Genomic DNA, 57,399 nt, shown 5'->3' with positions numbered 1-57,399 from the left:
TGTTGAGCGCCTTGTCGATGATCTGGGTCAACGCGTTGACGATGCTGTCGCCCGTCACCACCCCATAGAGCACCGCGCCGAACGCCGCGGCCGCGATCGTGCCGATGGCGTACTCGGCCGTGGACATCCCGTCGTCGTCGAGCAGCAGGCGCGTGATCCGCGTCCGCGCTCCTATATATACGGTGCGTGCGAACGTCATCCTGATCCCCTTCCCTTCCACACCGCGCGGACGTTCCACACGGTGACGACTCCGCGGCCGCCACGCGGCCGGTCACAGCAGTCCGCCGTCGCCGAGGACCCGGTCGGCCAGCCCGATCACCACCGGCACAATCCCCAGGCAGACGAAGGCGGGCAGGAAGCACAGCCCGAGTGGCCCGCCGATCAGCACGCCGGCCCGCTCGGCCCGTGCGACCGCGGCGTCCTCCACGGCTTCTCGCCGCTGCGTGGCGAGCTCACCGACCGCCGCGGCGAGCGAGGCGCCGGAGCGCGCGGACCGCCGCGCCATCCTGGCCAGTGCCTCCACTTCGTCGGCTCCCGCCGTCCCCGCCGCATCGACGGCCGCCCGCTCCCACGCCGTGGCGGCGTCCGCGCCCAGCGCCAGCAGATCGGCGGCTCTGCACAACGCGGCCCGCAGTATGGATGGCGCGGTCGGCGCCGCGGCCCGCGCGGCCGCCGCCATCGGCAGCCCCGCCCGCAAGCAGGCGGCCAGCAGATCGAACGCCGAGGCCGACCCCAGCGGATCGACCTTCGCCTCCCCTTGCCCCGCCGCGACCACGGTGACCCGCACCCGCCCCAGCCCACGTAACCGCCGGCTCACCGCAACCCGCCCCGGAAACAGCACTACGGCCCCCGCCATGAACAGCAAGGCAAGCGGCGACACCGTCATCCCCACGTCCACTGCACTCCCCCTTCGCAACTCGATCGAGCATGTCCTCGCAGCCGAACCGCATCTGTTCTCGGCGACCTGCAGCCTCGGTCTCGACCCCCGCGCGTCCTTCGCCGCCGGCTCGAAACAGATGAGATCCGCCGCCGAATCGCCGAGGCCGGCGCGCAACCCGGCATCGTCGAACCGGTCGATCTCCGCTGTCGGTTCGCCAGACCGGTGACCAGCATGAGCACGGAGGCTGGACGGAAGCGCTCGCCGAGTAGGTCGTCGCCGGTCGCAGACGCTGACCAGCAGGTCGTACGCCTGCGACGACGACGGGAGCGGTGTCGACGGTGCTGGCAGCGAGCGCCGGTGTCGGCGGCGGGAGCCAGGTGTCTGCGGCAGGAGCCAGGTGTGTCGGCTGCGGGCGCCAGGTGTCTGCGGCAGGAGCCGGGTGTCTGCGGCGGGAGCCAGGTGTGTCGGCTGCGGGAGCCGGGTGTCGGCTGCGGCCGGGTGTCGGCTGCGGCAACCGGGTGTCGGCGGCAACCGGGTGTCGGCGGCAACCGGGTGTCGGCGGCAACCGGGTGTCTGCGGCAACCGGGTGTCGGCCGCGGCAGCCGGGTGTCGGCTGCGGGAGCAAGGGTTTCGACGACGGGGAGCAGGTGTCGACGGCGCTGGTAGCGGGCGCCGGTGTCGGTAGTGCTGCGCGCGTTGCGGATGTGGTGGTTCATGTGGTGCCGCGGCGGGTGATGGCATCTGTCCACAGCAGTCCACAGCAGGCCAGGGCGGCTCCCAGGGGGAGGAGGAATTCGCCGGCCGATGAGTCGAGGAGGACTGCGAGAGGGGCGGCGCCCATGAGGTGGCCCAGGGCGATGCCGACCAAGGGGAGGCAGGCGAGGACGGTGGCGGAGGCGCGGGCGCCGGCTAGAGCCGCTTCGGTGCGGTCACGGAAGCGGGTGCGGCCGAGAAGGTCGGTGCGGGCGGCGGCCAGTAGTTCGGCCAGGGCCAGGCCGTGTTGCTCGGCGACCCGCCAGGCGGTCGCGATGCGCGACAGTTCCTCGGCGACCGGTGAATCCGGATGTAGCCAGCCGTCCGCGCCGGAGCCGCCCAGTCTGCTGCGACCCGCGCTGATCGCGAGTACGCGAGCCGCTTCCCCGCGCGACTCGGCCGCCGCGGCCTCCGCTGCCGCGCTCGGATGCGCGCCGACTCGCAGTTCCCCGATGACCGCCTCGAGTCCGGCCAGCAGGTGCGTGCACTCCGCCCGCCGCAGTCGATCCCCGCGACCACGTCGATGCCGCACCGCCACAGTCCCACCCACGATCAATGCCGCCACTCCTGTCCCGATCCCGAATCCGAATGCCGCACAACCCAACGCTGTTCCCACGGCCCACTCGACCGGCACCCGCTTCCGCGGCCGAGCCGATCCCGCGCCGAACATCCGCCGAAACCGGCGACGGTCACCCGCAGCGGGCACTGCCAGCACGGCCAACGCACAGCAGAGCAGCCCGAACGCCATACACATTCCCTTCGATTCCCTCTATCCAGTGCGCCCTACGGGCACTTACCGCACGGTGATATCCGCGGCTGTTCAAACCCCGAGCGCCATCACGGAGCCCAGGCTGCGACTGGGATTTGCGCGCGCCACCGGCCGTGCTGTTGCCTGGGCTGGCGGCCGCACACCGCCAGCCCACATCCGGCGACTGGCCGAACACATATGGCGCAGGACTCCCACCGCTGCGCTACCACCCGAGAGTGCGCTTACGACACCCTCGGGCTGCCCAACGCCGCCGAGGTGGTCCGCCCGAGCTAGGCCTTCCACGAGGTGCCGATCCCGGATCTGCGCCCCGAGGACGGCCGCAAACTCACCGATCCGGTCACCCTCGGCCGGTGGCTACAGACCCGCGCCACGGTCGAGGTGTCGGTCACCGACGATGAATACGCTGGGCCGACTGATATTTCCCCGGCACGCCAGGCCGTCGACCACCACGACGGAAACCTGTTCGCGCCGACGCAAACTCGATTCCATGGTGGTCAGCCCGATGTCACGACGACGAGTGGTGCACCCGCCCGACGCATCCCGAAAGACGATGGAGGGCAGCACCACTTGCGCGACTCCCCTCTCCGGCAGCCCCTTCACCTCGGGCAGCACCAGCAGTCGACGTCGCGACCAACTGAAATGCCGCGAAGGCCAAGTCATAGCTCGCCGGCTGCCGATCGTCCTGCCGGAGATCGACCACGCACGGCACGCTGGCCACTGCCACAGGGCGGCCACCAGCATCAGCAGAAGGATCACGGCGGTGGTCGAAGTGGGAAGTCGAGTCCGAGCTGCGTTGTGCCGCAGTCTGTATAGCGGCATCGAGGCCGCTACCTGCGCGATCCTGAACGCCGGAGGACTCACCACTCCGGAGATGGTCGGAACTGTAGTGATCCATGTCGAGGGGCGCGCCGCGCCCGGTGCAGCCGCATGACTCAGACTGCCCGCCAACACGATTCCCTACGTCGCGGAGCGGCCAGTCACCGCAGCGGACTCGACTCCGGGTTCGATCCGCGTCCGCACCGCTGTGACCCCCGCTCGCCCGCGCGCGGACCGAGCGCAGAGCTCTGCGGTACAGCGCGTCAGCGGGTGCGCGGCGGTGCAGTCCACCTACCACGTCGAGATCCGGATGACTGCGGATCGGCCATTCGCCGGCCTCTGTGGTTCTCATGCGAGCCTCCCCTGAATCAAGCGGTGCAGTTCCGCCGCACCGGGTGTCGGACTGTCGTCGGATCGCCAAGCCGGGGTGATGCGCACTCCCGAGGGGTCCCGTTCGAGGACGCCGATCTCGTGGAGACCCCTGGTGCCGTCGGCGCGCCGGTGGACATGCAGGACGACCTGGACGGCGGCGGCGAGCTGGCTGTGCAGGGCCGCGCGGTCCATGCCGCCGAGGGCGGCGAGCGCTTCGAGCCGGGCGGGGACTTCCTGCGGAGAGTTGGCGTGGACCGTGCCTGCGCCACCGTCGTGGCCGGTGTTGAGCGCGGTGAGCAGGTCGACGACCTCGGCGCCGCGTACCTCGCCGACGACGATGCGGTCGGGGCGCATCCGCAGCGCCTGACGCACCAGGTCGCGCACGGTGACCGCGCCGACGCCCTCGACATTGACGGTGCGGGCGACCAGCCGGACCACGTGCGGATGCACCGGCGCCAGTTCGGCCGCGTCCTCGACGCAGATGATCCGCTCGGCCGGGTCCACCGCGGCGAGCAGCGCGGACAGCAGCGTGGTCTTGCCTGCACCGGTACCGCCGACGACGAGGAAAGCCAGCCGGGCCCGCACGATGTCGGTGAGCAGCCGCAGCGCCGCGGGCGGGACCGATCCGGCGGTGGACAACGCGGCCAGGCCCTGGGTGGCGGGCCTGAGCACCCGCAGGGACAGGCAGGTGCCGTCGTGGGCGACCGGGGCGAGCACCGCGTGCAGGCGGACGCCGAAGGCCTCGCCGAGGGTGGCCTCGGTTCCGGCCAGCTTGCCGTCGACCCAGGGCTGCGCGTCGTCGAGCCTGCGCCCGGCCGCGAGTGCCAGCCGCTGGGCGAGTCGGCGCACGGCCGCCTCGTCGGCGAAGCGCACCTCGGTCCGCTCGAGTCCGTGACCACGGTCGACCCACACCGCGTCGGGTCCGGTGACGAGCACGTCGGCCACCCGCGGATCGTGCAGCAGCGGTTCCAGCAGGCCGGCACCGGTCATCTCGGTCTGCAGCAGGCGCAGAGCACGCAGCAGGTCGGTGTCGGCGAGTACGCCGCCCGCCTCGGCACGGATGGCGGCGGCGAGCTGTGCCGCGTCGGGGTCGCCCGCGGCTTCGGCGAGCCGCTCCCTGACCCGTTCCAGCAGGTCGACGGTGACGAAGGTGGTCATCGGGCCTCCGCCCCGACCATGGCCAGCACGGCGTCGGCGGCGTCGCGCAGTGGACCGCGCCGCCGCACACTGAGCCCGCCGCGCTCCAGCCGTGCCGCCAGCCCGGACTGTCCGCGCACCGCAGCCAGCAGCGGCAGCCCGAGCACCTCGGCCACCTCGGCGCCACGCAGGCCGCCCGGCGCCGGTCCGCGAACAACCAAGCCACGGTTGGGATTTCGTGCGGCCAGATAGGCCGATACCACCTCGGCGGCCGCCACGGCGCGCAGCCGCGCGGGGACGACGAGGACCACGAGATCGGCGGCGTCGACCATCGCGTCGGCGGCGGGGCCACGCTCGCCGGAGACGTCGCAGACCACGAGATCGCCTGCGGCTCTGCCGGATTCGATCACAGCGCGCACCGCCGCCGAAGTCAGTTCGGTGGGTGGTCGGTCGGTGTCGTGCCGACCGCAGGAGAGCACGGCCAGACCGGCAGCGGCGGCGGGAAGCGCGTTGTGCAGCGCGGCGGCGGAGACCCGGCCGTCCTCGATGACGAGGTCCGGCCAGCGCAATCCGGCGACGTTCTCCATCCCCAGCAGCAGATCGATCCCGCCGTCGAGCGGCGCGCCGTCGATGAGCACGGTGTCGGATCGACAGCGCCGCGCGGCCCCGCGTAGGGCGACAGCGGCGGCCAGCGTCGACGCACCGGCCCCGCCACCGGCGCCCGCCACCGCGACGACGACACCCTCACCACCCCCGGCCTCGGCATGCACGGCGAACTGTTCGACCAGGTCGACGGCACCGCCGGGGAGCGCGACAACCCGCTCGGCGCCCACCGCGGTGGCCGCCCGCCAGTCCGGCACCGCGGGCTCGCCCTCGGTGACCAGCACGATTCCCGGCCGCCGCGGACAGCCTGCCGCCGCGGCCGCGGCGGCAGCCGCTGTATCGAGGATCACCAACCCCGCCCCCGACCACGCGTGCCTGCCGACAGGAAGGTCCCGTTCGTCGGTGACCCGTTCGGCGGCCGCGGCGACGCGGCGCACTTCGGCGCGCAGTCGCGGGTCACGCACGAGGACCAGGGCGGGTGCGAGGCCGGCGGCGGGCGGTGCGGCGAGAAGGTTCATGCAGGTCAGCGTGACGCCGCCGACAGACCACGAAAAGACGCTACTGCGCGGTTGTGGATAACTCGGGGGTGTGGAGAACTTTCGCGACCTACCCCGGAATAGAGGACGGCCCCAGCCGGGGGGGAGGAGGCTGGGGCCGTCGGGTTCAGCCCCGGGGGGTCGGGCTGAACGCGCCTGGACCATGTCCAGGTGTCAGCAATACTACACCCATCCCCCGCCGGGGGCGCAAGTAGCGTTCGCCACCATCTTTCGGCGATTCGCGCCCTCCGGCGTCCCCGGGGCAAACCCGGACAGCGGCCCCGACGGGCACCTCCTGCGCTTCTGGCGCGGGGTGCCTATCCTGTTGTCGTGACCGCCGAACGCGACCAGACTCCGCCTCCGGACACAAGACTCGCCTCGTCGAGCCGGACACCGGTGCCCGGCGGACGGGTCGCCGCGTTCTTCGATCTCGACAAAACGGTGATCGCCAAGTCGAGCGCGTTCGTCTTCAGCAAACCGTTCTACGCACAGGGTCTGCTCAACCGCAGAGCCGTGCTGGAGAGCAGCTACGCCCACTTTTTGTTCCTCCTCTCAGGCGCCGATCACGACCAGATGGAACGAATGCGGGCAAACCTCGCCAACATGTGCGCCGGCTGGGATGTCGAGCAGGTGAAATCCATTGTGGCCGAGACACTTCACGATCTCGTCGACCCGCTGATCTACGCCGAGGCGGCCGACCTGATCGCCGATCACAAGATCCGCGGACACGACGTGGTGATCGTCTCGGCGTCCGGTGAGGAGATTGTCGGGCCGATTGCCGAGGTACTCGGCGCCTCGCACACCGAGGCGACCCGGATGGTCGTCGAGGACGGCAAGTACACCGGCGACATCGAGTTCTACTGCTACGGCGAGGGCAAGGTCGCCGCGATCGAGAAGCTGGCCGCCGCAGAGGGTTACGACCTCGCCAAGTGCTACGCCTACTCCGACTCGGTGACCGATCTGCCGATGCTGAGCGCGGTCGGCCATCCCACGGCGGTGAACCCCGACCGGGCGCTGCGCAAGGAGGCCGTCACCCGTGGCTGGCCGGTGCTCACCTTCTCCAATCCGGTGTCGCTGTGGTCGCGGTTCCAGGCGCCGTCGACCACCACCGTGGCGGCCACCGCGGCGGTCGGCCTGAGCGCGATCATCGCCGGCGCGATCAGCTACCGGCTGCTGCGGAAACGACGCTGACCTGCAACGTAGATGCACGAATCACCAGGCGACACGCCGAAAACGTTCGTATCCGGTGATGCCTTCGGAACCCTTGCTGTGAGTGCCGTCACAGTGTAAGAATGGAGTCACGGAAGGACGGAAGGCCAAGACGGAGCCGGAAGAGAAGGCATTCGCCTCCCATCCCACCCTTCCCAGCACGGACGCCAGGCACCCACGCGGAGCGCGCCGCGACAAGGGCAGCAGAGTTGTGGGCCTGCGAAATTCGGGCAGTCGTCGGCGAAGGCCTCGCACAGGTTGCGGGGATGAACCGGCGGGGTTCGGATGATCGCCGAGGCCACCGAACACAACCCACCGAGCACGCTTGGTAACCGGGTGTTCCGTGCTAGCGGGCGGTGAGGCCGAGTAATCGGCACGCCGCCCGCTTCGATGTCCGGGGAGGTCTCAGCCCGCGGCGGCGTCGGCGATCGAGTTCGCCTCGCGGGCACCGTCTTCCAGCGCGCCCGCGCAGAACAGCACCCAGCCGCCGACGCCCTCCGCGGTGCCCATGCCGAATCCGGCCGCCGCGTCGAGGTAGGCCTGCCTGCGGCGCAGCCAGAAGACCTCGGGAACGCCGAGGTTGCGCGGGTCCAGCCCGCTCGACACCGAGACCAGCCGGGAAGCCGCGCGCGCGACGACGCCGTCGGCCGTGCCGAAGGGGCGCAGGGTCATCAGTTCGCCGTGCACCACCGCCGCGAGCACCGGCGCGGGCGCCTTGCTGGTCTGGACGGTCTGCACCAGCAGGTCGAGCCGCTCGGCGACGCCGGGCGTGGCGCGCGGCCTGCCGAGGTCCTGTTCGTCGGTGACGAGGTCGGCCGCGGCGAGCAGGTGCAGCCGGGCCAGCGCCTGTAGCGGCGCGCGCTGCCAGGTGCCGACCAGGTTGGTCATGGCGTCGCCGTCGAGTGCCTGGCCCACCCGCAGGGCGCCGGCCAGGACCGGATCGGCGACCTGGCCGTCGGCGGGGAGTTCGGTGCTCGCGCCCTCGATGGCGGCGGACGACCTGGCCGCGCGCACCGCGGCCTCGGCGGCCGTGGTGGCCCAGCCGCGCCGGTTCGACTTGTGCCGGTGCACCGCGGCGAGCGCGTCGCGGGCCTTGTCGGCGGCCTCACGCACGCCGGGCAGGTCGACCAGGGGCTGCAGCGGATCAGTCACGGCATACGAGGCTACCGTTCGCACACCCCGGGCCCGACGACCACGTGCAGCCCGGCCACCCGCGGCCAGCTGCGATCCGGCCACGGTTCCTCGGCGAGCCGCTTCGCCGCGGGGGTGCGCGCGCGGCGCCGGCGCGCTTCGAGCTCGGCCTGGCGTTCGGCATCGATCCGGTCCATCGGCGTCCCCTACCCCGCGATTCGCACTGCTTCGGACTTCTCGCAGGTTACGCCGCTGAACAGCGGTTTCGCCGGGGATCGGGCGGGCTAGCCGGTGAGCAGCTCCCGTCCCGGGATCGCCTCCAGCAGCTCCCGCGTGTAGTCCTGCTCCGGCGCGGCGAACACCTCGTCGGTGGTGGCGGCCTCGACGACCCGGCCTGCCCGCATGACCAGGACGTTGTCGGCGATCTGCCGGACCACGGCGAGGTCGTGGGTGATGAACAGGTAGGTCAGTCCCAGCTCGGCCTGCAGGTCGTTGAGCAGGGTCAGGATCTGGGCCTGGACCAGCACGTCGAGCGCGGAGACGGCCTCGTCGCAGACCACCAGTTCGGGCGAGAGCGCCAGTGCCCGCGCGATCGCGACGCGCTGGCGCTGGCCACCGGAGAGCTCGTTGGGATAGCGGCGCAGCACCGAGGACGGGAGCGACACCTTGTCGAGCAGGTCGCGCACCACCGCCTCCCGCTCGGCGGCCGTGCCGATCTTGTGGACGCGCAGCGGCTCCTCGATCGTGCGGAAGATGGAGTACATCGGGTCGAGCGAGCCGTACGGGTTCTGGAAGATCGGCTGTACTCTTCGACGGAAGGCGAAGGCGCCCTTGGTATCCAGAGCCGCCACGTCCTTGCCGTCGAAGGCGACCGTGCCCGAGGTGGGTTCCAGCAGGCCGAGCACCATCTGCGCGATGGTCGACTTGCCCGAGCCGGACTCGCCCACGATCGCGGTGGTGGTGCCGCGGGCGACGGTGAAGCTCACGTCGTCGACAGCGGCGAAGTCGCTGGACTGCCAGGGGCGCTTGCCGCGAATCTTGAACGCCTTGGACAGGTTCCGCACGTCCAGCAGTGTGTCGCCTGCCGGGCTGTCGGCCTCGGCGACCTCGACGGCCTGTGCGCGCACCGCCGCCCGCTGCCGCGCCGACGACATCCGCTGCGCGGCCAGCGAGGGCGCCGAGCTCACCAGCTTCTTGGTGTACGCGTGCTGTGGATCGCGCAGGATCTGCAGCGCCGGTCCGGATTCCACCACCCGCCCGCGATACATCACCACCAGGTGCTCGGCCCGTTCCGCGGCCAGGCCGAGGTCGTGGGTGATGAGCAGCACGGCCGTGCCGAGTTCGCTGGTGAGCTGTTCGAGATGGCCCAGGATCTGCCGCTGCACGGTGACGTCGAGGGCCGAGGTCGGCTCGTCGGCGATGAGCAGTTTCGGACGGCAGGAGAGCCCGATGGCGATGAGCGCGCGCTGGCGCATGCCACCGGAGAACTCGTGCGGGTACTGGTTGACCCGCCGCTCGGCATCCTTCATCCCGGCCTCGGCCAGCAGTTCCACGGCGCGCTTGCGCGCGGCGTCGCCCGTGGCGATGCCGTTGGCCGCCAGGGTCTCCCGGATCTGGAAGCCGATCTTCCACACCGGGTTCAGGTTCGACATCGGGTCCTGCGGCACCAGCCCGATCCCGTTGCCGCGCACCGCGACGATCTCCTTGGCCGTGGCCTGGGTCAGGTCCTTGCCGTCGAACAGGATCTGTCCGCCGGTGACCTGGCCGGTGCCGGGCAGCAGATCGATGATCGCGTGTGCCGTCGTGGACTTGCCGGACCCGGACTCGCCGACGATCGCGACGGTCTGACCGGGGAAGACGGTGAGGTTCACTCCGCGCACCGCGGGCACCCGCTTGCCCTCGGTGGTGAAGCAGACGTCGAGATCACGGATCTCCAGCAGCGGCGTGTCGCTCATCGGGTGCGCTCCTTCGGATCGAGTGCGTCGCGGACCGCGTCACCGAGCAGGATGAAACTCAGCACCGTGAGGGCCAGCGCGGTCGCCGGATAGAACAGGATCGGCGAGGTGCGGATCTCGGACTTGGCGCGCGCGATATCGGCGCCCCAGGACACGATGTCGGGCGGCAGACCCACCCCGAGGAACGACAGCGTGGCCTCGGTGACGATGAAGACCCCGAGCCACAGCGTGGCCACCACGATCAGCGGGCCCGCCGCGTTGGGCAGCACGTGCCGCCCCAGCGTGCCCAGCCGCGACACACCCAGCGCCTTGGCCGCCGTGACATATTCGCTGTTCTTGGCCTCGATCACCGCGCCCCGCGCGATGCGGGCGGCCTGCGGCCAGGTGAACGCGACCAGGATCAGGATCACCGCCGTCACCGTCGCGGGTCGCAGCAGCTGCAGCAGCACGATGGCGGCGAGCACCATCGGGATGGCGTAGAAGATCTCGGCGATGCGCGAGACCACCGTGTCGAGCAGGCCGCCGTAGAACCCGGCCAGCGCCCCGAGCAGACCGCCGACCAGCAGGAACAGCAGCGCCGAGCCGATACCGACGGTGACCGAGGCGCGCGCGCCGTAGATGGTGCGCGCGTAGACGTCGCAGCCCTGCTTGTCGAAACCGAACGGGTGGCCGGGGCGCGGGCCGTCCATGCCGTACTCGCCCAGGCACAACCGCGGATCCTGGCTGGTGAACAGCGACGGCCACACCACCACCATCAGGACGAGCAGGATCAGCACCACCGCGACGAGGAATACCGGATTGCGGCGCAATCGACGCCAGGCGTCGCCCCAGATGCTGGTGGGCGTCCCCGCCTCGACCACCCGGTCGGTGGCCAGCACCTCCACCTCGTCGGCGGGGGCCACGAAATGCCGTTGGCTCTCATGCATAACGGATCCTCGGGTCGAGCGCGGCGTAGAGCAGGTCGATGAGCAGATTCATCACCAGGAAGATGACGACGAGCACCGTCACGAACGACACCACCGTGGGCGGCTCGCCCCGGATGATGGCCTGGTACATGGTGCCGCCGACACCGGGGATGTTGAAGATGCCCTCGGTGACGATGGCGCCCGCCATCAGCGCGCCGAAATCGGCGCCGAGAAAGGTCACCACCGGGATCATCGAATTCCGCAGGATGTGCACGGTGACCACCCGCTTGCGGCCCAGCCCCTTGGCGGTGGCGGTGCGGACGTAGTCGGCGGACTTGTTCTCCGCCACCGAGTTACGGGTCAGCCGCAGCACATAGGCGAACGACAGCGAGCCCAGCACGAACGCGGGGACCAGCAGCTCCCCCAGACTCGCCTTCCCGGTGACGGTCACCGGCGCGATCCCCCACTTCACCCCGAGGAAGTACTGCGCCAGATAGCCGACGACGAACACCGGCAGCGCGATGATCACCAGGCTGGCGATCAGCATCGTCGAGTCGAACAGCTTGCCCTTGCGCAATCCGGCGATCAGCCCGAACACGATGCCGAAGAAGCCCTCGATGAGCACCGCGAGGAACGCCAGCCGGATGGTGATCGGGAAGGCCCGCGCCAGTTCCTCGCGCACCGGCCTGCCGGAGAACGAGGTGCCGAAATCGAGGGTGAGAATGCCCTTCAGATAGTGCAGGTATTGCACGATGAACGGCTGGTCGAGGTGATATCGCGCGCGCAGCGCCGCCTCCGCCGCCGGGGTCAGCGGTTTCTCACCGGCCAGCGCCTTGATCGGATCGCCGGGAATCAGGAAGACCATCGCGTAGATCAGCAGCGTCGCGCCCAGGAAGACCGGGATCATCTGGAGCAGGCGCCGAAGTATGTACCAAGCCATCATTCCTCCGAAAACGGCTGCGGGCCGGGCCACCTCGGGGTGGCCCGGCCCGGCTCCGGGTGCCTATTTCTCGATGTTCTCGAAGTCGAACAGGCCGTTCCAGGCGAGTTCGGCCTTGGTCACCCGGTCGGATCGGCCCGCCGCGGCGACGTAGTCGAACACCGGGATGTCGGCCATGTCCTTGATCATGATCGTCTGCGCCTGCGCGATCAGCTGATAGGACTCGGCCTGGGTCGACGCCGCCATGGCCGCGTCGAAGAGGCGGTCGACCTCGGGGTTGTCGTAGTCGACATTGTTGGTCTCGGAGTAGCTGTAGTACTGCGAGGACAGGAACTGCATCATCGTCGGGTAGTCGCCCTGCCAGCCGTAGCGGAAGGCGGTGCCGATGGTCTTGGCGTTGACCGCGTCCCGGACGTTCTTGAACGTGGGGACCGGGTTCACCGTCGCGTCGATGCCGAGAGTGTTCTTCACGCTGTTGGCCACGGCCTCGATCCAGGCCTGATGGCCGCCGTCGGAGTTGTAGGTGATCGTGTACTTGCCCGACCACGGCGAGATGGCGTCGGCCTGCGCCCAGAGCTTCTTGGCCTGGTCGGGGTTGTAGTCGAAGACCTCCGAACCCGGCAGGTTGCCGTTGAAGCCCGGCAGCGTGGAGGCGGTGAAATCGCGCGCGGGGATCCGCAACCCGTTGAAGATCTTGTCGATGATCTGCGGGCGGTTGATGGCCATCGAGATCGCCTTGCGGCGCAGCACGCCTTCCTCACCGGCGAAGTGCGGCACCGTGGTCTGGATGCCGATGTGCTGGTTCTGCGCGGTCGGCTTGGTGATGGCGCGGTCGCCGAGATCGCTCTTGTACGAGGTCAAGGCGCTGTCGGGGATGGTGTCGAGGGTGTCGAGATTGCCCGCCTGCAGGTCGGCGTAGGCGGTCTCGAAGGACTGGTACATGACGAAGCGCAGGCCCTTGTTCTTCGCCGGGCGGCCGCCCGGGTAGTCGGGGTTGGGCTTCAGATCGATCTTGACGTTGTGTTCCCACGAACCGAACGCGTACGGGCCGTTGCCCACCGGATTCTCGCCGAAGGCCTTCATATCCCGGAACGCCGAGTCGGGCAGCGGATAGAACGGGGCGTATCCGAGCGCGCTCTCGAAATCGATCGAGGGGGATTTCAGTTCGACGGTGAAGGTGCGGTCGTCGACCACCTTCAGACCCGACATCGTCTGGGCTTTCGGCTGTTCGGCATTCACCTCGTCGAATCCGACAATCGGGGTGAACACATAACTCTGCAGCTGCGCGTTGGTGGCGAGCGCGCCGTAGTTCCAAGCGTCGACGAACGACTTGGCGGTGACCGTGGTGCCGTCGGTGAATTTCCAGTTCGGCTTGATGGTGATGCGATACGACTTGCGGTCGGTGGTCTCGATCTTCTCGGCCATCTCGTCGTGCGCCTCACCGGCGGCGTCGTAGTACTTCAGCCCGGCGAACAGGCGGTCCACGACGCGACCACCCATGTTCTCGTTGGTATTGGTGGGTACCAACGGATTCTGCGGTTCCCCCGCGTTGGTGGTGACGATGCTCGCGTCGGCACTGTCGTCGGACGAGCACGCGGTCAGGCCGAGGCCCGCGACCGCGAGGCCTGCTGCGAACAGCGCGGTCACTCTGTTGAATCTCAACGCTCTCTCCCGGTTCGATTCCGTGGCGTAACGCTGGCGAGGTTAGCCACTGCGGGCCCGATATGACTGCTCAACCGAGCCAATTCGCTTCACATGTATCAGTACGGTTACTCGATGGAAACGCTGGAAGAATTGCCGAGCCCCTCATGCTCGACAGAAAAATATGAACAATTCTCGGAACCATCAGCTGAACGGTTGATTCAAAACGATAGCCCGGGACCGCCCGGTCTGTCCGCGAAGTCATCGGATGAACCCGCCCCCATCGGCCGCACCGAAACCGCACCGGCGCAACGCCGACGACAGCGGCACCGGGTTGACTACGCTCGACGGAGCAGGGGTGAGCCCCGCCCGACCGACCCGACCGCACCAGGCATGTGAGGCTGATTCGACATGACCGAAACCGCTGCAGGACACCAGGACTCGTATCCGCCGAGCGCGGAGTTCGTCGCCCAGGCCAACGCCGGCGCCGCCCTCTACGAGCGTGGCGTAGCCGACCGTGACGGCTTCTGGGCCGAGCAGGCCGACCGGCTGCACTGGCACACCCCCTTCACCCAGGTCCTGGACTGGAGCGAGGCGCCGGTCGCGCGCTGGTTCGCCGACGGCGAGCTCAACGTCGCCTACAACTGCGTCGACCGCCACGTCCTCGACGGCCACGGCGACCAGGTCGCCATCCACTGGGAAGGCGAACCCGGCGACTCGCGCGCCATCACCTACCGCGAACTGCTCGAAGAAGTTTCGCGCGCGGCGAACTACCTGACCGAACTCGGCCTCGAAGCCGGCGACCGCGTCGCGATCTACATGCCGATGGTCCCCGAGGCCATCGTGTCGATGCTGGCCTGCGCCCGCCTCGGCCTGACCCACTCCGTGGTCTTCGCCGGCTTCTCGCCCAGCGCCCTGCGCCAGCGCGTCGACGACGCCGAGGCCCGCCTGATCATCACCACCGACGGGCAGTGGCGCCGCGGCAAGCCCGCCCCGCTCAAGGAAGCCGTCGACGAGGCGCTGGCCGCCAAGGGCGACGTGCCGTCCTCGGTCGAGCACGTGCTGGTGGTCCGCCGGGTCGGCACCGAGGTGCCCTGGACCGACGGCCGCGACCTGTGGTGGCACGAGACCGTCGCCGCCGCTTCGCCGTCGCACGAAGCCCAGCCCTTCCCCGCCGAACACCCCCTCTTCATCCTCTACACCTCCGGCACCACCGGAAAACCCAAAGGCATCCTGCACACCACCGGCGGCTACCTCACCCAAACCGCCTACACCCACCACAACGTCTTCGACCACAAAGCAGGCACCGACATCTACTGGTGCACCGCCGACATCGGCTGGGTCACCGGCCACAGCTACATCGTCTACGGCCCCCTGGCCAACCGCGCCACCCAGATCGTCTACGAAGGCACCCCCAACTCCCCCACCGAACACCGCCACTTCGAGATCATCGAGAAATACGGCGTCACCATCTACTACACCGCCCCGACATTGATCCGCACCTTCATGAAATGGGGACGCGAGATCCCCGACGCCCACAACCTCACCACCCTGCGCCTGCTCGGCTCCGTCGGCGAACCCATCAACCCCGAAGCCTGGCGCTGGTACCGCGAGGTCATCGGCGCGAACAAGACCCCCATCGTCGACACCTGGTGGCAGACCGAAACCGGCGCCATCATGATCTCCCCGCTGCCCGGCGTCACCGACACCAAACCCGGCGCCGCCATGCGCCCGCTGCCCGGCATCTCCGCGACGGTGGTCGACGAGGAGGGCAAGCCGGTGGAGCTCGGCGAGACCGAGGCCAACGGCTACCTGGTGCTCGACCAGCCGTGGCCGTCGATGCTGCGCGGCATCTGGGGCGATATGGAGCGCTACCGGGCCACCTACTGGGAGCGCTACGCCGAGCAGGGCTGGTACTTCGCGGGTGACGGCGCCAAGCTCGACGCCGACGGCGACCTGTGGGTGCTCGGCCGGGTCGACGACGTCATGAACGTCTCGGGCCACCGCATCTCCACCGCCGAGGTGGAATCGGCGCTGGTCGGGCATCCGGCCGTGGCCGAGGCCGCCGTGGTCGGCGCCTCCGACGCCACCACCGGGCAGGGCATCGTCGCCTTCGTCATCCTCACCGGCGACTCGGCGGGCCGGGCGGGCGACGGCCTGGTCGACGAGCTGAAGGCCGAGGTCGCCAAGGAGATCAGCCCGATCGCCCGGCCGCGCGAGATCCACATCGTGCCCGAGCTGCCCAAGACCCGCAGCGGCAAGATCATGCGCCGGCTGCTGCGCGACGTGGCCGAGGGCCGCGAGCTCGGCGACACCTCCACCCTGGTCGATCCGGGCGTCTTCGAGGCGATCCGCGCCGGCGGCAACTGAGCGAGGGCGCGCCGCGAACGCGCAGGATACGGCCGGTGACGCGGGTTGTCACCGGCCGTATCCGTTAGGATCGCGTAGAGGTGTGCCGGGAAGTCTGGTCGGCATGCGGTCGTGCATCACCAGTCTCCGCAGGGTGGGATGAGCGCCCGCAGCGCTGTCGTCCCCTGCCGAAAGGCCCGCCCGTGATCACTCGTGTCCGCTCCGAGCTGACCCGCTACCTCCGCACCGAAACCGTCGGCGGCGCGCTGCTGCTGATCGCCGCCGCCGTCGCGCTGATCTGGGTGAACTCGCCGTGGGGCGCGAGCTATCAGACCATGGTCGACACCCAGCTGAGCATTCCGGCGCTGCACCTGGACCTGACCCTGGCCGACTGGACCAAGGACGGGCTGCTCGCGATCTTCTTCTTCGTCGCCGGACTGGAACTCAAACGCGAATTCGCCGTCGGCGAGCTGGCCGACCCGAAACGGGCGGCGCTGCCGATCATCGCCGCCGTGGGCGGCGTGGTGACGCCGGCGATCATCGCGCTCGTGGTCGGTCACGGCGTGCCCGGCATGGACAACGGCTGGGCCATCCCGGTCGCCACCGACATCGCCTTCGCGCTGGCGGTACTGGCCATGACCGGCTCGCGGATCCCCGCCAGCGCCCGGGTGTTCCTGCTGAGCCTGGCCGTGGTCGACGACCTGCTCGCGATCATCCTCATCGCGGTGCTGTTCACCGCGTCGCTGTCGCTGCTGTGGCTCGGCGTTGCGCTCGCCGCCTGCGCGGCCTGGGCGCTGGCACAGCGCTATCGGCTGCACACGCCGCTGTTCTACCTTCCGGTCGCGCTGCTGTGCTGGTACGCGCTGCACGAGGCGGGCATCCACCCGACGCTGGCCGGTGTCGCGCTCGGTCTGCTCACCCGCGTGCACAAGGACCCCGGCGAGAAGGTCGCGCCCGCCACCCACCTCGAGCATGTCGTGCAGCCGATCTCGGCCGGAATCTGTGTGCCGCTGTTCGCGCTGTTCGCCTCCGGCGTCCCGCTCGACGCCGCTGTGTTCGGATCGTTGTTCACCGACCGGCTGTCGCTGGCGATCATTCTCGGGCTACTGCTCGGCAAGACGATCGGCATCTTCGGCGTCAGCTGGGCGGGGATCCGGCTGGGCCTGGTGAAACGCCCGGCGGGGCTGGAATATCGGGACATGTTCGCCCTGTCGGTACTCGGCGCGATCGGGTTCACCGTTAGCCTGCTGGTGGCGGAACTCGCGCTGGCCGATGTCGGTGAAGACGCCATCGATCTGGCGAAGGCCGCCGTCCTGGTGACCTCCATGGCAGCATCGCTGCTCGGATCGGCGCTACTGTTGCGCCGAGGACGTGTGCACCAGGCGCGCCGCGACGCGAACGAGCTACAACCGGACAGTGAGGCCTAGCAGTGCCAGGACAGGGAGAAGGGTCGACGAAGTGAGTTACACCCAAGGCGGAAATGACGGTCGCACGGTCACTTCCATCCCGTTGACCGACGCCAACCCGCCCGGATCGGCGAGCATCGGCACCCTCGTGCGCGACGCGACCGAACAGCTGTCGACCCTGGTGCGCGCCGAGGTGGCGCTGGCCAAGGCCGAAGTCACCGCCGAGGTCCGCAAGGGCCTGACCGGCAGCGTGTTCTTCATCCTCGCGTTGACGGTGCTGCTGTTCAGCTCGTTCTTCTTTTTCTTCTTCCTCGCCGAACTGCTGGACGTGTGGCTGTACCGCTGGGCCGCGTTCCTGATCGTGTTCGTGCTGATGGTGGTGACCACCGCGCTGCTGGCCCTGCTGGGCTATCTCAAGGTACGCAAACTGCGGGCGCCGGAGAAGACGATCAACTCGCTCAAGCAGACCGCCGAGGTCCTGCCGGCGGCGCTCACCCACAGCGACACCCACCTCGCGCTGGAGAAGCCGGCCAAGCGATGACGCGCCGGGCGGGCCCGGTCGCACCGGCCGGACCCGCCTACTAGGCTCGATCGGCGTGTCGTCCAATTCATTCCCGGATCCGTCCAGCGTCCGTTTCGACGGACCGTGGACGCACCGCGACGTGCACGCCAACGGCATCCGCTTCCACGTCGTGGAAGCCGACGGCATCGACTCTGCCGACGCACCGCTGGTCCTGCTCCTGCACGGATTCGCCGACTTCTGGTGGTCGTGGCGGCACCAGCTGACCGGCCTGGCCGGGCACGGCTACCGCACCGTCGCCGTCGACCTGCGCGGCTACGGCGACACCGACAAGCCGCCGCGCGGCTACGACGGCTGGACCCTCGCCGGTGACATCGCCGGCCTCATCCGGGCACTGGGCCACACCGAGGCCACCCTCGTCGGACACGCCGACGGCGGACTGGTCTGCTGGGCGACCGCCGTGCTGCATCCCCGGCTGGTCCGCTCGATCGCCCTGGTGAGTTCACCCCATCCCGCCGCGTTGAAGAGCGCGGTGCTGCGCGACTCCGCCCAGCGCGCCACCTGGCTGCCCGACTTCCTCCGTTACCAGCTGCCGCGCTACCCCGAGCATCTGCTCACCCGACGCGACGGCGCCGAGGTGGAGCGGCTGCTGAGCGAGCGGGTCAGCGAATCCTGGTCGCGCACGGCGGAATTCGCCGAGACCGCGGCGCGGATGCGGGCCGCCATCCGGATTCCCGGCGCCGCGCACAGCGCGCTGGAATACCAGCGCTGGGCCTTCCGCAGTCAGTGGCGGCCCGACGGCAAGCGCTTCATGGCGACCATGCGCACCCCGATCGACATCCCCGTGCTCGGCCTGCGCGGCGAACACGACGGCTACTTGCTGCCCGCCACCGTCCACCGTGGCGGCCGACTCTCGCCCGACCGCACCCTGGTGTCGATTCCGGGCGCGGGGCACTACGCCCACCAGGAGAACCCCGGCAAGGTCAACGAGGTGCTGACGACCCGCTGGCGGGAACAGAACGGCGTGAACGGCTCGCCCAAGGACGGACTGGTCTCACCCTGATCGGCGCGTCCCGGGCCGACGACCTGGGACGCGCCGGACTCAGCTCAGGACGCAGGCGCCGGTGGGAACGGGCGCGCTGCTCGGGCCTGCCGCGGCCAGCTCCGGCGCGACCTCGCGCAGGGTCAGCACGTAGCCGGTGTCGTCGTCGGTGACGGCGGCGCCGAAGACCACGCCGAGCACCTGACCCTCGGTGTCGACCAGCGGGCCGCCCGAGTTGCCCGCGCGGACCTGACCGCGGACCGTGTACACCTCGCGCTCGACGGTGCCGTCGCGATGGATCGTCGGGCCGGTGAGGTCGAGCGTCTCGCGGACACGCGCGGCGCTGGCCGTGTACGGCCCGCCGCCCGGATAACCGAGCACGATCGCGCTCTCGCCCGAGGTCGCCGACTCCGGCGCCTGCGGGATGACCGGCGCGGTCAGGCCGGGCACCGCGAGTACCGCGATGTCCTTGGACGGATCGAACAGCACCACGCTGGCCTCCAGCGGGCCGCGCGCGGTGTCGACCGACACGCTGGTGGTGCCCGCGACGACGTGCGCGTTGGTCATCACCCGTTCGGGCGCGACCACGAAGCCGGAACCCTCCAGCGCCCGCTGGCAGCTCGGCGCCACACCGCGGATGCGCAGCACGCTCTGCTGCAGCGAGGCCGCCACCGGGCTGGCGAGCACGCTCGCGTCCGGCGGTTCGACGGCGGCGATCGGCGCCCGGCCGAACGGGCCGATGACGTCCGGCAGCCCGGAGGTGTTGAGCAGCTTGGAGAACTCGTTGGGCAGCTTGCGCAGCCAGCTCGGCGCCACCGCGTTGACGTCGGCCAGCACCTTGGACCCGTTGATGGCCGCGGCGACGCCGGGTTGGGAGGCGGTGGCCAGCGGCAACGCGAGCAGCCAGGCCGCGACCAGCACGGTCGCCGCCTGCAGCACCGCGCCGATGACGCTGTCCACACTGCGCGCCACCGGATGCCGCATGCCGCTGCGCGCGGCGCGGCCGAGCACCATGCCCGCGACCTCGCCGACGATCACCAGCAGCACGATCAGCAGGATGCCGCCCAGCACCCGGCTGCGGCCCTCACTGAGGTGCTTGAGGATGTGCGGCGCGATGAGGATGCCCGCCACCGCGCCCAGCGCCACACCGAAGAACGCCAGCGCCGAGGCCACGGCCCCCTGCCGCCACCCGGTGGACGCCGCGACCAGCGCGATCAACACAACCGCGATATCGAGCCATACAGATGCGCTCATGCCTCCGCCTCGCTGACGCTCGGCTCCGGCATGACCGCAGTGGCGGCTGTGCCGATTCGCCGCTCGCTGCGCTCGCTCACAGGGTCATACCGACCGCAGCCAGCGAGCTCTCCAAGTCACGCACGTCGCCTCGATCCCAGTCTCGTTCCCAGCCAGCCGTTTTGATGATGCCGGCGAGGATACCGCCGGTGAGCCCCCAGACCAGCATGCCGTCGACCTGGAACGCGGGGCTCTGGTAGCCGAGACTGCCACGCACCATGAATCTGTGTGCCGGATCCAGCAATTCGGTCAGCGGAACACGGACGACACGCTCGGTTTCCGCAGGATCGACGACGCCGACCGCGGTGGGTGCCCGCCAGTAGCCGAGCACTGGGGTGACGTCGAACTTGGACGGCGGCACGAACAGTTTCGGCAGCACGGCGAACGGCTGCACGCCCGCGGGATCGAGACCGGTTTCCTCGGCGGCCTCGCGCAGGGCGGTGCCGATGGGGCCGTCGTCGCCCGGATCCTCGGCGCCGCCGGGGAAGGCGACCTGGCCACGATGCTGGCGCATGGTCGAGGCGCGCTGGGTGAGCAGCACGTCGGCGTCGGCGGGCAGGCCACCGGGTGCGGTCTCGTCGGCGTCGGCCGATCCGCCGAACAGCACGAGCACCGCGGCCTGACGCGGCTCGCCGGTGATGGACATGGCGCGACGCAGCGCGCGGGAGGTGGCGAGCGTGTCGTCGGCGTCGGGGCCACCGTGCCGGATGGCGGCACACAGCCAGGACGGCAGTCCGGTCTCGTCGGGGCGCATCACACCGTTCATCACACTGTCCTTCGTCATACCGCGATCCGAACGCCGAGTTTGTCGGCCACCGTGTCGGCGATGTCGGCGACATCGGCGAACGTACGAACCTCGACACCGGCAATGGTGCCGTCCGCGCGCACGAGCACCGACACCGGGAGTACCGCGGGGGCGCCGACGGCGGTGCGCACGCTCGCCTGCGGGTCCTCGACGCCGGGCAGCGTGATGCCGAGACCGGCCAGCCTGGCCAGCGCCTTCGCCTCGTCGGGATCGCTGTGCACGGTGAGCACGGTGAGCTCGGAGCCCGCGCGCCGCGCGAATTCCTGCAGGTGCGGCAGCTCGACAGCGCAGGGGCCGCACCAGTACGCCCACAGATTGAGCAGCGCGGGCTTGCCGCCGAGCGCGGCGGCCAGGTCGACCGGTGCGCCGTCGGCGAGGCAGTTCAGCGTGATCCCCGCCAGCGGACCCGACCCGGCGCCCTGCGGCGCCGGACACGGCGACAGTCCCGCCGCGGCGCGCTGCTCGGCCGACACGGCCGCGGGCTGCTTCGCCGTCTGCGCGGGACCGCCGCCGGGATCGGAATCACCGCGCGGCCACAGTGCCACCGCGGCGGCGACGACGAGGATCAGCGCGGCCAGCGCCCAGCGGAGAACGGGCCGCCGCGCCGGCGACGGTTCGGCGGGCTCGCTCACAGTCCGACCAGATCGAGCAGATGCTCGCGTTCGGGCCCCTTGATCAGCGCGGCCGCCGCCTCCGGATCGGTGGGACCGATCCCGAACGAGGGGCAGTCGTTGGCGAGCACGCAGGCGCCGCAAGCCGGCTTGCGCGCGTGACACACCCGGCGACCGTGGAAGATCACCCGGTGCGAGAGCATCGTCCAGTCCTTGCGCTCGATCAGCTCGCCGACCGCGTGCTCGACCTTGACCGGGTCCTCTTCCTCGGTCCACTTCCAGCGGCGCACCAGCCTGCCGAAATGGGTGTCGACGGTGATACCCGGCACATCGAAGGCATTGCCGAGGATGACGTTGGCGGTCTTGCGCCCGATGCCGGGCAACTTGACCAATTCGGCCAGCGTGTGAGGCAACTCACCGTCGAAATCGCTGACCAGGGCCTGCCCCAGCCCCATCAGGGAGCTGGTCTTGTTGCGATAGAACCCGGTGGGCCGGATGTATTCCTCCAGCTCGGCCCGGTTGGCCTCGGCGTAGTCGCGCGCGCTGCGGTACTTGGCGAACAGCGCGGGAGTGGTGAGGTTCACGCGGACGTCGGTGCACTGCGCGGACAGGATCGTGGCCACCGCCAGCTCGAGCGGAGTGGTGAAATCCAGCTCGCAGTGGGCGTCGGGAAACGCACCGGCGAGAGTGCGGTTCATCCGGCGTGCCCGCCGGACCAGTCCGATCCGTGTTTCCGCAGCTATCGCGCGGTTCTTGCGCCTGCGCGCGGCGGAGATGCCGGTGGGAACCGCGGCCGTTTCCGCGGCCGGGGCCGCGTCGTCCGCGGCGGCGGTGGAGGGGGAAACGGGCACCTGTCCACCATACGGAACCGCTCCGACAACATTGGGTGGCGAGTTTGCCCGCTGTGTTCCATCTGAGACCTCGACCGTGTTTACTGCCTGTCATGCAAGGACTCGCTGTGGTGCTCTTCCCAGTGCTGTTGATGCTGTTCGCGCTGGGGATGGAGCGGGTCGAGAACCGGCTCCGAAAGCTTCTCGAACCCGACGAAGAGGTTCAGCAGTACCTGGACAACGCCAGCAACGCCGAAGTGAAAGAGCTGACGAAGCTCGGCCTGCCCGCCGCCGTGGCGCGGATGCGCAAGCGCCGTTCCCGGACCGCCGATATCGATGTCGCGCGGGCCAGCTGATCATTGATTCCCCGGGGGCACACCCCCCGTTCACGGTGTGCGCGCCGAGCGCAATCCACTCTTTACGTGGTGTCTGTCACTGTGCTGACGTGAGGCCGCGTAGACTGCGCTGTTGGTCGATTCGCTCGACCAGGTTCGCAAGCCATATCCCATAAGGAGCACATTCGTGGACGAGGCCCTCGCCAGAGCAGGCATCTTCCAAGGCGTCGAGCCCACCGCGGTGGCCGCGCTCGCCAAGCAGCTGCAGCCCGTAGATTTCCCGCGCGGCCACGTCATCTTCAACGAGGGCGAACCCGGCGATCGGCTGTACATCATCACCTCGGGCAAGGTGAAGATCGGCCGCCGTTCCCCCGACGGCCGGGAAAACCTGCTGACCATCATGGGTCCGTCCGACATGTTCGGTGAACTGTCGATCTTCGACCCGGGCCCGCGTACCTCGACCGCGACCACGGTCACCGAGGTTCGCGCGGTGACGATGGACCGTGACGCGCTCAAGGCGTGGATCGATCAGCGCCCCGAGATCGCCGAGCAGCTGCTGCGCGTGCTGGCCCGTCGCCTGCGCCGTACCAACAACAACCTCGCCGACCTGATCTTCACCGACGTGCCCGGTCGCGTCGCGAAGGCGCTGCTGCAGCTCGCGCAGCGGTTCGGCACCCAGGAAGCGGGCGCGCTGCGCGTGACCCACGACCTGACCCAGGAAGAGATCGCCCAGCTGGTCGGCGCTTCCCGGGAAACCGTCAACAAGGCACTCGCCGATTTCGCGCATCGCGGATGGCTGCGCCTCGAGGGCAAGAGCGTCCTGATCTCCGACTCCGAGCGCCTCGCCCGGCGCGCGCGCTGAGTCGAGTCGGTTTCGCGACGTCCCGGCACGCCGGGACCACCGGTGCGGGTCCGTAGGAAGAGGGCCTCGACCGCACCGCGGTGGTCCCGGCGTGCCGTCGTCGTTTCCACCGGTGCGCTGCCGACGTAGCCGACGTGCCGCTACCACGCACGTCGGCTACCCGGCCGAGCTCATGCTCCGCGTTCGGCCCGCAGGTATTCCAGCTGCGCCTTCACCGAGCTGCGCGCGGCGGGCCACAGGCGCTTGTCCACATCGGCGTACACCTTGCGGACCACCTCGAAAGCACCCGCGTTCTCGCCCAATTCGGCCAGGGCCGCCCTGATCTGATCGAGCCGTTCGCGGCGGTGGTCCAGGTAGTACCGCACCACCGGCGCCGCGTCGGGATGATCGGGCCCGTGCGCGGGCAGCAAGGCCTTGCCCGCGCCGTGCTCGAGCAGCAGCTCCAGCGACGACAGGAAGTCGGCCAGCGCTCCGCTGCTCGACGCCAGCACCGTGGTGCCCTGGCCGAGCACCGTGTCGCCGGTGACGATCCCGTCGTCGAGCAGGAAACTCACCGAGTCGCCGGTGTGGCCGGGCGTGGCGAGCACGGTGATCCGCACCCCCGCCGCCTCGATGACCTCACCGGCGGCCAACGGCGTGGTCTCGCCGCGCAGATACTTCGGATCCACCGACCGCACCGGCGTCCCGGTGGCTTTCACCAGGTGATCGATGCCGCCGGTGTGGTCGGGGTGGTGATGGGTGATCAGCGTCAGCGCGATCCGGCCGCCGGTGGCAGAGACGATCGCCGCCGTGTGCTTCTTGTCCTTCGGGCCCGGATCGACGACCACGTAGTCGTCGCTGCCGGGTCCGCGCAGCAGCCAGGTGTTGGTGCCGTCCAGCGTCATCTGCGACGGATTGTCGGCGAGCAGCACCGACGCCGTCGGCGTGACCGCCCTGACCTGGCCGTACGCGGGATGTTCCAGTGCCATGACGGCTGCCTATCCGACCTCGACGATCAATTCCACCTCGACGGGGGTGTTCTTCGGCAGTTCCGAGACACCCACCGCGGAGCGCGCGTGCACGCCCGCGTCGCCGAAGACCTCGCCCAGGAACTCCGACGCGCCGTTGATCACGATCGGCTGATCGGTGAATCCCGGTGCGGAGTTGACGAATCCGACGACCTTCACGATCCGCACCACCGAGTCGAGTCCGACCAGGTCGTGCACGGCGGCGAGCGCGTTCAGCGCGCACAGCCGAGCGGCCTCCTTCGCCGTCTCCACCTCGACCTCGGCTCCGACCTTGCCGACCGCCGACAGCTCACCGTCGACGAAGGGCAGCTGGCCGGAGGTGTACACCAGCGAACCGGTGCGCACGGCCGGGATGTAGGCCGCGACGGGAGCGGCGACCGGCGGCAGGGTGACCCCGAGCCGGTCGAGCGCGTCCTTCCACGCGGTGGCCACGGCTACTTCTGCCGCTTCAGGTAGGCGACGTGCTGCTCACCGGTCGGTCCGGGCAGCACCGTGACCAGCTCCCAGCCGTCGGCGCCCCACTGGTCGAGGATCTGCTTGGTCGCGTGCGTCAGCAGCGGCACGGTGGCGTACTCCCACAGGGTGACTTCACTCATGGTGTGAGTTTAGGGCGCACCCCGACCACCGCCGAGAAACGGGTTATAGGCTCGGCCACGTGGGAGCACCAACAGCAGAGCCGGTTTCGTCGGTTCCGGAACCGTCGACCGGATGGCCACAGCGCGCGGCGACGGCCCGGCTGCACTACGTCACCGGCAAGGGGGGTACCGGCAAGTCGACCGTCTCGGCGGCGCTCGCGCTCGCCCTCGCCGCAGGTGGGCGCAAGGTGCTGCTGGTCGAGGTGGAGAGCAGGCAGTCCATCGCGCAGCTGTTCGACCGGCCGCCGCTGCCACCCACCGAGACCCAGATCGCCAGCGCCGACGGCGGCGGCGAGGTGTACGCGCTCGCGCTCGACATCGAGCACGCGTTCCTGGAATACCTCGACATGTTCTACAACCTCGGCTTCGCGGGCCGGGCGATGCGCCGGATGGGCGCCATCGAGTTCGTCACCACCATCGCGCCCGGCCTGCGCGATGTGATCCTCACCGGCAAGATCAAGGAATGCGTGGTGCGCACCGGCGCCGACGGCAAGCCCGCCTATGACGACATCGTCGTCGACGCGCCGCCGACCGGCCGAATCGCCAGTTTTCTCGACGTCACCCAGGCCATGGCCGAGATCGCCAAGGGCGGCCCGATCGCCTCGCAGGCCGACGGCGTGTCCCGGCTGCTGCACTCGGACCAGACGATGATCCACCTGGTCACCCTGCTCGAGGCGCTGCCGGTGCAGGAGACCGCCGACGCGGTCGCCGAACTCACCGGCAACGACCTGCGCATCGGCACGGTGATCGTCAACCGGGCGGCCAAGGCCCAGCTCACCACCGCCGACCGCGACCAGGCCGTGCGCGGCGAGCTCGACACCGCCGCGATCACCGCGGGCCTGGCCACGGCCGGGATCACCCTGCCCGACGAGGATTTCGCCGGCTTGCTCACCGAGACCGTCGACCACGCCGTCATGCTGACCGCGCAGGACGAGAGCGCCGCCGAACTGGCGAAGGTCGACGTCCCCCAGCTGCACCTGCCCGCCCTCGGCGAAGGCATGGACCTGGGCGGACTCTACGAACTGGCCGAACAGCTATCCGCGCAGGGAGTGCGATGAGCGAGCAAGTGACCACCACGCCCCCGCTGGATGTTTCCCGGATCATCGCCGATCCCACCGCGCGGGTGATCGTGTGCTGTGGCTCCGGCGGGGTCGGCAAGACCACCACCGCGGCCGCGATCGCGCTGCGGGCCGCCGAGGCGGGCCGCAAGGTGGTCGTCCTGACCATCGACCCGGCCCGCAGGCTGGCCCAGTCGCTCGGCGTCGCCGATCTGGACAACACCCCGCAGCGGGTCGAGCTCGGCCCCGAGGTGCCGGGGCAGCTGCACGCGATGATGCTGAACATGCGCCGCACCTTCGACGACATGGTGCTCGAGCACACCAGCCCGGAGAAGGCGGAGCAGATCTTCGCCAATCCGATCTATCAGACCGTGGCCTCGTCCTTCGGCGGCACGCAGGAGTACATGGCGATGGAGAAGCTCGGTCAGCTGGCCGGGCACAAGGAGTGGGACCTGATCGTGGTCGACACTCCGCCCTCGCGCAACGCGCTGGACTTCCTCGACGCGCCCAAGCGGCTCGGCAATTTCCTCAACGGCAAGATGATCCGGCTGATCATGGCGCCCGGCCGGGGCGTCGGCCGGTTCGTCACCGGGGCGATGAGCCTGGCGATGCGCGGGGTGTCGACCATCGTCGGCGGTCAGATGCTCAAGGACGCCTCGACGTTCCTGCAGTCGCTGGAATCGCTGTTCGGTGGCTTCCAGGATCGGGCCGAGCGCACCTTCGCGATGCTGTCCAAGCCGGGCACGCACTTCCTGGTGGTCGCCGCGCCCGAGCCCGACGCGCTGCGGGAGGCGTCGTTCTTCGTCGACCGGCTCTCCACCGAGCGGATGCCGCTGGCCGGTCTGGTGCTGAACCGGACGCACCCCGCGTTGTCGGGGCTGTCCGGTGATCACGCGCTGACCGCTGCCGATCAGCTGAGCGAAGCGGACCCGCTGACGGCGTCGGTGCTGCGCATCCATGCCGAGCGGGTGGCGACGGCGAAGCGGGAACAGCGGTTGCTGCATCGCTTCACCGGCGCCCATCCGCGGGTCCCGATCGTTTCGGTCACCGCGCTGCCGTTCGAGGTCTCCGACCTGGATGCCCTGCGGGCGGTCGGTGACCAGCTGGCGGGCAAACCCGCCGCGGTCTGAGCCGACGTCCGAATCCAGAGCTCGATTCAGACAAAACAGCTATAGCTCACAATCTCGTAACACTCGCCAACGGCGCCGATTCCGCAAACCCAGCGGTCTCGGCGCCGTTGTGCTATCGCCGCGGTCTCGCCTGCTAGATCGCCACCTGATGCTGGCGCTGGGCCTGGAAGAAGTCGGCCCACGACGTCACGTCGGGATGTTGCTTGAGCAGCGCGCGCCGCTGCCGCTCGGTCATCCCGCCCCACACTCCGAACTCCACCCGGTTGTCCAGCGCGTCGGCACCACACTGCATCAACACCGGGCAATGGCGGCAGATGGTCGCCGCCTTGCGCTGCGCCGCACCACGAACGAACAGCTGATCAGGGTCCACTTCCTTGCATCGCGCCTGGGCAACCCAAGCGATCCTTGCCTCGGCCTGCTCTACATCCAGTCGAGCGATGGGGGTTGTGATGTGCATTTGATGTGCCCCTTTGCAGTCCGAACACCGTTGTGCGGCGCTCCAGAATCGCGAGCGCGGATCACAGCAACCCAACTACCGCTGCGGTCCGCACCACATTCCACTTTGAGTGTTAGCTCTATCACACTGGGTTCTCAATCTAGGTAAAGGTATGGCGCTTGCGCAAGACCGGCCCCCGATTTTTTGGTACGGCCGTCCATTCAAATCGGCGTCCTGACCGGCAGTCCTGCTGATCACCGGCGTGCCCGGCCGCGACACGCCGATGTGATCATTTTGTTGACACGCCAGAGCAACCCCCCTGGCACCGACCGGACATCACCTGTCGAGCAGCACAGCCGTGAACCTCGACACCCCACCCTTTAGGCTGGGCGGGTGCCGATCACTCAAACGCTCGCGAGGCTGGCCGGCAGCTGCGCGCTGGCCTCCGTGCTAGTCGCCGGGCTGTTGTTCCCCTTGGCCGGTGGATTCGGGTTCATCTCCAACCGAGCCGCCGATGCCGTCGACAACGTGTCAGCCGAACTGGTCGAAGGCACGGTGCCCGCCGTCTCGACGATGGTCGACGCGAACGGCGCCCCCATCGCGTGGCTCTACGAGCAGCGCCGCTTCGAGGTGCCGAGCGACCGCATCTCCAACAACATGAAGCTGGCGATCGTGTCCATCGAGGACAAGCGCTTCGCCGACCACAAGGGCGTCGACTGGCAGGGCACGCTGCGCGCGTTCCTCACCAACACCTCCTCCGGCGAGGTCCAGCAGGGCGCCTCGACGCTCGACCAGCAGTACGTGAAGAACTTCAACCTGCTCGTCGTCGCCAAGACCGACCAGGAACGTCGCGCCGCGATCGAGACCACCCCGGCGCGCAAGCTGCGCGAGATCCGGATGGCACTCACCCTCGACCGCGAGCTGAGCAAGGACGAGATCCTCACCCGCTATCTGAACCTGGTGCCCTTCGGCAACGGCTCCTACGGCATCCAGGACGCGGCCCAGACCTACTTCGGCGTCGACGCCGCCGACCTCACCATCACGCAGTCGGCGATGCTGGCGGGCATGGTGCAGTCCAGCTCCAAGCTGAACCCGTACACCAATGTCCAGGGCGTCACCGATCGCCGCAACACCGTGCTCGACACGCTGATCCAGAACATCCCGCACCGCGCCGAGGAGTTCCGCAAGGCCAAGTCCGAGGCGCTGGGCGTGCTGCCCGAGCCGAAGGGCCTGCCGCGCGGCTGCATCGCCGCCCAGGACAAGGGCTTCTTCTGCGACTACGCGCTGCAGTACCTGGCCGAGTCGGGCATCAGCCGCGAGCAGATCGACAAGGGCGGCTACCTGATCAAGACCTCGCTGGACCCGGTGCTGCAGGAATCGGTGAAGCGCTCGGTGAACGAGCAGGCCGACCCCAACCTGGACAACATCGCCGAGGTCATGTCGGTGATCGCGCCCGGCCAGGACAGCCACCCCGTCCTCGCGATGGCCTCGAGCCGCACCTACGGCCTCGACCGCGACGCCAACGAGACGCTGCTCGGCCAGCCGTACTCGATGGCCGGTGACGGCGCGGGCTCGATCTTCAAGCTCTTCACCACCGCCGCCGCGATGGAGAAGGGTCTCGGCATCGCCGCCCAGGTCGACGTGCCGGGCACCTACGCCGCCAAGGGCATGGGTTACTCGAACTCGCCGGGCTGCCCGGCCGACTCGTGGTGCGTCAAGAACGCGGGCAACTACCCGGGCTCGATGTCGGTGACCGACGCGCTCGCGACCTCGCCGAACACCACGTTCGTGAAGATGATCCAGGACGTCGGCGTCGGCGCCGCGGTCGACATGGCGGTGCGCCTCGGCATGCGGTCCTACACCGATCCCGGCACCTCCGGGCACGGCAACACCAGCCTGGCCGACCACATCAAGAACAACAACATGGGCTCGTTCACCCTGGGCCCGTTCGCGATCAACCCGCTGGAACTGTCGAATGTGGCGGCGACCCTCGGTTCGGGCGGCAAGTGGTGCCCGCCCTCGCCGATCAAGGAGGTCATCGACCGCAGCGGCAAGGCCGTTCCGCTCACCCAGCAGGCGTGCGAGCAGGTGGTCGACCCCGGTCTGGCCAACACCCTGGCCAACGCGATGAGCAAGGACGACGTCAGCGGTACCGCCGCGGGCGCGGCACGGGCCGCGGGCTGGGCGGCGCCGATGTCGGGCAAGACGGGCACCACCGAAAGCCACCGTTCCTCGGCGTTCCTCGGCTTCACCAACTCGCTGGCCTCCTCGGTCTACGTCTACGGCGACAGCCCGACGCCCGGCGAGATCTGCTCGTTCCCGCTGCGCAACTGTGGCGCCAGCAATGCCGCGGGCCTGTTCGGTGGTAACGAGCCCGCGCGCACCTGGTTCAACGCCATCAAGCCGGTGATGGACCGGTTCCCGCCGCCGGGCCTGCCGCCGGTGGACGACAAGTACGTCCGCGGCGCGAACAACTCCCAGGTCCCCGATGTCGCGGGCAAGTCGCAGGGCGAGGCCACCTCGATCCTGTCCGGCGCCGGATTCCAGGTGTCCGCGGTGACCAGCCCCGGCTCGCAGGCCAAGGGCACCGTGATGGGCAGTTCGCCGAACGGGTCGGCGATTCCGGGTTCGGTCGTCACCATCTACATCAGTGACGGCTCGGTCCGGGTGCCCGCGCCGACCACGCCGCCGCCCGCGGCGCCCGCGCCGGTGATCCCGGGTCTGCCGCAGATCCCGCGCCTGCCACCGATTCCGATTCCGGTGCCGCGGTAAGACGAACGACAAGGGCCGCCGTCCACCAGGACGGCGGCCCTTTCGTTTGCTGGAAATCAGAGGCGGGCTTTGACCGCCGCCGACAGCCGCGACCCGTCGGCCTTGCCCTCGGCGAGCGCGGTGGCCGCCTTCATGACCTGGCCCATCTGCTTCATCCCCGGCCGCGCCCCGATCTCCTCGGCGACCTGCGCGATCGCGGTGTCGGCGACCTGGGCCACCTCGGCCTCGGAGAGCTGGGTGGGCAGATACTCCTCGATGATCTCTTCCTCGGCGCGCTCGTTCGCGGCCAGCTCGCCACGCCCGTTCTGCTCGTAGATCACCGCGGCCTCGTTGCGCTTCTTGGCCTCCTTCTGCAGCAGCGCCAGCACGTCGGCATCGGAGAGTTCCCGCGCCTGCGCCCCGGAGACCTCGGCGTTCTGGATCGCGGCGAGCAGCATCCGCAGGGTCGACAGACGCAGCGTGTCCTTGGCTTTCATCGCGGCGGTCATATCCGCGCGCAGTTGCGTTTTCAGTTCCGACATGCGCCTCACGCTAGCTGTTCGGCCGGCGGAGTCCCATCACATTTTCATCGCGACCGAAATTCATACCGTTTGTGCGGAAACACACGCGCGCTTCCGGGAGGGGGTCGCCTATGCTGGGCAAATGCCCGTTATCTCGACGTCCGCTGTCCGCCGAACCGCGTTGGGAGCCGCCGGGGCCGCCGTCGCCGGTATCGGCTACGCCACGCTGATCGAACGAAATGCGTTCGTCCTGCGCGAAGCCACCATGCCGGTCCTCGCGCCCGGCTCGCCGACGCTGCGCATTCTGCACGTCAGTGACCTGCACATGATGCCGGGTCAGCAGCTCAAACAGCAGTGGCTGCGCGAACTCGACCGGCTCGAACCCGACCTGGTCGTGAATACCGGTGACAATCTTTCCCACCCCAAGGCCGTGCCCGCGGTGGTGCAATCCCTGGGCTCGCTGCTGGCGCGTCCCGGCCTGTTCGTGTTCGGTTCCAACGACTATTTCGCGCCGGTGCCGAAGAATCCGCTGAAGTATTTCAAGAAGGATCATCGACGCGTTTACGGCGACCCGCTGCCGTGGCAGGATCTGCGCGCGGCGTTCACCGAACGCGGCTGGCTGGACCTCACCCACACCCGCCGTGACTTGGAAGTCGCCGGTATCCGGATCGCCAGCGCGGGCGTCGACGACCCGCACCTGCAGCGCGACCGCTACGACACCGTGGCCGGCGCGCCCAACCAGCTCGCCCAGCTCAGCATCGGTGTCACCCATTCGCCGGAGCCGCGGGTGCTGGACCGGTTCGCCGAGGACGGCTACGACCTGGTGCTGGCCGGACACACGCACGGCGGCCAGCTGGTGGTCCCCGGTTACGGCGCGCTGGTGACCAACTGCGGCATCGACAAGTCCCGGGTGAAGGGGCCGTCGCAGTGGGGTGAGCACACCCAGCTGCACGTCTCGGCCGGCATCGGCACGTCGCCGTGGGCGCCGTACCGGTTCTGCTGCCGTCCCGAAGCCACGTTGCTGACCCTGGTCGGCGCGCCGCCGAAGCGGCCCGCCGCCGACACCGGACACGGCATCTCGGCATCGGAGGCCGTCGCCCGCTAGGGTCTGCTCCCGAACGACTTCTTGTCTGTAGGGGATGACCGTGAGCAGTGGATCCGACGACCGGCGCAACGACCCGACCGTTTTCGGCGGTTCCGGTGCGCCCGACCAGCCCGACGCGCAATGGCAGCGTCCCGGCGCGGTGAACCCGCCGGGCGCGCCTGCGCCGGGTAATCCCACTGCGGGACAACCCAACCCGGACCCCACCGCGGTCTGGACCCCCGGCGGCACCGGCCTCCCCCCAACCCTGCGCTGGGACGGCTCCGGTCCCCCACCGGCCCTCCCCGACCCCACACCCTGGACCCCCGCGGGCCCGCAGCAGTGGGGCGCTCCCGCCCCCGGCCAAGCCGACCCCACCCAACTCGGCACCCCCGGCGCGCCATGGCCGAACCCCAACGCCCCGGCCCCTCAGCCCGGCCAAGCCGACGCGACCCAGCTGCGCAACCCCGCCGCGCCGTGGCCCGACCCGAACGCCCCCGCCGGGCAGGCCGGCGCCACTCCGGGTTCTTGGGGAGTCCCGAATCCCCCTGCCGGACAACCGGGTTCGCCGCCGCTGAGTCAGGCCGACGCCGCCCAGTCGCACGGGCCGGGCGCGCCACAGCCGAACACCCAGGTGCCGCCGCCGGGGCAGTCCGATGCCACCCAGCTACGCAACCCAGCCGCGCCATGGGGAGGCCCGAATCCCCCTGCTGGACAGCCGGGTTCGCCGCAGCCCGGGCAGGCCGACCCGACTCAGCTGCGCAACCCGGCCGCGCCTTGGCCGGGGGCGAATCCTCCCGGTGCGCCGATGCCGGGTCAGGCTGACGCGACGCAGTTGCGCACCCCGGCCTCGTGGCCCGATCCGAACGCGCCGAGCGGTCAGCAGGGGCTCGGTCAGGCGTGGGGTGGGCCGCCGCAACCGCAGTGGGGCACGCCGCCGCCGGGACAGAATCAGTGGAATCCCGGCGCCGGGCAGCCCAATCCGCAGTGGGGTGCCGGCGGGCAGGCTTGGCAGCAACCACAGCAGCAATACGGCGAGGTTCCGCCGCTGGAGCAGTTCGGCAACCAGCCGTACGGGCAGCCGCCGTACGGGCAGCCCCCGAAGTCCGGGAACAAGGCCCTGATCTGGGTTGCGGCCGGGGTCGCCGCCGTCCTGCTGGCGGGCGGCGCCATCACGGCGTTCGCGCTGACCCGCGACGACGAACCGACCACGACCGCGGCGCCCACCCCGTCGATGGTCAGCGCCCTCACCACCACCGGCGCCCCGCCGTCGTCGAGCAAGCCGAAGCCCAGCTCCACCACTCCGTCGCCCACCGGCGCGGCGTCGGATCGCAAGCCGCTGATCGAGGGCTATCAGGTGGTCGCCTCCCCCGATCGCGGCGCCGCCTACGACGTGCCGCCGAGCTGGAAGGTCGCCACCGAATCCACCATCGGCGGCGTCGGCGAACCGCCGGGCGACACCGTCATCGGCAAGGGCTACGCCTCCGAGGGCCGCGACTACTGCCCCGGCTCCACCCGCACCATGTCCTTCCTGACCGGCTCCAAACAGGCCGATCACGGCGCGGCGGGTGCCGAGCTGGGCACCAAGGCCGCACCGCTGGCCTACTCCGGCGCCACCGGTAAGGCGGGCCCGGCACAGCCGCTGAAGTCGATCGACGGCAAGACCGACGGCATGTTCACCGAGACCACCGGCACCGTCGCCAACCCGAAGCCCGGCTGCGGCCCCACCTTCTCCATCTACACCTACGCGTTCAAGGGCACCAAGGACGGCAGCTTCGTGATGGTGATGATCGCCGACACCGGCGTCCCCGACGCCGTCGACGCCACCACCGCCAAGCGCATCTTCAGCTCCATCCGCGCCCTCAACTAACCCCGCTGACCAGCCGGTTTAACGATTCCGACCACCTCGTTGTAAGCTACTTCAGGTTCGCCTCACGGGGTGTGGCGCAGCTTGGTAGCGCGCTTCGTTCGGGACGAAGAGGTCGCAGGTTCAAATCCTGTCACCCCGACGTGTTGGTTGAGACACAGAAGAGCCCCTGATCAGTTCACTGGTCAGGGGCTCTTCGTATTTCCGGGGTCGACTACCCCACACGAACAGGCGGCAGTGCCGCGACGGTCAGAACCGGGGAATGTTACCGGTGCCGGACCATCCCCACCCGTCCACAGCGTCAGCCGTCCCGGTTGAGGCGGGGCGCTGATCCGCCGCCGTCCTCGGACGGCGCCGCGCGGTCCGCTGGGTTCGGCCACCAGACGGTGACGGCGATGACCGAGACCAGGCCGAGGATGAGGGCCAGGATCGCTGCGTTCATGGGTCGCCCTTCCGGGTGAGCGGAGTGCGAGCGGTGGGCTCTGCGAGCAGCGTGCGCGCCGCACATGTCACGGGCGGTTCCCTGCGTGTTCGCAGGTCGTTGAGAAGTGCTCTCCGGGGCAGGGCGGCACTGGTGAGGCCGCCGCTGTGAGCACTCGATAACCTGGCGCTTACTTTCTGTCACTTGATAGAAATTCCCGCTCGTTAGCGTATACACCCATGTCGACAAGGGTGGATGCACCGGAGGACGGCGCGGGCAGGCCCCTGCGGGACGTCGTGTACTCGGCCCTGCGCGACGAGCTGATGAACGGCGACATCCGGTTCGGCACGCGCCTCACCGAGCCCAAACTGTCGGCCCGGTTCGGGATCTCCCGCACGCCGGTGCGCGAGGCGCTGACCATGCTCTGCTCGGACGGGCTGCTCGAACGCGAGGAGTACGGGTTCAGTCCGGTCCGGCCGAGCGTGTCCCGCATCCGCGACCTCTACGAACTCCGGCTCACGCTGGAGCTGGGCGGCATGTCGCGCGTCCGCGCCGACCCCGCGCTCACCCACGACGCCGACCTGCTGCGCGCCGAACAGCGGCGCTGGCTGGCCCTGCGCGCCGACCCACCCGCCCAGGAGCCGGGCTTCGTGGTCGTCGACGAGGAATTCCACGTCGCGCTGCTGACCGCGGCGGGCAACGGCGAGCTGGTGCGCGCGCTGGTGGCGGTGAACTCGCGGATCCGGCACGTGCGCATGTACGACTTCATGATCAACAACCGGATCGAGACCACGATCACCGAGCACCTCGGGATCCTCGACGCCGTTCTCGCGGGCGATCTCGCCCTGGCACAGCAACTCCTGCACACCCACATCGGCGATTCGCTGGATGTGGTGCTGGAGCGCATCACGCGAGCCGTCGCCGCCATGTCCATGAGCGATTGAGGAGACGCCATGTCAGCAGGACTACTCGACACCGTGACCGCGCGGGTCGACGCCGCCTACGCGCGCATCGCCGAGGTGGACCGTCCCGAAGTCTGGATCACGCTGCGCCCGCGGAGCGAACTCGCCACGGAGGCAGCCGCACTGGAGCGGCGCGTCGCCTCGGGTGAGTCCCTGCCACTGGCGGGCCTGCTGCTCGCGGTGAAGGACAACGTCGACGTGGCGGGCCTGCCGACGACTGCCGCGTGCCCCGAATTCGCCTACACCGCCACCGAATCCGCGGCCGCCGTGGCACGGCTGGTCGCGGCGGGCGCACTGGTGCTCGGCAAGACCAATCTGGACCAGTTCGCCACCGGCCTGGTCGGCACCCGCAGCCCCTACGGCGCGGTCCGCCATGCCACGCATCCCGAATTGATTTCCGGCGGTTCGAGTTCCGGCTCGGCGGTGGCGGTGGCGCTCGGCATCGCCGACCTGGCGATCGGCACCGATACCGCCGGATCGGGCCGGGTGCCCGCCGCGCTGCACGGCATCGTCGGCATCAAGGCCACCCTCGGCGTCGTCCCCGCGCACGGCGTGGTCCCGGCCTGCGCCGACTACGACGCGGTCACCGTGTTCGCTGCCGATCTCGCCACCGCCGTCGACGCCGCCCGGATCATGGCCGGCCCCGAGGCCCGCGATCCGCGCAGCCGCGCCTGGCCCGCCGACGTGCGACTGGCCGCCTCGGCCGCGCCGAAGGTGGCCATCCCCCGCCCCGCCGACCTGAGCCCCCTGAGCGAGCCCTACCGGCAGGCCTTCACCGCCACGGTCGACCTGCTGCGCGATCAGGGCGTCGCGGTACACGAGGTGGACATCTCCCCGCTGCTGGACGCCGCGCGCCTGCTCTACGACGGCGCGATCGTCGCCGAACGGTACGCCGCTGTCGGTTCGTTCGTGGACGAGCGCACGCCGGGACTCGACCCCACCGTCGCCGAAATCATCGGCGCGGCAAAGACACTGGACGCGCACGCCTTCGCGGGCGACCTCGACACCCTGACCAGGGCCAAGGCCGCCGCCACGGCGCTGCTGGCCGGGTACGACGGCCTGCTGCTGCCCACCACCACCGAGCACCCGTCTCTCGCCGAGGTGGCCGCCGATCCGCTCGGCGTCAACCGCAGGCTCGGCACCTATACCAACTTCTGCAATCTGCTCGACCTGGCGGCGGTGGCCGTTCCCGGCACCCCGACGGCGGCGGGCCTGCCGTTCGGCGTGATGGTCGTGGTGCCCGCCTTCGCCGACCAGCTCGCCGTCGACCTGGCCGCCCGGCTCACCGGCGGCCCGGCCCCGCTGCTGGTGGAAACCGGTGTGCCGCTGGCGGTCTTCGGCGCGCACCTGCGCGGCCAGCCGCTGCACTGGCAGCTCGCCCAGCTCGGCGCCCGCTTCGTCGGCGAGATCACCACCAGCGACGCCTACCGGCTCACCGCGCTGGACACCGCCCCGCCCAAGCCCGGCCTGGTCCGGCACGGCGACGGCCTCGGCGCGCCGATCCACGGCGAACTGTTCCTGGTATCCCCGGCCGGCCTCGGCCGCTTCCTCGCCGAACTGCCGCCCCCGATGGCGCTGACCGCCGTCGACCTGTCCGACGGCCGCTCCGTCGTCGGCTTCGCCTGCACCTACGACGCCGCCGTCACCGCCACCGACATCACGACGTACGGGAGCTGGGTGCGCTACCTGCGGGACCGGTGACGGTGATACCCAGTTCGCCGAGCAGGCCCGTCACGCGGCGGCCGATGTCGTCGCGGATGGGCCGCACCTGGCTCAGTTCCAGCCCGGCCGGATCGTCGATGATCCACTCCTCGTAGCGCACGCCGGGCACCAGCGGGCAGTGGTCGCCGCACCCCATCGTGACGATCACGTCGGCCGCGCGGATGATCTCGTCGGTCCACGGTTTCGGGTACTCGCGCGAGATGTCGATCCCGATCTCGGCCATCGCGCCCACCGCCGCCGGATTGAGCTGCCCGCCCGGCGTCGATCCACCCGACCAGGCCACCGCCCGGCTCAGCGCGAGCTCCTCGAAGAAGCCCAGCGCCATCTGCGACCTGCCCGCGTTGTGCGTGCACAGGAACAGCACCGTCGGACGCGGCCGGGCGACCTTGCCTTCGAGCTTGGCCAGGGCCTGCAACCGTTGCCTGCCGAAACGTTCCGCGAGCAACGGGAGATACAGAGTCACCGTCGCCCTGGCGGCGAAGTCGGCGTAGGAGGAGTGCAGGTAGCGATGGATCGTCGCCGGATCGAACATCGTCGCGAACTCTTCGCGCAACCGCGCCTCGGCACGGTCCAGCGCGTCTCGATGCTCGGCAGTCTCGACCACGCCCCCACCCTTACCAGTGATCCGGCTCTACGTAAATCGACCGGGCCGGTCACCCCTCGTCGGACCGGCCCGGTCGGTATACCCCGCGACACCGTCGGAACAGCTCCGGCCCAGTCCGTCGGTGTGGTTACCGTCGGCAGTGCGTCTTCAGCGTCTGGAAGAGCCACCTTCTGGTCTGCACCGCCGGGTCCGGCCGATCACCCCTCGAGACCGATCGGACCCGGTTGTTCCGGTGTCTGGAGAAAGGATGCGATGGCCGTCTCTAGAGGTTCTTAAGAACAACTTGTCAGCCTGGGGCGATTCTTCGGCGATGATGGAAGTACCGAGAAGATGGAGAACGACGATGGAGACCTTGATCGTCTGGTTGCTGGCGAGCCTGCTGTACTGGTTCAGCAACTTCTGACCGACACGACATCGACGGCGCGGTAGTCCGAAAGCCTTCCGCGCCAATACTTTTCCTACGGAAGCGACACGAGGCAGGTACGCCTCGCGGCGTACCTGCCTCGTCGTGTGTCCGGGCCCGGGGTCAGCCTTCCAGGCCTGCCCGCACCCCTTCCTCCACCGCCTTGCCGAGGTCGGCGTCGACATTGCGCCAGTACTCGAATACCCGGCTCAGCACCGGCTCGGTGACCCCGGCCAGGACGTGGCCGACGATATTGTCGGCCAGCCGCTGCCGCGCGGCGTCGTCGAGCACCTCACGCACCAGCGTGCCCGCCTGGGTGAAGTCGCCGTCCTCGGCGTGCTCGATGTAGCCGGCCCGGACCATCGCCGGATCGAACTCCCACAGCCCGCCGTCGCCCGCGACCGCCGGGTCGGCGTGCGGACCGCCGAACGAGTTGGGCGCGTACACCGGCACGTCGGCGGGGTTGTACTCGTAGCGCATGGCGCCCTCCTTCGAGTAGGAGTTCACCTCGGCGGCCTTGGCCTGGTTCGGCGGCAGCTGCGCGTAGTTGGTGCCGATGCGGTAGCGGTGCGCGTCGGCATAGGCGAAGACCCGGCCGAGCAGCATCTTGTCCGGCGAGAACCCGATGCCGGGCACGATGTTGGACGGTTCGAACGCGGCTTGCTCGATGTCGACGAAGAAGTTGCCCGGGTTGCGGTTCAGCGTCCAGGTGCCGACCTCGATCAGCGGATAGTCCTGCTGGGACCACACCTTGGTCAGGTCGAACGGGTTGAAGCGGTAGGTCTCGGCGTCGGCGACCGGCATGATCTGGACCTTCACCGTCCAACTCGGGAAATCGCCCCGGTCGATCGCCTCCCACAGGTCCTTGCGGTGGTAGTCGGGATCGGAACCGGCCAGCGTGTCGGCCTCGGCCTGGGTGAGGAACTCGATGCCCTGATCGGTCTTGAAGTGGTACTTCACCCAGAACCGCTCGCCCTGCGCGTTGATCCACTGGTAGGTGTGCGAGCCGAAGCCGTCCATGTGCCGGTAGGTCTTGGGCAGGCCGCGATCACCCATCAGCCAGGTCACCTGGTGCGCGGACTCGGGTCGCAGCGTCCAGAAGTCCCACTGCATGTTGTGGTCGCGCAGACCGCTGCCCGGCAGCCGCTTCTGCGAGCGGATGAAGTCGGGGAACTTCATCGCGTCCTTGATGAAGAAGACCGGGGTGTTGTTGCCGACGAGGTCGTAGTTGCCGTCCTCGGTGTAGAACTTGATCGCGAATCCGCGCGGGTCACGCCAGGTGTCGGGGCTGCCCTGCTCGCCGGCGACGGTGGAGAACCTGGCCAGCGACTGGGTGCGCGCGCCCGGCTGGAACAGCTTGGCCTTGGTGTAGCGGCTGACGTCGCCGGTCACCACCAGCTCGCCGTAGGCACCGGAACCCTTCGCGTGCACGATCCGCTCCGGCACCCGTTCGCGGTTGAACTGCGCCAGCTTCTCGATGAGGTAGTGGTCGTGCAGCACAACCGGTCCCTGGACGCCGGCCGACAGCGACTCGTCGTCGCTCTCGACAGCGATACCGGTGTTGGTGGTGGTCGGCTTGGTCATTTCGCGGCCTCCTGATCTCGGCAGTCGGGGCACAGCCCCCAGAACACGACCTCGGCCTCGTCGATCGCGAAGCCGTGGGCGTCCACGGGCTGCAGGCAGGGCGGGGCGCCGACGGCACACTCGGTGTCGACGACCAGCCCACAACTTCGGCACACCAGGTGATGGTGATTATCCCCGGTCCGGGTCTCGAACCGGGCAGGCGAACCGGCGGGCTCGATCCGGCGCAGGATTCCGGCGCGCACGCAGGCGTTGAGCACGTCGTACACCGCCTGCGTCGACACCGTCCCGAGCCGGACCCGTACCGCGGTCGCGATCGATTCCGCGTCCGAATGCGGCCGCGCCGCGACCGCGTTCAGTACCGCGACGCGCGGCGCGGTCACCCGCAGTCCGGCATCACGCAACAGTCGACAGGGGTCGATCTCCTCGGTGTGCACAGACCCCACTCTCCTCCTTTTCTGGAATTAGTCAAGAAAACGAGTTGATCAAGTTGGGTTGCGCGGATCACATTCAGCGCCCGGAATAGCTCGGGCGGCGCCTCGGTTGAACACCACTGTCGGCGTCCGAACAGCCCCGGGCCTCACCCCTTTGTCGCTACGAGCGACCACCCGCCGAGAGGCGCTTGTGGGGCGTCGACACCCTGACGGGCCGTCCCAGCGACGGCCCTTCGACTCGAACGCCGCCAGGTCTCCCTCATCGACCTGGCGGCGTTTTGTCATGTCCGGACCCGTCGAGTCGCGGCGGGGGCGGCGATGCTCGAGGATGAGGGCATGGGATCGGACGGGGCTTTGCGGCGGGGGCTGGGGCTGTGGGACTCGGTGGTGATCGGGTTGGGCGCGATGGTCGGTGCCGGGGTGTTCGCGGCGCTGGGGCCCGCGGCGGGGGTGGCCGGGTCGTGGTTGCTGGTGGCGTTGGGGATCGCGGCGGTGGTGGCGTACTGCAACGCGATGTCGTCGGCGCGGCTGGCGGCGCTGTATCCGGTGTCGGGTGGGACGTATGTGTACGGGCGGGAGCGGCTCGGGGAGTTCTGGGGATATCTGGCGGGGTGGGGGTTCGTCGTCGGGAAGACGGCCTCGTGCGCGGCGATGGCGTTGACGGTGGGCAGCTACGCGTGGCCGGAGCACGCGCACGCGGTGGCCGTCGCGGCGGTGCTGGTGGTGACCGGGATCAACTATGTGGGCGTGCAGAAGTCGGCCCTGGCGACGCGGGTCATCGTGGCGGTGGTGCTGGCGGTGCTGGCGGCGGTCGTGGTGACCGGCCTGGGCGGGGACCATTCGGCGGCGACGGTGCTGGACAAGCAGATCGGGCCCTACGGCGTGCTGCAGGCGGCGGGGTTGCTGTTCTTCGCGTTCGCCGGATACGCGCGGATCGCCACCCTCGGCGAGGAGGTGCGCGAGCCCGAGCGCACGATCCCGCGCGCGGTGATGCTCGCGCTGGCCGGCGCGCTGGCGGTGTACACGCTGGTCGCGGTGGCCGCGCTGCTCACCCTCGGGTCCGGCGGGCTGGCCGCGGCACACGATCCGCTGGCGCGGGTGGTCGAGGCGGCGGGCGCCGACTGGCTCGCCCCGGTGGTGCGGGCCGGCGCCGTGCTCGCCGCGGCTGGCTCGCTGCTGGCGCTGATCCTCGGCGTCTCGCGGACCTCGCTGGCCATGGCCCGCGACGGGCACCTGCCGCGCGCGCTGGCCGCGGTGCATCCGCGCTACGCCGTCCCGCACCGCGCCGAACTCGCGGTGGGCGCGGTGGTCGCGGTGCTGGCGGCCACCGTCGACCTGCGCGCGGCGATCGGCTTCTCCTCCTTCGCCGTGCTCACCTACTACCTGATCGCCAACCTGTCGGCCGCCACGCTCACCGACGCGGAGCGCAGGCCACCGCGCTGGGTGCCGGTGCTCGGGGCCGGCGGCTGCGTCGTCGTCGGGTTCGCGCTGCCGATCGGTTCGGTGCTCGCCGGACTCGCGGTGCTCGCGCTCGGCGCCGCGATCTATCTGCTTCGGGGATTCACGGGTAGGTCACCGGATCGGTGATTAGGGGGTTGTGCGGCCACGCTTTACGGGTTACGGCAGGTCACGCGGGCTACCCTCGGCCGTATGGGGCGAATCAGGGGAATCTTCGCGGGATTGTTGGCGACAGCTATGGCGGGCGCGACCCTCGTCGCCGCGCCCGCGGCCGCCGCGCCCCGCAGCCCGACGACCTGCGCGGTGACCTCCGAACGCGAACTCGAACGCGCCGACCCCGAACAGGTCGGCCTCGACCCCGCCAAGCTCGAACAGGCGCTGCAATTCGCCGCGACCCGCAACCGGCTCAATGTGCAAGTGTTCCGGCACAATTGCCTCGTCGGTGAGGGCCTGCGCAACCACGAGACCGGCGATGTGGCGTGGAACGTCTGGAGCGTCACCAAATCGGTGGTGTCGATGCTCGCCGGAATCGCTTCCGATCAGGGCAGACTCGCGATCGACGCACCGATCGACCGCTACCTGCCCGCCGGGCTCGGCGACCCGCTGCACCGCTCGATCACGGTGGAGAACCTGCTCACCGAGACCTCAGGGATGAAGGTCGGCGTCCTCACCGAGGGCATCACCGCGGTGATCCCGGTCGACCCGAACAGCGCCGTGCAGGCACTGGCCGTGGAGCTGACCAACCCGCCCGGCACCACCTTCAGCTACAGCCAGCGCAATGTCGACCTGCTGTCGTACGTGATCGAACTGGCCGTCGGCGAACCGCTGCAGGACTTCGCCCAGCGCGAGCTGTTCGATCCGCTCGGCATCCCCCGCACCGACTACTACTGGGCGCGAGACCGGTCCGGCCACACCTACGGCTACGCCCATCTGCTGCTGCCGCCCAACGATCTGGCCAAGCTCGGCCTGCTCGTCGCCAACGACGGACGCTGGGGCGCCGAGCGGGTGATCTCGGCCGACTACCTGCGCAAGGCCCGCACGCCGTCGGCGGCCAACAGCTGCTACGGCTACCTGTTCTGGGTGGGCGCCGACTGCGCGGAGTCGCCGGACTTCCTGCCCGCCGACACGTTCTTCATGTCGGGGCTGGCCCTGCAGAACGTCTTCTTCATGCCCGGCCTCGACCTCATGGTGATGTGGACCGGCGCGTTCGGCAACGAGACCGACTACGGCCCCAGCGGGGTGATCGCGCACACCGAGGAACTGCCGCACGAGTTCTTCCGCAGGTTGTTCGACGCCTTCACCGACACCCCGGCCCCCGACGCCGCGCCGTATGTGGAACCGCCGGTGGAGTTCGATCCGGCCCGGCTCATCGACGCCAACATCCTGCTGGCGGTCTTCGGCATCGGGCCCGGCGCCTATCCCGGCTGCACCGTCTTCGACTGCCTGAGCCAGCCGCTCGCGGCGCCCTTCGCCAGCATCCCGCCGGGCTGCGCGGTACTGGTCTGCCTCGGCGACGACCCCCGCACCCCCGGCATCCGCCGCTGATCCGAGCACGAAAAACGGGCCCGGTCACCGTAACTGGTGACCGGGCCCGTTCCGCGTCGGTGCTCAGCGGTTGTTCAGCAGGACTTCCGCGATCTGAATGGTGTTGAGCGCGGCGCCCTTACGCAGGTTGTCGCCGGAGATGAACAGCGCCAGACCGCGACCGCTCGGGACGCCCGGATCCTGGCGGATGCGGCCCACCAGGGAGTCGTCCTGGCCGGCGGCGGCCAGCGGGGTGGGCACGTCGACCAGGCGCACGCCCGGCGCCTTGGCCAGCAATTCCTTGGCCTGCAGCACCGAAAGCGGTTCGGCGAACTCGGCATTGATCGACAGCGAGTGACCGGTGAACACCGGGACGCGCACGCAGGTGCCGCTGACCAGCAGGTCGGGCAGGCCGAGAATCTTGCGGCTCTCGTTGCGCAGCTTCTGGTCCTCGTCGGTCTCGCCGGTGCCGTCGTCGATGAGCGAACCCGCGAGCGGGATCACGTCGAAGGCGATCGGGGCGACGTACTTGTTCGGCGCGGGGAACTCCACGGCCGAACCGTCGTGCACCAGCTTCTCGGCGTCGTCGGCCACCGCGCGGATCTGCGAGGCGAGCTCCTCCACACCGGCCAGACCGGAACCGGACACCGCCTGGTAGCTCGACACGATCAGGCGCTGCAGGCCCGCCACGTCGTGCAGCGGCTTGAGCACCGGCATCGCGGCCATGGTGGTGCAGTTGGGGTTCGCGATGATGCCCTTGGGCAGGTTGCGGGTGGCTTCGGGGTTGACCTCCGAGACGACCAGCGGCACATCGGGATCCTTGCGCCAGGCCGAGGAGTTGTCGATGACCGTCACGCCCGCCGCCGCGAAGCGCGGGGCCTGCACGCGCGACATGGTGGCGCCGGCCGAGAACAGCGCGATGTCCAGACCCGACGGATCGGCGGTCTCGGTGTCCTCGACGACGATCTCGCCGCCGCGCCACGGCAGGGTCTTGCCCGCCGAGCGAGCCGAGGCGAAGAAGCGCACCTCGTCGGCCGGGAAGTTGCGCTCTTCCAGCAGTTTCCGCATGACGGCGCCGACCTGACCGGTCGCGCCGACAACGCCTACCCGTACACCCATGGATTAACGCCCCGTTCCGCCGTGGACGACGGCGGCCTCTTCGCCGCCGAGATCGAAGGCCTGGTGCAGGACCTGCACAGCCTCGTCGAGTTCGGTGTCGCGCACGAGCACCGAGATCCGGATCTCCGAGGTGGAGATCAGATCGATGTTCACGCCCGCGTTGGCCAGCGCCTCACAGAAGGTGGCGGTGACGCCGGGGTGCGACTTCATCCCCGCGCCGACCAGGGAGACCTTGCCGATGTGGTCGTCGTAGAGGACCTGCGCGAAGCCGATCTCGTCCTGCCGCTTGGTGAGCATCTCGACCGCGCGGGCGCCGTCGGTCTTGGGCAGGGTGAAGGTGATGTCGGTCTTGCCCGTGTCGACCTTGGAGATGTTCTGCAGCACCATGTCGATGTTGATCTCGGCGTCGGCCACCGCACGGAACACCTTGGCCGCGTAGCCCGGCTCGTCCGGCAGGGCGACGACGGTCACCTTGGCCTCGCTGCGGTCGTGCGCGACGCCGGTCAGGATTGCCTGCTCCACGGGAATGTCCTCCATCGATCCGAAAACAGTGGTGCCGATCTTGTCGGTGTAGGACGACCGAACATGAACGGGAACGTTGTAGCGGCGCGCGTACTCGACGCAGCGCAGCATCAGCACCTTCGAGCCGCAGGCCGCCATCTCGAGCATCTCCTCGTAGGAGATGTTGTCGAGCTTCTGGGCGTCGCCGACGATGCGCGGGTCGGCGCTGAAGATGCCGTCGACGTCGGTGTAGATCTCGCAGACGTCGGCCTTCAGCGCGGCGGCCAGGGCGACGGCGGTGGTGTCGGAACCACCGCGGCCCAGCGTGGTGACGTCCTTGCTGTCCTGGCTGACGCCCTGGAAGCCCGCGACCAGCACGATCTGCCCCTCGGCCAGCGCCTCCTGGAGGCGGCCCGGGGTGACGTCGATGATCTTGGCGTTGCCGTGCGCGCCGGTGGTGATCACGCCGGCCTGCGAACCGGTGAACGAGCGTGCTTCGGCGCCCAGGGAGTGGATCGCCATGGCCACCAGCGCGTTCGAGATGCGCTCGCCGGAGGTGAGCAGCATGTCCATCTCGCGAGCGGGCGGCGCGGGCGCCACCTGCTCGGCGAGATCGAGCAGCTCGTCGGTCGTGTCACCCATGGCCGAGCAGACCACGACGACGTCGTGGCCCTGCTTCTTGGTCTCCACGATCCGTTCAGCGACGCGCCGGATCCGCTCGGCGGTGGCCACCGAGGATCCTCCGTACTTCTGAACAACGAGAGCCACGGCTAGGTCCTTCACGATCGACAATCAGGCTTGGTATCAGCGACCAAGAGTACCGGCCCAGGTCCACCGGATTCGCCGCTACCTCCCCAGCCTGTGGAAAACGACACAGGCTTGTCACCTGTGGATAACCGCGGAAATCAGGCCCGGACGAACCAGGTGACCTGCGTGCCGTTGTCGAATTCCTTGCGCCGCACCGGGGTGAACTGTGTCGGTTGGAAGACGCCGGTGAACGCGTGTACGCCCTCACCCGCGATGACGGGATAGCTCTTGACGACCATCTCGTCGATCTCGCCGATGAGCTGACCGGCCAGCTGCCCGCCGCCGCACAGCCAGATGTCGCCACCTTCGCGCTGCTTGAGCTCACGCACCAGCTGGATCGGATCACCGACGATCTCCACCGCCTGGTGATCGGCCTGCGCGAGCGAGGACGAGACGACGTACTGCTTCAGGTGCGAGAACGGGCTCTCGACGTGCTCGCCCGGAAGGATGTAGGTGCCGCGACCCATCAGCACGGTGTCCCATTTCTTGGCGGGCAGCTCGGGGTCCATGCCGAAATGCGCCCGCAGGTGGGTCGGGATCGAGTCGGGGAACTCGTCCATCATCCACTCCATGTAGTTCTGCGGGGTCGGATAGAAGTCGACCTCGCCGCCGGGACCCGCGATGCAGCCGTCGAGGGAGACGCCGATGTAGTAGACAAGCTTTCGCATGGGTACCGCCTAAGTTGTTGTACTCTGAATGAAGTGGTTTGAACGTAGTACTACAGACGGAGTGGTGTCAAGTGCGAACTAATCCCGAACGCAGGCAGGCCCTGCTGGACGCGGCCATCGAGGTCCTCGCCACCGAGGGCGCCCGGGGACTGACCTTCCGCGCGGTCGACAAACAGGCGGCGGTCCCGGTCGGCACGACCTCGAACTACTTCGCCAGCCGCGACGACCTGCTCACCCAGGCCGGCACCCGCTTCTACGAGGTGGTGCAGCCGAGCGAGGAGACGATGGCGCAGGTCAGCGCGGGACCCAAGACCGTCGAGAACATCAAGGAGCTGATGAAGGAGGTCGTCGCCCGGCTCGAATCGCACCGCAACGCCTACCTCGCGCTGCTCGAATTGCGCCTGGAGGCGACCCGGCGGCCGGAGTTGCGCGAAGTGCTCACCGAGCGGGTGCGCGCCGACCTCGATTTCAACGTCCGCAACCATCTGGCGTCGGGTCAGCCGGGCGACGAAGCCTCGGTCCTGCTCCTGTATCTGGCCCTCAACTGGCTCATCGTCGAACATCTCACACTGCCCGGAATCTTCACCGAGCAACAGAGCATGGAGCTGATCGAAACCGCCGTCGAGCGGGCGATAAGCGCCTGACCCGGTCGTTTGTCCAGACCATAGACGTGTTGACGATCACTGGTACACGTGTGCACAATCGGGCGCGAAAGCTGCGGGGGTTCGGAGGATAGACAAAGATGCGCTCGAAGATCGACATCCGATTCACCGTTGATGCCCCCATCGACCAGGTCATGGATGCCCTGCTAGCCGTCGATCGACTGGCGGAGTGGTCCCCCACCTACAGCGACGTCCGCATCGGCCCGCTCGACCCCGACGGCAGGCCGCGCCGCGTCTTCGTCACCGCCCAGTTCATGGGCGACTCGGACGCGCAGGTCCTCGAGTACAGCTGGGAACCCAACCGGGTGTCCTGGGATGTCGTCGACAGCAGCCGCGGTTCCAAGGGCGGCGGTTCGTTCGAGCTGTTCGAAGGACCCGACGGCACCGAGGTCGATCTGCACGTCGAGCTGCGGTACCCGCTGCCCATCCCCGGGATGCTGTTCAACCGCAATCTCCGCAAGGAGAACCAGCAGGGTGTGGACAACTTCATCGACTTCGCCGAGCAGTTCCCCCATGTCGGGGGTTACGCCGTCGGCTAGTTGCGCCGACGGCGAAAGCGGCGCACGTTCCGCGCGGACCACGAGTCCGGGTGCGACGATGAGCGCATGATCGGTACTCGACGGGTTCGGTTCCAGCCGGTGGCCGAGGACGCCTCGGTGACCCAGCTCGAATTGTTCTTCGACCTCGTGATCGTCTTCGCCTTCACCATGGTGACCGCGCTGGCCGCCGACAATCCCACGCCGGCCAACGTGGTGCGCGCGGGCCTGGTGCTGGCGCTGATGTGGTGGCTGTGGATCGCGTACTCCTGGCTCGGCAATGTGGTGCGCGCCGACGAGGGCATCACCCGGGTCGCGATGTTCGTGGCCATGGGTGGGGCGTTCATCGCGGCGCTCACCATCCCGGAGGCGTTCGAAGACCTGCCCGGCGGCTGGTTCGGCCCGCTGGTCTTCGCCATCGCCTACCTGGTGGTGCGGCTCGTGCACGCCGCGATCTTCTGGGTGATCAGCGCCGACGACCCGCAGTTGCGCGGTCAGTTGCTGCGCTGGCTGGTCGGGTCCATCACGCTGGGCACCTCGCTGCTCGTGGTCGCCGCGATGACCGACGGCGCCACCCAGATGGCGCTGTGGTTCGCCGCCATCGCCGGCGACATGGTCTGGACCTGGTTCGCCGGCTCGGACTGGCGGATCAACTCGGCCAAGCATTTCGCCGAGCGCTACGGGCTGATCGTCATCATCGCGCTGGGCGAGTCGATCGTCTCGATCGGCATCGGCGTGGCGGGTCTGCCGATCTCGTGGCCGATCACGCTGGGCTCGATGCTCGGGCTCGCGGTGTCGGGTCTGCTGTGGTGGCTGTACTTCGACGTCGCGGCGATCTCCATCGAGCACGCGTTCGCGCATTCGCGGGGCGCGCACCAGATCAAGATCGCCCAGCGCAGCTACACCTACGGGCACTTCCCGATGATCGCCGGCGTCATCGCGCTCTCGCTGGGCCTGAAGAAGGTGCTCTACTACGTGGGCGACGCCTCGCATCACACGCTCACCGACGCGCTGCACGGTATCCCGCTGGTGGCGCTGTATGTCGGGCCCGCGCTGTTCCTCGTCGGCGTCGTGCTGGCGAAATACTATGCGACCAAGGAGATCTCGATCGCGCGGGTGATCGTCGCGGTGCTACTGGTCGCGCTGGTCCCGGTGGCGACGAACCTGCCCGCCCTGGCCGCGCTCACCCTGCTCTGCGCGGTGCTGGCACTGCTGGTGATCTTCGAGACCATCCGCTACGCGACCCCGCGCGACCGGATCAGACACGCTTGACCTGCGCGAGGTGGTGGCGCACGCCGTGCTCGGCGGGCGTCGCCCCGCGATGCGACGGCGGCACGTTGATCCCGGCGCGCACCGCGTCGTTGATCTGATCGAGGTTCTCCCGCAGCATGTCGGCGACGAGTTCGTCGGTGCGCGGGTCGTCGAGCAGCTGGCGCAGCATGCGGTACACGGTGTCGGCGACGAGCCGGATGATGTCGTCGTGGAACGGCAGGTAGCGCAGCTTGCCGGTCGCCGGGTCGTTCTTGATCAGGTCGACGATCATCTGGTCGACCTCGCGGTGGTTCTCCTCCAGCGCCGCGGCGATGTTCTTGGTGTAGTGCCCGGCGCGCAGCACCTTGGAGACCTCGTCGAGGATCGCGATGGTCATCGGGCGCTTGATGACGTCGACGATGGTGCCGACGAACCGGTTCACGATCGTCGCGGTGACCCGCTCCCCCAGCGCGCGGTCGGCGACCCGGCCGAGCCGGATCAGGATCACCACGATCCGCAGCAGCCGGAAGCTGCGGAAGATCGGGCTGGTCACCGGGATCATGCCGAGCACTTCGTACCAGTAGACGAACGGGAAGGTCCACGGCCAGCCCGCCCGGCGCCAGCGCCAGACGAACTCGATCAGGAAGATGCCGCAGATCGTCCAGTCGGTGATCACGATCGCGTGATAGGTCGCTCCGGACACCGGGAAGAAGGTGATCCACACGACCAGCACGACCGAGACGATCGCGAGCAGCAGCATGAAGATGTCGATACGCAGCGACGGTGTCTTGGAGCGAACGTCCGGCAGCGCCTCGACCCGCTCGATGCCCGATGCGGCCACCTCGGTACTCCCTTCGAACGTCGGCGTCGTCTGCCGAGCGTAAACGGCGGGCCGGTGCGCGCCGGTCACATCGGGCGCACCGGGTGTCAGCGACCGGCGCCGATGATCGCGGCGATATTGCGTTCGGCCAGCGCGGTGATGGTCAGCGACGGATTGACCGTGGCGGTGCTGCCCGGGATCGCCGCGCCGTCCATGACGTAGAGGCCGGGGTGCCCGTGCACGCGGCCGTAGGCGTCGGTGGCCTTGCCGAGCACCGCGCCACCGAGCGGGTGGGCGGTGAAATTGGCGTTCGCGTCGTAGCCGAGGGCGCCGTATTCGGCGAGGGCGCCCGCGCGCTCGGCGATGCGGTGATCGACCGCGCGGGCGGCCCCGACGACGGCGTCCTGCGCGGCCGACGACCAGCTCAGGCCGACGCCGTTGCTCGCCGCGTGATAGCCGAAGCGGGCCCGGGTCGGGTCGAGCACCATGCCGAGCGAGGCCAGCGCGCCCGTCTCGAACGGGATGCCGGGGATGTACCAGTTCTCCAGCGTCAGCGGGACGCCGGAGGCGTCGAAGATGCGGCTGGCGCTGGGCACACCCTGGCCCTGCCCCGCCACGCCGCTCGCGCCGCGCGCGAGCACCACGTCACCGTTGGTGCCCCAGCCGTCGCCGATGTGCTCGTTGAGGTTGGGCAGCGCGCCGGTGGCCTGGGCCCGGACCAGCAGCTCGGAGGTGCCGACCGAGCCGGCGCCGAGGAACAGCTTGTCGCAGGTCAGGGTGCGGGTGCCGAGGTGCTGACCGGTCGGGGCCAGTTTCGTCACCGTGACCACGAACCGGCCGCTCGCCTCCTGGGCGATGGTGTCGACCCGGTGGCCCGGGTACACCTGCGACTTGCCGGTGTCCCTGGCGTAGCGCAGGTAGTTCTGGTTCAGGTCGAACTTCGCGCCGTTGGAATTGCCCAGGTTGGAGCGGGCGGCGGTGGCCGAGGCGCGGGAGGTGCCCGCCAGTTCGGCGCGCAGCACGTCCCAGGTGAAGATCGAATCGTTGGCCAGCGGCTGGTAGCCGGCCGCGCGGACCTGGTCGTCCCAGGCGCGCGAGTGCGCGAAGGGGGCCGAGTGGTAGATGTCGGCGGGCATGGTGTCCAGGCGCAGCATCTCGCGCACCCGGGGGAAGTAGACGCGCTCGAGCTCGCCGTAGTCGACGACGCCGCCGAAGACCTGGTCGAACAGCCTGCGCTCCGGAGCCACCATCGCGCCGGTGAAGATCACCGAACCGCCGCCGACCGCGGCCGCGCGCCACACGTCGATGCCCGGGTACTCGGTGACGTCGAGGACGCCGCCGAACTTGCCGAAGCTCATCGGCACCTTGGTGACGCCGGTGAAGCTGGTGCGGTGCCAGAAGCCGCGGCCGTCGGGCAGGTCGTCGCCGGTGAAGATCTCCCGCCACGGGTCGTTGGGCCAGCGCGAACCGCGCTCGAGCACCGTGTTGTCGATGCCCGCCTCGGCCAGGCGCAGGGCGGTGACGGCCGCGCCGAAGCCGGACCCGATGACGATGGCGGTGGTGTGCGCGGGCGCGTCGGGAATCGGTGCGAAGATCTCCGGCACCCAGGTCTGGAACATCGCCTCCCTGGGGTCGGCCGTGGCCGCCTGGCTCGTCAGCGTCGTCCCCACCGCACCGGCGAGCGTCGCCAGTCCCGCCGCCTTGAAGAAGGCACGTCTGTGCACCAGGCCACCTCCCTCATCACGCATGGCCGAGCGCAGGATACCCCGAGTGAAACGCCAATGGTGTTCAACCGAGCGCTGTTTGGTCGCCGTCACAACGCGGGGCGCCGCGGTATCGAACGGCTCCGCGTCAGCCCGTGGTCAGCAGCCGGATCACCGCGATGCTGCCGACGATGACGATCACCGCGCGCAGCACGTTCGGCGGCAGCTTCCGGCCCACCTTCGCCCCCAGCTGACCACCGATGATCGAGCCGATCGCGATCAGCGCGACGGCCTGCCAGTTCACCTCGGCGATCGCGATGAAAATGATCGCCGAGACCGCGTTCACGATCAGCGCCAGCACGTTCTTCACCGCGTTGAGGCGCTGGATGTCCTCGTGCACGAACACCCCGAGCAGGCCGAGCAGCAGCACGCCCTGGGCGGCGCCGAAGTAGCCGCCGTAGATGCCGGTGCCGAACACCGCGATGAGCAGGATCGGGCCGCCGTGCTCGGGGGTGGCCGCGTCGCCGTCGGCCCGGCGGCGCTTGACCCAGGCCGCCAGCCGGGGCTGCACCACCACCAGGATCAGCGCGGCGATGATCAGCACCGGCACGATCGCCTTGAACGCCTCGGCGGGCATCACCAGGAGCAGGATCGCGCCGGTGATGCCGCCGAGCAGCGAAGCGGTGCCCAGCTGCAGCAGTCGCGACCGCTGTCCTTCCAGTTCGCGCCGGTAGCCGATCACCCCGCTCACCGAGCCGGGGACCAGGCCGATGGTGTTGGACACGTTCGCCGTCACCGGCGGCAAACCGAAGGCGAGCAGCGTGGGGAAGGTGATGAGAGTGCCGGAGCCGACGATCGTGTTGATGCCGCCCGCGGCGATTCCCGCCGCCAGCACGGCCACTTGCTGTAACCAGGTCATCCGAATTCCTTTGGGACGTCTCGTCGGACGCGCGGGTCCGTACAAGCGTGCGATTCGCTGAAACCGTACCGCTCGCCGGCTACCGACGGGTTTCCCCAGGCCGCTTACCAGCGGGGTAGGGCACACGGTAAGCTCGAAGGATCATGCAGCGGGCACTTCTTCTCGGCCGCCGCGACGGGTCCTGATTCGGACCGGCTCCCGTCGCGGGGTTCCAACGCGCCGGTCGACCCGCTCCCACCAGGGATTCCACCTCACCCACGGAGAAACTTGCATGTCCTCGGCTGACGCATTCGTATCCGCTTCGCGCACCATCACGGCCCCCGGCAAACCCGCACCGGCCGACCAGCCCGCCTGGAACCACCAGAAGAACTCGTCGATGCCCGCGTTCCGGTACCGGCCCTTCGCCGAAGAGGTCGAGCCCATCTCGCTGCCCGACCGTACCTGGCCCGACAAGATCATCGACCGCGCGCCCGCGTGGTGCGCCGTCGACCTGCGCGACGGCAACCAGGCCCTCATCGACCCGATGAGCCCGGCCCGCAAGCGCCGCATGTTCGACCTGCTCGTCCGGATGGGTTACAAGGAGATCGAGGTCGGGTTCCCGGCCGCCAGCCAGACCGACTTCGACTTCGTCCGCGAGATCATCGAGGACGGCGCGATCCCCGACGACGTCACCATCCAGGTCCTGACCCAGTGCCGCGCCGAGCTGATCGAGCGCACCTTCGAGGCCTGCAACGGCGCCCCGAACGTGATCGTGCACTTCTACAACTCCACCTCCATCCTGCAGCGTCGCGTGGTCTTCCGCGCCGAGCGCGACGCGGTGAAGAAGATCGCCACCGACGCCGCCACGCTGTGCCTGGAGATCGAGAAGAAGTACCCGGACACCGCCTGGCGCTACGAGTACAGCCCGGAGTCCTACACCGGCACCGAGCTGGACTACGCCCGTGAGGTCTGCGACGCGGTCTCGGCGATCATCGCGCCGACCCCGGCCAAGCCGCTGATCATCAACCTGCCCGCGACCGTCGAGATGGCCACGCCCAACGTGTACGCCGACTCGATCGAGTGGATGCACCGCAACCTGGCCCGCCGCGACTCGATCGTGCTGTCGCTGCACCCGCACAACGACCGCGGCACCGCCGTCGCGGCCGCCGAGCTGGGCTACCAGGCGGGCGCCGACCGCATCGAGGGCTGCCTGTTCGGCAACGGCGAGCGCACCGGCAACGTCTGCCTGGTGACGCTGGGCATGAACATGTTCTCCCGCGGCATCGACCCGCAGATCAACTTCTCCGACATCGACGAGGTCCGTCGCACGGTGGAGTACTGCAACCAGCTGCCCGTGGCCGAGCGTCACCCTTACGGCGGCGACCTGGTCTACACCGCGTTCTCGGGCAGCCACCAGGACGCCATCAACAAGGGCCTGGACGCGATGAAGGCCGCCGCCGACGCGCAGAACGCCGACGTCGCCGACATCACCTGGGAGGTCCCGTACCTGCCGATCGACCCGAAGGACGTCGGCCGTACCTACGAGGCCGTCATCCGGGTGAACTCGCAGTCCGGCAAGGGCGGCGTCGCCTACATCATGAAGACCGATCATGGCCTGGTGCTGCCGCGCCGGCTGCAGATCGAGTTCTCGCAGGCCGTGCAGGCGATCACCGACGGTGAGGGCGGCGAGGTGACGCCCAAGGAGATGTGGGACGTCTTCGCCACCGAGTACCTGAACCCGATCCTGCCGCTGGAGCGGATCAAGCAGATCGTCACCGCGGCCGAGACCGACGGCGGCGTCGACTCGATCGTGGCGACCGTGAAGGTCGACGGCGTCGAGCAGGAGATCACCGGGTCCGGCAACGGCCCGCTGGCCGCGTTCGTCGACGCGATCGCCACCGTCGGCTTCGACGTGCGGGTGCTCGACTACAGCGAGCACGCCATGTCGGCCGGTGACGACGCCCAGGCCGCCGCCTACGTGGAGGTCGCGATCGGCGACACGGTCGTGTGGGGCGTCGGTATCGCCACCTCGATCACCACCGCGTCGCTGCGCGCGGTCGTGTCGGCGGTGAACCGGGCCGCGGCTCGCTAGTACTGCATCGCGAAGGCCGGGCGGTTCCACGGGAGCCGCCCGGCCTTCGTCGTCTGCGGGCTGTGGACAACCGGGGGCCGTCGGTCGGCTCCGCGACCGATCTACCGCTTGAGCTGGGCTCATAGTTGATCATGAGCCGTCGCGCGAGGCTTGCCCCCGGCGCGCGAATAGTTGCCCCGTGCTAGCGTTTTAGGGCACATCAGCGCCGAGCTTCCTGCTCGTTCGACGAGCAAGTGGGGGAACTGTGACCAACAACGACCATAATCCGACGTCTCCGCCATGGCTGCAGAGTCCGTCGGCTGAGACGGCCGACGCTGCGTCCGGGACCACCGGTGTGCAGACGGTGTCCGACGACGACATCGAGCCCACCGACGCCGCCGCCGAACCGGCCAAGGAGCCCGCCGAGCAGCCCGCCACCGAGGCGAGCGCCGAGCCGCAGGCAGGCCTGGCCGAGCAGACGGTGTTCCATCCCGGTGGATTCGCGCCGGGTCCGTTCGCGCCGCCGTCGGCCGATCCGTATTCCAGTGCAGGCGCGCATCCGCTGGTCGGCGCACCGGAGCAACCGGCGTGGCAGCCGGGTCAGCCCGCGCCGGGCGAGCAGCCGTGGCCGGGCCAGCCCCCTACCGGTGAGCAGCCGTGGCCGGGTCAGCCGGTACCCGGCGCCGAGCAGTTCCCCGGACAGCCCGGGCCCGGTCCGCACGCGACCGGCGAGCAGCCGTACCCGGGCGCTCCCGGCCCGTACCCCGGCGCGCCCGAGCAGCCGCAGTTCCCCGGTCAGGAAGCGCAGCCGCAGGGGCCGCAGTCCGAGCCGATCTACAGCTGGGCGCCTCCGCCGCCGCCGATGTACCAGCCGCCGCAGCCGCAGGGCATGCCGCCCGGGATGGCGCCGCAGCCCGGTCAGCCCGGACCGATGGGCACGCCGCCCGGTCAGCCGCAGTGGCAGGGTGGACCGCCGCAGCATCAGCCGTTCCAGCCGCAGCACGTGCCGGCGCCGGGTCAGCCGGGTCATTCGGTCAACGACCTGAACCTGCTCAAGCGGGCCCGCAAGGCGCCGCGCAGCGGGTGGCGGCGCGCGGTGCACAAGGCCTCCGGCGGCATGATCAACCCGGGCGAGTCGGCGGCCGACGTCGTCCACCGCGATCTTGCCGAGCGGGTCAACCAGCCGGTCCGCGGCGACTACCGGATCGCGATCCTCTCGCTGAAAGGTGGCGTCGGCAAGACCACGACCACCGTCGGCCTCGGTTCCACCTTCGCCTCGCAGCGCGGTGACCGCGTGATCGCCATCGACGCCAACCCCGACCTGGGCACGCTGGCCCACCGGGTGCCGCGGCAGACCCGCTCGACCGTGCGCAACCTGCTCGAGGACCAGAACATCACCAGGTACTCGGACGTGCGCGCGCACACCTCGCAGGCCCCGAGCCGGCTGGAAGTGCTTGCCTCCGAGCAGGACCCGGCCGTGTCCGAGGCCTTCAGCGAGGCCGATTACCGCAAGGCGATCGGCATCCTGCAGTCGTTCTACAACATCATCCTCACCGACTGCGGCACCGGTCTGATGCACTCGGCGATGGCCGGCGTGCTGGACATGGCGAGCTCGCTGGTGCTGGTCACCTCGCCCGCCATCGACGGCGCGCGCAGCGCCTCGGCGACGCTGGACTGGCTCGACCACCACGGCTACAGCAAGCTCGTCGAGCGCACGGTCGTCGTGGTGAACGCCTCGCGCCGCGGCGCGTCGACCGTCGACCTGGACCAGCTGCGCAAGCTGTTCCTCGACCGCACCCGCGCGGTGCAGATCGTGCCGTTCGACGATCACCTGGCCGAGGGCGCCGAGATCGACCTGGAGCTGGTCAGCAAGCCGACCAGGCGGGCGTTGCTCGAGCTGGCCGCGATGGTCGCCGACGATTTCGGTTACCACGGCGCACAGCAGGGCCAGCAGTTCCCGCCGCCGGGTCAGTACCAGGGCCAGCCGCAGTACCAGCCCGGCCAGTTCTGACGAACGAGCGCGGCGCCGGGTTCATCGCCGGCGCCGCGCTCAGTTCGCGCCGACCGCGTGGGCCGCGGCGTCGAACGCGTCGAGCACCGCGGCGATGGCGGGCCGCCGGTGCGCCTGAGGCCGGGTGACGATTTCGTACACCCGTGCCGCCCGCACCCCGGCGAGCCGCAGTACCGACAGCGCCGGATGCGCCACCGCGTAGCGCGGCATCAGCGCCACGCCGTAGCCGGAGGCCACCAGCGTCTCGATCACCCGGAACTCGTTGAGCCGCTGCGCGATCCGTGGTCGCACCCCGGTGATGGTGGCGATCGATTCGAGCACGTCGTCGACCGGGAAACCGCCGCGCACGCTCACCCAGGTCTCCTCCGCCAGCTCCTCGGGCCGCACCGAACTCCGGCCCGCCAGCGGATGCGTCGGCGCGACGACCACGTCGATCGGTTCCCGCATCAGCACCCGCGCCGCGAGCCGTGGACCGGCCAGGGACGGCGCGCGTTCGTCCCGGTGGGTGAGGACTATGTCGTAGTCGGCCAGCAGCCGTCCGGCCTCCGACGGCGGCAGATCCTCGTCGCCCGCCACGATCTGCACGCCGCTGCCGGCCAGCGCGGTGAGCACCGGCGGCAGCAGCAGCGCGGCGCCGGACGGGAACGAGGCCACCCGCACCTGCCCGCGCGGTGAGCCGCGGTAGTGCGCCATCTCGGCGGTGGCGCGGTCCATCGCGGCGAGCACGTCGTCGGCGCGCAGGACCAGGGCCTGCCCCGCGTCGGTGAGCCGGACCCGGCGCCCGTCGGGTTCGAGCAGCGCGACGCCCGCCTCCCTGGCGAGCACCTTCAGCTGCTGGGACACCGCCGACGGCGTCATCGACAGCACCTCGGCCACGGCGGCGACGGTGCCGCGGTCGGCCAGCTCACGCAGAATGCGCAGCCTGTCGATCGAGAACATGAAGTAAATCTACTTTATTGCTGCACTTTTATTCGATTGTCCTGATGCTTAGCGGGCCGCACGATGAGTGCGTGACCACCCGTGACCGCCTGCTCGGACTGACCGTCGTCGTGCTCTG

55 protein-coding genes and 1 tRNA gene (2 of these 56 running past the window's edge) are annotated in these 57,399 nt (G+C 69.5%); 24 read left to right on the top strand and 32 right to left on the bottom strand.

Annotation, left to right across the window (positions count from 1 at the left end; all coding sequences use genetic code 11):
• Both EL493_RS05450 and EL493_RS05445 read right to left on the bottom strand, forming a co-directional pair.
• Window positions 1-199, bottom strand: partial view of a DUF4244 domain-containing protein gene (locus tag EL493_RS05450; protein ID WP_022566466.1) — the 5' portion only. 11 nt of this gene lie to the left of the window's left edge; only the first 199 of its 210 coding nucleotides appear in the window; its start codon is at window positions 197-199; its stop codon lies beyond the left edge, outside the window.
• A gap of 72 nt (window positions 200-271) precedes the next feature.
• A complete protein-coding gene (locus tag EL493_RS05445) occupies window positions 272-886 on the bottom strand; it encodes a type II secretion system F family protein (protein WP_030204139.1) in 615 nt (204 codons plus the stop codon).
• Between EL493_RS05445 and EL493_RS32210 the strand changes: the two genes are divergently transcribed.
• Complete coding sequence (locus EL493_RS32210; RefSeq protein ID WP_162178116.1) at window positions 855-1,106, top strand: hypothetical protein; 252 nt, start codon at window positions 855-857, stop codon at window positions 1,104-1,106. The genes EL493_RS05445 and EL493_RS32210 overlap by 32 nt on opposite strands.
• Before the next feature lie 486 nt (window positions 1,107-1,592).
• Here the strand turns inward: EL493_RS32210 and EL493_RS05440 are convergent, their stop codons facing one another.
• The 4 genes from EL493_RS05440 to ssd all read right to left on the bottom strand — a co-directional run bounded on the left by EL493_RS05440 (window position 1,593) and on the right by ssd (window position 5,848).
• Window positions 1,593-2,183, bottom strand: a complete 591-nt coding sequence (locus EL493_RS05440; RefSeq protein WP_198041187.1) for a type II secretion system F family protein — start codon at window positions 2,181-2,183, stop codon at window positions 1,593-1,595.
• A gap of 573 nt (window positions 2,184-2,756) precedes the next feature.
• On the bottom strand, window positions 2,757-3,158 hold the full coding sequence (locus tag EL493_RS32205) for a hypothetical protein (protein ID WP_157028732.1): 402 nt from the start codon (window positions 3,156-3,158) through the stop codon (window positions 2,757-2,759).
• A gap of 408 nt (window positions 3,159-3,566) precedes the next feature.
• On the bottom strand, window positions 3,567-4,748 hold the full coding sequence (locus EL493_RS05435) for a TadA family conjugal transfer-associated ATPase (protein ID WP_019044589.1): 1,182 nt from the start codon (window positions 4,746-4,748) through the stop codon (window positions 3,567-3,569).
• Window positions 4,745-5,848, bottom strand: coding sequence for a septum site-determining protein Ssd (gene ssd, locus EL493_RS05430; RefSeq protein ID WP_019044588.1), 1,104 nt, complete (start codon window positions 5,846-5,848; stop codon window positions 4,745-4,747). The genes EL493_RS05435 and ssd overlap by 4 nt, the downstream gene beginning before the upstream one ends.
• 414 nt (window positions 5,849-6,262) lie before the next feature.
• On the opposite strand from ssd, the gene EL493_RS05425 reads away from it, so the two are divergent.
• Entirely contained in the window at window positions 6,263-7,057 is a 795-nt protein-coding gene (locus tag EL493_RS05425; RefSeq protein WP_019044587.1) for an HAD-IB family hydrolase, read from the top strand.
• A gap of 423 nt (window positions 7,058-7,480) precedes the next feature.
• Here the strand turns inward: EL493_RS05425 and EL493_RS05420 are convergent, their stop codons facing one another.
• The 6 genes from EL493_RS05420 to EL493_RS05400 form a co-directional block, all read right to left on the bottom strand.
• Window positions 7,481-8,227, bottom strand: a complete 747-nt coding sequence (locus EL493_RS05420) for a Fic family protein (protein ID WP_019044586.1) — start codon at window positions 8,225-8,227, stop codon at window positions 7,481-7,483.
• An 11-nt stretch (window positions 8,228-8,238) separates the two neighbouring features.
• Entirely contained in the window at window positions 8,239-8,403 is a 165-nt protein-coding gene (locus tag EL493_RS32200; protein WP_019044585.1) for a hypothetical protein, read from the bottom strand.
• Between the two features lie 87 nt (window positions 8,404-8,490).
• Window positions 8,491-10,161 (bottom strand): ABC transporter ATP-binding protein, encoded by a 1,671-nt coding sequence (locus EL493_RS05415; RefSeq protein ID WP_019044584.1) that lies wholly within the window; start codon window positions 10,159-10,161, stop codon window positions 8,491-8,493.
• Window positions 10,158-11,087, bottom strand: coding sequence for an ABC transporter permease (locus EL493_RS05410; RefSeq protein ID WP_019044583.1), 930 nt, complete (start codon window positions 11,085-11,087; stop codon window positions 10,158-10,160). Before EL493_RS05410 ends, EL493_RS05415 begins: the two co-directional genes overlap by 4 nt.
• On the bottom strand, window positions 11,080-12,006 hold the full coding sequence (locus tag EL493_RS05405; protein ID WP_022566468.1) for an ABC transporter permease: 927 nt from the start codon (window positions 12,004-12,006) through the stop codon (window positions 11,080-11,082). Before EL493_RS05405 ends, EL493_RS05410 begins: the two co-directional genes overlap by 8 nt.
• A gap of 63 nt (window positions 12,007-12,069) precedes the next feature.
• Window positions 12,070-13,668: a peptide ABC transporter substrate-binding protein gene (locus tag EL493_RS05400; protein WP_198041186.1), complete on the bottom strand. Its 1,599-nt coding sequence runs from the start codon at window positions 13,666-13,668 to the stop codon at window positions 12,070-12,072.
• Between the two features lie 390 nt (window positions 13,669-14,058).
• Here EL493_RS05400 and acs point away from each other — a divergent pair, with 390 nt between their 5' ends.
• The 4 genes from acs to EL493_RS05380 all read left to right on the top strand — a co-directional run bounded on the left by acs (window position 14,059) and on the right by EL493_RS05380 (window position 18,985).
• Window positions 14,059-16,017, top strand: coding sequence for an acetate--CoA ligase (gene acs, locus EL493_RS05395; RefSeq protein WP_019044580.1), 1,959 nt, complete (start codon window positions 14,059-14,061; stop codon window positions 16,015-16,017).
• Window positions 16,018-16,199: 182 nt separating this feature from the next.
• Entirely contained in the window at window positions 16,200-17,423 is a 1,224-nt protein-coding gene (nhaA, locus tag EL493_RS05390; protein ID WP_019044579.1) for a Na+/H+ antiporter NhaA, read from the top strand.
• A gap of 31 nt (window positions 17,424-17,454) precedes the next feature.
• The gene (locus tag EL493_RS05385; protein ID WP_030201856.1) at window positions 17,455-17,943 is read left to right on the top strand and encodes a phage holin family protein; all 489 of its coding nucleotides are present in this window, start codon (window positions 17,455-17,457) and stop codon (window positions 17,941-17,943) included.
• Between the two features lie 55 nt (window positions 17,944-17,998).
• Window positions 17,999-18,985, top strand: coding sequence for an alpha/beta fold hydrolase (locus EL493_RS05380; RefSeq protein ID WP_019044577.1), 987 nt, complete (start codon window positions 17,999-18,001; stop codon window positions 18,983-18,985).
• 39 nt (window positions 18,986-19,024) lie between these two features.
• On the opposite strand, the gene EL493_RS05375 is transcribed toward EL493_RS05380, so the two are convergent.
• The 4 genes from EL493_RS05375 to nth form a co-directional block, all read right to left on the bottom strand.
• Entirely contained in the window at window positions 19,025-20,218 is a 1,194-nt protein-coding gene (locus tag EL493_RS05375; RefSeq protein ID WP_022566469.1) for a MarP family serine protease, read from the bottom strand.
• 76 nt (window positions 20,219-20,294) lie between these two features.
• Complete coding sequence (locus EL493_RS05370; RefSeq protein ID WP_019044575.1) at window positions 20,295-21,041, bottom strand: NUDIX hydrolase; 747 nt, start codon at window positions 21,039-21,041, stop codon at window positions 20,295-20,297.
• Entirely contained in the window at window positions 21,038-21,694 is a 657-nt protein-coding gene (locus tag EL493_RS05365; RefSeq protein WP_019044574.1) for a TlpA family protein disulfide reductase, read from the bottom strand. The genes EL493_RS05370 and EL493_RS05365 overlap by 4 nt, the downstream gene beginning before the upstream one ends.
• A complete protein-coding gene (nth, locus tag EL493_RS05360) occupies window positions 21,691-22,449 on the bottom strand; it encodes an endonuclease III (protein WP_036835581.1) in 759 nt (252 codons plus the stop codon). The genes EL493_RS05365 and nth overlap by 4 nt, the downstream gene beginning before the upstream one ends.
• Before the next feature lie 167 nt (window positions 22,450-22,616).
• Between nth and EL493_RS05355 the strand changes: the two genes are divergently transcribed.
• Both EL493_RS05355 and EL493_RS05350 read left to right on the top strand, forming a co-directional pair.
• Window positions 22,617-22,859 carry a hypothetical protein gene (locus EL493_RS05355; RefSeq protein ID WP_030201849.1) on the top strand — a complete coding sequence of 81 codons (243 nt, stop codon included), beginning with the start codon at window positions 22,617-22,619 and terminating at the stop codon, window positions 22,857-22,859.
• A 166-nt stretch (window positions 22,860-23,025) separates the two neighbouring features.
• Complete coding sequence (locus EL493_RS05350) at window positions 23,026-23,700, top strand: Crp/Fnr family transcriptional regulator (protein ID WP_019044571.1); 675 nt, start codon at window positions 23,026-23,028, stop codon at window positions 23,698-23,700.
• Window positions 23,701-23,870: 170 nt separating this feature from the next.
• Here EL493_RS05350 and EL493_RS05345 read toward each other — a convergent pair whose 3' ends face one another.
• The 3 genes from EL493_RS05345 to EL493_RS05335 are packed head-to-tail and all read right to left on the bottom strand — an operon-like array spanning window position 23,871 to window position 25,303.
• Window positions 23,871-24,668: an MBL fold metallo-hydrolase gene (locus EL493_RS05345; protein WP_019044570.1), complete on the bottom strand. Its 798-nt coding sequence runs from the start codon at window positions 24,666-24,668 to the stop codon at window positions 23,871-23,873.
• Window positions 24,669-24,677: 9 nt separating this feature from the next.
• Window positions 24,678-25,139, bottom strand: coding sequence for a RidA family protein (locus EL493_RS05340; protein WP_019044569.1), 462 nt, complete (start codon window positions 25,137-25,139; stop codon window positions 24,678-24,680).
• Between the two features lie 2 nt (window positions 25,140-25,141).
• On the bottom strand, window positions 25,142-25,303 hold the full coding sequence (locus tag EL493_RS05335) for a DUF4177 domain-containing protein (protein WP_019044568.1): 162 nt from the start codon (window positions 25,301-25,303) through the stop codon (window positions 25,142-25,144).
• 59 nt (window positions 25,304-25,362) lie between these two features.
• Here EL493_RS05335 and EL493_RS05330 point away from each other — a divergent pair, with 59 nt between their 5' ends.
• Together EL493_RS05330 and EL493_RS05325 are read left to right on the top strand one after the other, a co-directional pair.
• Window positions 25,363-26,400, top strand: coding sequence for an ArsA family ATPase (locus EL493_RS05330; RefSeq protein ID WP_019044567.1), 1,038 nt, complete (start codon window positions 25,363-25,365; stop codon window positions 26,398-26,400).
• On the top strand, window positions 26,397-27,530 hold the full coding sequence (locus EL493_RS05325; RefSeq protein WP_019044566.1) for an ArsA family ATPase: 1,134 nt from the start codon (window positions 26,397-26,399) through the stop codon (window positions 27,528-27,530). Before EL493_RS05330 ends, EL493_RS05325 begins: the two co-directional genes overlap by 4 nt.
• A gap of 133 nt (window positions 27,531-27,663) precedes the next feature.
• Here the strand turns inward: EL493_RS05325 and EL493_RS05320 are convergent, their stop codons facing one another.
• Window positions 27,664-27,987: a WhiB family transcriptional regulator gene (locus tag EL493_RS05320; RefSeq protein WP_019044565.1), complete on the bottom strand. Its 324-nt coding sequence runs from the start codon at window positions 27,985-27,987 to the stop codon at window positions 27,664-27,666.
• Window positions 27,988-28,359: 372 nt separating this feature from the next.
• Between EL493_RS05320 and EL493_RS05315 the strand changes: the two genes are divergently transcribed.
• Window positions 28,360-30,738 (top strand): penicillin-binding protein, encoded by a 2,379-nt coding sequence (locus tag EL493_RS05315; protein WP_019044564.1) that lies wholly within the window; start codon window positions 28,360-28,362, stop codon window positions 30,736-30,738.
• A 56-nt stretch (window positions 30,739-30,794) separates the two neighbouring features.
• On the opposite strand, the gene EL493_RS05310 is transcribed toward EL493_RS05315, so the two are convergent.
• Window positions 30,795-31,259, bottom strand: a complete 465-nt coding sequence (locus EL493_RS05310; RefSeq protein WP_019044563.1) for a GatB/YqeY domain-containing protein — start codon at window positions 31,257-31,259, stop codon at window positions 30,795-30,797.
• 121 nt (window positions 31,260-31,380) lie between these two features.
• Between EL493_RS05310 and EL493_RS05305 the strand changes: the two genes are divergently transcribed.
• The 3 genes from EL493_RS05305 (at window position 31,381) to EL493_RS05300 (ending at window position 34,328) form a co-directional block, all read left to right on the top strand.
• Complete coding sequence (locus EL493_RS05305) at window positions 31,381-32,343, top strand: metallophosphoesterase (RefSeq protein WP_030201847.1); 963 nt, start codon at window positions 31,381-31,383, stop codon at window positions 32,341-32,343.
• A 40-nt stretch (window positions 32,344-32,383) separates the two neighbouring features.
• On the top strand, window positions 32,384-34,189 hold the full coding sequence (locus EL493_RS32195; RefSeq protein ID WP_155982481.1) for a hypothetical protein: 1,806 nt from the start codon (window positions 32,384-32,386) through the stop codon (window positions 34,187-34,189).
• Between the two features lie 65 nt (window positions 34,190-34,254).
• Window positions 34,255-34,328: transfer RNA gene (locus EL493_RS05300), tRNA-Pro, on the top strand.
• A 159-nt stretch (window positions 34,329-34,487) separates the two neighbouring features.
• Here the strand turns inward: EL493_RS05300 and EL493_RS32190 are convergent.
• Window positions 34,488-34,628 carry a hypothetical protein gene (locus tag EL493_RS32190; protein WP_019044560.1) on the bottom strand — a complete coding sequence of 47 codons (141 nt, stop codon included), beginning with the start codon at window positions 34,626-34,628 and terminating at the stop codon, window positions 34,488-34,490.
• 218 nt (window positions 34,629-34,846) lie between these two features.
• On the opposite strand from EL493_RS32190, the gene EL493_RS32675 reads away from it, so the two are divergent.
• Entirely contained in the window at window positions 34,847-35,551 is a 705-nt protein-coding gene (locus tag EL493_RS32675; RefSeq protein WP_022566473.1) for a GntR family transcriptional regulator, read from the top strand.
• Window positions 35,552-35,560: 9 nt separating this feature from the next.
• Entirely contained in the window at window positions 35,561-37,270 is a 1,710-nt protein-coding gene (gene atzF / locus EL493_RS05295) for an allophanate hydrolase (RefSeq protein WP_022566474.1), read from the top strand.
• Here atzF and EL493_RS05290 read toward each other — a convergent pair.
• The 3 genes from EL493_RS05290 to EL493_RS05280 form a co-directional block, all read right to left on the bottom strand.
• Window positions 37,227-37,895 (bottom strand): arsenate reductase ArsC, encoded by a 669-nt coding sequence (locus EL493_RS05290; RefSeq protein WP_019044557.1) that lies wholly within the window; start codon window positions 37,893-37,895, stop codon window positions 37,227-37,229. The two genes, atzF and EL493_RS05290, sit on opposite strands and share 44 nt — an antisense overlap.
• Window positions 37,896-38,421: 526 nt before the next feature.
• On the bottom strand, window positions 38,422-39,882 hold the full coding sequence (locus EL493_RS05285; protein ID WP_019044555.1) for a catalase: 1,461 nt from the start codon (window positions 39,880-39,882) through the stop codon (window positions 38,422-38,424).
• Window positions 39,879-40,316, bottom strand: a complete 438-nt coding sequence (locus EL493_RS05280; protein WP_022566475.1) for a Fur family transcriptional regulator — start codon at window positions 40,314-40,316, stop codon at window positions 39,879-39,881. The genes EL493_RS05285 and EL493_RS05280 overlap by 4 nt, the downstream gene beginning before the upstream one ends.
• A gap of 333 nt (window positions 40,317-40,649) precedes the next feature.
• On the opposite strand from EL493_RS05280, the gene EL493_RS05275 reads away from it, so the two are divergent.
• Together EL493_RS05275 and EL493_RS05270 are read left to right on the top strand one after the other, a co-directional pair.
• The gene (locus EL493_RS05275; protein WP_022566476.1) at window positions 40,650-41,900 is read left to right on the top strand and encodes an APC family permease; all 1,251 of its coding nucleotides are present in this window, start codon (window positions 40,650-40,652) and stop codon (window positions 41,898-41,900) included.
• Window positions 41,901-41,963: 63 nt separating this feature from the next.
• Entirely contained in the window at window positions 41,964-43,316 is a 1,353-nt protein-coding gene (locus EL493_RS05270) for a serine hydrolase domain-containing protein (protein WP_198040889.1), read from the top strand.
• 63 nt (window positions 43,317-43,379) lie between these two features.
• On the opposite strand, the gene EL493_RS05265 is transcribed toward EL493_RS05270, so the two are convergent.
• The 3 genes from EL493_RS05265 to EL493_RS05255 all read right to left on the bottom strand — a co-directional run bounded on the left by EL493_RS05265 (window position 43,380) and on the right by EL493_RS05255 (window position 46,390).
• Window positions 43,380-44,414, bottom strand: coding sequence for an aspartate-semialdehyde dehydrogenase (locus EL493_RS05265; RefSeq protein ID WP_022566477.1), 1,035 nt, complete (start codon window positions 44,412-44,414; stop codon window positions 43,380-43,382).
• A 3-nt stretch (window positions 44,415-44,417) separates the two neighbouring features.
• Window positions 44,418-45,683, bottom strand: coding sequence for an aspartate kinase (locus EL493_RS05260; RefSeq protein WP_030201844.1), 1,266 nt, complete (start codon window positions 45,681-45,683; stop codon window positions 44,418-44,420).
• 137 nt (window positions 45,684-45,820) lie between these two features.
• Window positions 45,821-46,390, bottom strand: coding sequence for a dihydrofolate reductase family protein (locus tag EL493_RS05255; RefSeq protein ID WP_019044549.1), 570 nt, complete (start codon window positions 46,388-46,390; stop codon window positions 45,821-45,823).
• 71 nt (window positions 46,391-46,461) lie between these two features.
• Between EL493_RS05255 and EL493_RS05250 the strand changes: the two genes are divergently transcribed.
• The 3 genes from EL493_RS05250 to EL493_RS05240 all read left to right on the top strand — a co-directional run bounded on the left by EL493_RS05250 (window position 46,462) and on the right by EL493_RS05240 (window position 48,860).
• Complete coding sequence (locus tag EL493_RS05250) at window positions 46,462-47,034, top strand: TetR/AcrR family transcriptional regulator (protein WP_019044548.1); 573 nt, start codon at window positions 46,462-46,464, stop codon at window positions 47,032-47,034.
• 98 nt (window positions 47,035-47,132) lie between these two features.
• Window positions 47,133-47,591 (top strand): SRPBCC family protein, encoded by a 459-nt coding sequence (locus EL493_RS05245; protein WP_019044547.1) that lies wholly within the window; start codon window positions 47,133-47,135, stop codon window positions 47,589-47,591.
• Between the two features lie 66 nt (window positions 47,592-47,657).
• On the top strand, window positions 47,658-48,860 hold the full coding sequence (locus tag EL493_RS05240) for a low temperature requirement protein A (protein ID WP_030201843.1): 1,203 nt from the start codon (window positions 47,658-47,660) through the stop codon (window positions 48,858-48,860).
• Here EL493_RS05240 and EL493_RS05235 read toward each other — a convergent pair.
• The 3 genes from EL493_RS05235 to EL493_RS05225 form a co-directional block, all read right to left on the bottom strand.
• Entirely contained in the window at window positions 48,847-49,680 is an 834-nt protein-coding gene (locus EL493_RS05235; protein WP_019044545.1) for an ion transporter, read from the bottom strand. The genes EL493_RS05240 and EL493_RS05235 overlap by 14 nt on opposite strands.
• A gap of 86 nt (window positions 49,681-49,766) precedes the next feature.
• Window positions 49,767-51,383, bottom strand: a complete 1,617-nt coding sequence (locus EL493_RS05230; RefSeq protein ID WP_022566478.1) for a GMC oxidoreductase — start codon at window positions 51,381-51,383, stop codon at window positions 49,767-49,769.
• Between the two features lie 127 nt (window positions 51,384-51,510).
• Window positions 51,511-52,281 carry a sulfite exporter TauE/SafE family protein gene (locus tag EL493_RS05225; RefSeq protein ID WP_022566479.1) on the bottom strand — a complete coding sequence of 257 codons (771 nt, stop codon included), beginning with the start codon at window positions 52,279-52,281 and terminating at the stop codon, window positions 51,511-51,513.
• 271 nt (window positions 52,282-52,552) lie between these two features.
• Between EL493_RS05225 and leuA the strand changes: the two genes are divergently transcribed.
• The gene (leuA, locus tag EL493_RS05220) at window positions 52,553-54,352 is read left to right on the top strand and encodes a 2-isopropylmalate synthase (protein WP_019044542.1); all 1,800 of its coding nucleotides are present in this window, start codon (window positions 52,553-52,555) and stop codon (window positions 54,350-54,352) included.
• A gap of 334 nt (window positions 54,353-54,686) precedes the next feature.
• The gene (locus tag EL493_RS05215; protein WP_019044541.1) at window positions 54,687-56,342 is read left to right on the top strand and encodes a MinD/ParA family ATP-binding protein; all 1,656 of its coding nucleotides are present in this window, start codon (window positions 54,687-54,689) and stop codon (window positions 56,340-56,342) included.
• A gap of 39 nt (window positions 56,343-56,381) precedes the next feature.
• Here the strand turns inward: EL493_RS05215 and EL493_RS05210 are convergent, their stop codons facing one another.
• Complete coding sequence (locus tag EL493_RS05210) at window positions 56,382-57,281, bottom strand: LysR family transcriptional regulator (protein ID WP_019044540.1); 900 nt, start codon at window positions 57,279-57,281, stop codon at window positions 56,382-56,384.
• Window positions 57,282-57,352: 71 nt separating this feature from the next.
• Between EL493_RS05210 and EL493_RS05205 the strand changes: the two genes are divergently transcribed.
• Window positions 57,353-57,399 carry the beginning of an EamA family transporter gene (locus EL493_RS05205; protein WP_019044539.1) on the top strand. It continues 883 nt past the right edge of the window, so the window shows 47 of its 930 coding nt (coding positions 1-47); it begins with the start codon at window positions 57,353-57,355; the stop codon falls past the right edge of the window.

The sequence above is a fragment of the Nocardia asteroides genome (assembly GCF_900637185.1).
Classification (GTDB): Bacteria; Actinomycetota; Actinomycetes; order Mycobacteriales; family Mycobacteriaceae; genus Nocardia; species Nocardia asteroides.
The sequence above is the reverse complement of the archived record's forward strand: the minus strand, read 5'-3'. Positions and strand labels throughout refer to the sequence as shown.

Coding starts and splice junctions, on each gene's coding strand:
- EL493_RS05370 (WP_019044575.1), bottom strand. CDS start 21,041: ATGACGAAGGACAGTGTGATGAACGGTGTGATGCGCCCCGACGAGACC.
- EL493_RS32675 (WP_022566473.1), top strand. CDS start 34,847: ATGTCGACAAGGGTGGATGCACCGGAGGACGGCGCGGGCAGGCCCCTG.
- EL493_RS05240 (WP_030201843.1), top strand. CDS start 47,658: ATGATCGGTACTCGACGGGTTCGGTTCCAGCCGGTGGCCGAGGACGCC.
- EL493_RS05325 (WP_019044566.1), top strand. CDS start 26,397: ATGAGCGAGCAAGTGACCACCACGCCCCCGCTGGATGTTTCCCGGATC.
- EL493_RS05405 (WP_022566468.1), bottom strand. CDS start 12,006: ATGGCTTGGTACATACTTCGGCGCCTGCTCCAGATGATCCCGGTCTTC.
- EL493_RS32200 (WP_019044585.1), bottom strand. CDS start 8,403: ATGGACCGGATCGATGCCGAACGCCAGGCCGAGCTCGAAGCGCGCCGG.
- EL493_RS05445 (WP_030204139.1), bottom strand. CDS start 886: ATGACGGTGTCGCCGCTTGCCTTGCTGTTCATGGCGGGGGCCGTAGTG.
- EL493_RS05375 (WP_022566469.1), bottom strand. CDS start 20,218: ATGAGCGCATCTGTATGGCTCGATATCGCGGTTGTGTTGATCGCGCTG.
- EL493_RS05320 (WP_019044565.1), bottom strand. CDS start 27,987: ATGCACATCACAACCCCCATCGCTCGACTGGATGTAGAGCAGGCCGAG.
- acs (WP_019044580.1), top strand. CDS start 14,059: ATGACCGAAACCGCTGCAGGACACCAGGACTCGTATCCGCCGAGCGCG.
- EL493_RS05265 (WP_022566477.1), bottom strand. CDS start 44,414: ATGGGTGTACGGGTAGGCGTTGTCGGCGCGACCGGTCAGGTCGGCGCC.
- ssd (WP_019044588.1), bottom strand. CDS start 5,848: ATGAACCTTCTCGCCGCACCGCCCGCCGCCGGCCTCGCACCCGCCCTG.
- EL493_RS05270 (WP_198040889.1), top strand. CDS start 41,964: ATGGGGCGAATCAGGGGAATCTTCGCGGGATTGTTGGCGACAGCTATG.
- EL493_RS05225 (WP_022566479.1), bottom strand. CDS start 52,281: ATGACCTGGTTACAGCAAGTGGCCGTGCTGGCGGCGGGAATCGCCGCG.
- EL493_RS05415 (WP_019044584.1), bottom strand. CDS start 10,161: ATGAGCGACACGCCGCTGCTGGAGATCCGTGATCTCGACGTCTGCTTC.
- EL493_RS05305 (WP_030201847.1), top strand. CDS start 31,381: ATGCCCGTTATCTCGACGTCCGCTGTCCGCCGAACCGCGTTGGGAGCC.
- EL493_RS05335 (WP_019044568.1), bottom strand. CDS start 25,303: ATGAGTGAAGTCACCCTGTGGGAGTACGCCACCGTGCCGCTGCTGACG.
- EL493_RS05210 (WP_019044540.1), bottom strand. CDS start 57,281: ATGTTCTCGATCGACAGGCTGCGCATTCTGCGTGAGCTGGCCGACCGC.
- EL493_RS05285 (WP_019044555.1), bottom strand. CDS start 39,882: ATGACCAAGCCGACCACCACCAACACCGGTATCGCTGTCGAGAGCGAC.
- EL493_RS05275 (WP_022566476.1), top strand. CDS start 40,650: ATGGGATCGGACGGGGCTTTGCGGCGGGGGCTGGGGCTGTGGGACTCG.
- atzF (WP_022566474.1), top strand. CDS start 35,561: ATGTCAGCAGGACTACTCGACACCGTGACCGCGCGGGTCGACGCCGCC.
- EL493_RS05435 (WP_019044589.1), bottom strand. CDS start 4,748: ATGACCACCTTCGTCACCGTCGACCTGCTGGAACGGGTCAGGGAGCGG.
- leuA (WP_019044542.1), top strand. CDS start 52,553: ATGTCCTCGGCTGACGCATTCGTATCCGCTTCGCGCACCATCACGGCC.
- EL493_RS05355 (WP_030201849.1), top strand. CDS start 22,617: ATGCAAGGACTCGCTGTGGTGCTCTTCCCAGTGCTGTTGATGCTGTTC.
- EL493_RS32210 (WP_162178116.1), top strand. CDS start 855: ATGAACAGCAAGGCAAGCGGCGACACCGTCATCCCCACGTCCACTGCA.
- EL493_RS32190 (WP_019044560.1), bottom strand. CDS start 34,628: ATGAACGCAGCGATCCTGGCCCTCATCCTCGGCCTGGTCTCGGTCATC.
- EL493_RS05410 (WP_019044583.1), bottom strand. CDS start 11,087: ATGCATGAGAGCCAACGGCATTTCGTGGCCCCCGCCGACGAGGTGGAG.
- EL493_RS05255 (WP_019044549.1), bottom strand. CDS start 46,390: ATGCGAAAGCTTGTCTACTACATCGGCGTCTCCCTCGACGGCTGCATC.
- EL493_RS05345 (WP_019044570.1), bottom strand. CDS start 24,668: ATGGCACTGGAACATCCCGCGTACGGCCAGGTCAGGGCGGTCACGCCG.
- EL493_RS05245 (WP_019044547.1), top strand. CDS start 47,133: ATGCGCTCGAAGATCGACATCCGATTCACCGTTGATGCCCCCATCGAC.
- EL493_RS05310 (WP_019044563.1), bottom strand. CDS start 31,259: ATGTCGGAACTGAAAACGCAACTGCGCGCGGATATGACCGCCGCGATG.